This window comes from Pedobacter sp. (assembly GCF_040513095.1).
Taxonomy (GTDB): domain Bacteria; phylum Bacteroidota; class Bacteroidia; order Sphingobacteriales; family Sphingobacteriaceae; genus Pedobacter.
This window is the reverse complement of sequence record NZ_JBEVDX010000133.1, coordinates 1-45,581: the sequence shown is the minus strand read 5'-3', so window position 1 is coordinate 45,581 and position 45,581 is coordinate 1. Positions and strand designations below refer to the sequence as shown.

36 protein-coding genes are annotated in these 45,581 nt (G+C 44.1%); 14 read left to right on the top strand and 22 right to left on the bottom strand.

Annotated features, from left to right (window positions below; genetic code table 11):
• From ABWY16_RS15260 to rodA, 5 genes are all read left to right on the top strand, one after another.
• Positions 1-875: rod shape-determining protein (locus ABWY16_RS15260; RefSeq protein ID WP_353905510.1), on the top strand; the 875-nt coding region annotated here is incomplete at its 5' end.
• 87 nt (positions 876-962) lie between these two features.
• On the top strand, positions 963-1,802 hold the full coding sequence (mreC, locus tag ABWY16_RS15255; protein ID WP_353905509.1) for a rod shape-determining protein MreC: 840 nt from the start codon (positions 963-965) through the stop codon (positions 1,800-1,802).
• Positions 1,792-2,307, top strand: coding sequence for a rod shape-determining protein MreD (locus tag ABWY16_RS15250; protein ID WP_353905508.1), 516 nt, complete (start codon positions 1,792-1,794; stop codon positions 2,305-2,307). Before mreC ends, ABWY16_RS15250 begins: the two co-directional genes overlap by 11 nt.
• Complete coding sequence (gene mrdA, locus ABWY16_RS15245) at positions 2,307-4,310, top strand: penicillin-binding protein 2 (RefSeq protein WP_353905507.1); 2,004 nt, start codon at positions 2,307-2,309, stop codon at positions 4,308-4,310. Before ABWY16_RS15250 ends, mrdA begins: the two co-directional genes overlap by 1 nt.
• The gene (gene rodA, locus ABWY16_RS15240) at positions 4,307-5,572 is read left to right on the top strand and encodes a rod shape-determining protein RodA (RefSeq protein ID WP_353905506.1); all 1,266 of its coding nucleotides are present in this window, start codon (positions 4,307-4,309) and stop codon (positions 5,570-5,572) included. The genes mrdA and rodA overlap by 4 nt, the downstream gene beginning before the upstream one ends.
• Here the strand turns inward: rodA and ABWY16_RS15235 are convergent.
• Positions 5,565-6,773 (bottom strand): DUF8457 domain-containing protein, encoded by a 1,209-nt coding sequence (locus ABWY16_RS15235; protein WP_353905505.1) that lies wholly within the window; start codon positions 6,771-6,773, stop codon positions 5,565-5,567. The two genes, rodA and ABWY16_RS15235, sit on opposite strands and share 8 nt — an antisense overlap.
• 136 nt (positions 6,774-6,909) lie before the next feature.
• Between ABWY16_RS15235 and ABWY16_RS15230 the strand changes: the two genes are divergently transcribed.
• Both ABWY16_RS15230 and ABWY16_RS15225 read left to right on the top strand, forming a co-directional pair.
• Positions 6,910-7,485, top strand: coding sequence for a thymidine kinase (locus ABWY16_RS15230; protein WP_353905504.1), 576 nt, complete (start codon positions 6,910-6,912; stop codon positions 7,483-7,485).
• Positions 7,486-7,502: 17 nt separating this feature from the next.
• Positions 7,503-8,018: a DinB family protein gene (locus ABWY16_RS15225; protein WP_353905503.1), complete on the top strand. Its 516-nt coding sequence runs from the start codon at positions 7,503-7,505 to the stop codon at positions 8,016-8,018.
• On the opposite strand, the gene ABWY16_RS15220 is transcribed toward ABWY16_RS15225, so the two are convergent.
• Positions 7,984-9,528, bottom strand: a complete 1,545-nt coding sequence (locus ABWY16_RS15220) for a hypothetical protein (RefSeq protein WP_353905502.1) — start codon at positions 9,526-9,528, stop codon at positions 7,984-7,986. The genes ABWY16_RS15225 and ABWY16_RS15220 overlap by 35 nt on opposite strands.
• Before the next feature lie 296 nt (positions 9,529-9,824).
• Here ABWY16_RS15220 and ABWY16_RS15215 point away from each other — a divergent pair, with 296 nt between their 5' ends.
• Positions 9,825-10,145: a helix-turn-helix domain-containing protein gene (locus ABWY16_RS15215; protein ID WP_353905501.1), complete on the top strand. Its 321-nt coding sequence runs from the start codon at positions 9,825-9,827 to the stop codon at positions 10,143-10,145.
• A gap of 10 nt (positions 10,146-10,155) precedes the next feature.
• Here the strand turns inward: ABWY16_RS15215 and ABWY16_RS15210 are convergent, their stop codons facing one another.
• The 10 genes from ABWY16_RS15210 to ABWY16_RS15165 all read right to left on the bottom strand — a co-directional run bounded on the left by ABWY16_RS15210 (position 10,156) and on the right by ABWY16_RS15165 (position 22,053).
• Positions 10,156-10,908, bottom strand: a complete 753-nt coding sequence (locus ABWY16_RS15210; RefSeq protein WP_353905500.1) for a hypothetical protein — start codon at positions 10,906-10,908, stop codon at positions 10,156-10,158.
• 17 nt (positions 10,909-10,925) lie between these two features.
• Positions 10,926-11,678, bottom strand: coding sequence for a hypothetical protein (locus tag ABWY16_RS15205; protein WP_353905499.1), 753 nt, complete (start codon positions 11,676-11,678; stop codon positions 10,926-10,928).
• A 147-nt stretch (positions 11,679-11,825) separates the two neighbouring features.
• On the bottom strand, positions 11,826-12,899 hold the full coding sequence (locus ABWY16_RS15200) for a dipeptidase (RefSeq protein WP_353905498.1): 1,074 nt from the start codon (positions 12,897-12,899) through the stop codon (positions 11,826-11,828).
• A 4-nt stretch (positions 12,900-12,903) separates the two neighbouring features.
• Positions 12,904-14,028: a D-TA family PLP-dependent enzyme gene (locus ABWY16_RS15195; protein WP_353905497.1), complete on the bottom strand. Its 1,125-nt coding sequence runs from the start codon at positions 14,026-14,028 to the stop codon at positions 12,904-12,906.
• Positions 14,021-14,500: a RidA family protein gene (locus ABWY16_RS15190; protein WP_353905496.1), complete on the bottom strand. Its 480-nt coding sequence runs from the start codon at positions 14,498-14,500 to the stop codon at positions 14,021-14,023. The genes ABWY16_RS15195 and ABWY16_RS15190 overlap by 8 nt, the downstream gene beginning before the upstream one ends.
• Positions 14,501-14,510: 10 nt before the next feature.
• Positions 14,511-15,836: a gluconate:H+ symporter gene (locus ABWY16_RS15185; protein WP_353905511.1), complete on the bottom strand. Its 1,326-nt coding sequence runs from the start codon at positions 15,834-15,836 to the stop codon at positions 14,511-14,513.
• A gap of 7 nt (positions 15,837-15,843) precedes the next feature.
• Positions 15,844-17,481: an alpha-L-fucosidase gene (locus tag ABWY16_RS15180; RefSeq protein WP_353905495.1), complete on the bottom strand. Its 1,638-nt coding sequence runs from the start codon at positions 17,479-17,481 to the stop codon at positions 15,844-15,846.
• Between the two features lie 78 nt (positions 17,482-17,559).
• Positions 17,560-18,351 carry a GDSL-type esterase/lipase family protein gene (locus ABWY16_RS15175; protein ID WP_353905494.1) on the bottom strand — a complete coding sequence of 264 codons (792 nt, stop codon included), beginning with the start codon at positions 18,349-18,351 and terminating at the stop codon, positions 17,560-17,562.
• A gap of 8 nt (positions 18,352-18,359) precedes the next feature.
• The gene (locus ABWY16_RS15170) at positions 18,360-20,852 is read right to left on the bottom strand and encodes a glutaminase family protein (RefSeq protein ID WP_353905493.1); all 2,493 of its coding nucleotides are present in this window, start codon (positions 20,850-20,852) and stop codon (positions 18,360-18,362) included.
• A gap of 112 nt (positions 20,853-20,964) precedes the next feature.
• On the bottom strand, positions 20,965-22,053 hold the full coding sequence (locus tag ABWY16_RS15165) for a DUF922 domain-containing protein (RefSeq protein ID WP_353905492.1): 1,089 nt from the start codon (positions 22,051-22,053) through the stop codon (positions 20,965-20,967).
• Between the two features lie 131 nt (positions 22,054-22,184).
• Here ABWY16_RS15165 and ABWY16_RS15160 point away from each other — a divergent pair, with 131 nt between their 5' ends.
• Entirely contained in the window at positions 22,185-22,679 is a 495-nt protein-coding gene (locus ABWY16_RS15160) for a RidA family protein (protein ID WP_353905491.1), read from the top strand.
• A gap of 95 nt (positions 22,680-22,774) precedes the next feature.
• On the opposite strand, the gene ABWY16_RS15155 is transcribed toward ABWY16_RS15160, so the two are convergent.
• From ABWY16_RS15155 to ABWY16_RS15145, 3 genes are all read right to left on the bottom strand, one after another.
• Positions 22,775-23,989, bottom strand: coding sequence for a selenocysteine synthase (locus ABWY16_RS15155; protein ID WP_353905490.1), 1,215 nt, complete (start codon positions 23,987-23,989; stop codon positions 22,775-22,777).
• A gap of 75 nt (positions 23,990-24,064) precedes the next feature.
• Complete coding sequence (locus ABWY16_RS15150) at positions 24,065-25,645, bottom strand: SusD/RagB family nutrient-binding outer membrane lipoprotein (RefSeq protein WP_353905489.1); 1,581 nt, start codon at positions 25,643-25,645, stop codon at positions 24,065-24,067.
• 18 nt (positions 25,646-25,663) lie between these two features.
• Positions 25,664-28,972, bottom strand: coding sequence for a SusC/RagA family TonB-linked outer membrane protein (locus ABWY16_RS15145; RefSeq protein ID WP_353905488.1), 3,309 nt, complete (start codon positions 28,970-28,972; stop codon positions 25,664-25,666).
• A 753-nt stretch (positions 28,973-29,725) separates the two neighbouring features.
• Here ABWY16_RS15145 and ABWY16_RS15140 point away from each other — a divergent pair.
• Positions 29,726-31,036 carry an amidohydrolase/deacetylase family metallohydrolase gene (locus ABWY16_RS15140; protein ID WP_353905487.1) on the top strand — a complete coding sequence of 437 codons (1,311 nt, stop codon included), beginning with the start codon at positions 29,726-29,728 and terminating at the stop codon, positions 31,034-31,036.
• Between the two features lie 118 nt (positions 31,037-31,154).
• Here the strand turns inward: ABWY16_RS15140 and map are convergent, their stop codons facing one another.
• Entirely contained in the window at positions 31,155-31,958 is an 804-nt protein-coding gene (gene map, locus ABWY16_RS15135) for a type I methionyl aminopeptidase (protein WP_353905486.1), read from the bottom strand.
• Between the two features lie 190 nt (positions 31,959-32,148).
• Between map and ABWY16_RS15130 the strand changes: the two genes are divergently transcribed.
• Positions 32,149-32,739, top strand: a complete 591-nt coding sequence (locus ABWY16_RS15130; protein WP_353905485.1) for a hypothetical protein — start codon at positions 32,149-32,151, stop codon at positions 32,737-32,739.
• Between the two features lie 140 nt (positions 32,740-32,879).
• On the opposite strand, the gene ABWY16_RS15125 is transcribed toward ABWY16_RS15130, so the two are convergent.
• On the bottom strand, positions 32,880-33,380 hold the full coding sequence (locus ABWY16_RS15125; RefSeq protein WP_353905484.1) for a MarR family winged helix-turn-helix transcriptional regulator: 501 nt from the start codon (positions 33,378-33,380) through the stop codon (positions 32,880-32,882).
• Positions 33,381-33,671: 291 nt separating this feature from the next.
• Between ABWY16_RS15125 and ABWY16_RS15120 the strand changes: the two genes are divergently transcribed.
• Genes ABWY16_RS15120 through ABWY16_RS15110 form a run of 3 tightly spaced genes read left to right on the top strand, consistent with a single transcriptional unit; the run spans position 33,672 to position 39,756 of the window.
• Positions 33,672-36,956 (top strand): SusC/RagA family TonB-linked outer membrane protein, encoded by a 3,285-nt coding sequence (locus tag ABWY16_RS15120; protein ID WP_353905483.1) that lies wholly within the window; start codon positions 33,672-33,674, stop codon positions 36,954-36,956.
• Positions 36,957-36,983: 27 nt separating this feature from the next.
• Complete coding sequence (locus ABWY16_RS15115; RefSeq protein WP_353905482.1) at positions 36,984-38,414, top strand: SusD/RagB family nutrient-binding outer membrane lipoprotein; 1,431 nt, start codon at positions 36,984-36,986, stop codon at positions 38,412-38,414.
• Between the two features lie 25 nt (positions 38,415-38,439).
• On the top strand, positions 38,440-39,756 hold the full coding sequence (locus tag ABWY16_RS15110; protein ID WP_353905481.1) for an MFS transporter: 1,317 nt from the start codon (positions 38,440-38,442) through the stop codon (positions 39,754-39,756).
• Between the two features lie 51 nt (positions 39,757-39,807).
• On the opposite strand, the gene ABWY16_RS15105 is transcribed toward ABWY16_RS15110, so the two are convergent.
• The 5 genes from ABWY16_RS15105 to ABWY16_RS15085 are packed head-to-tail and all read right to left on the bottom strand — an operon-like array spanning position 39,808 to position 44,851.
• Positions 39,808-40,641, bottom strand: a complete 834-nt coding sequence (locus ABWY16_RS15105; protein ID WP_353905480.1) for a glycosyltransferase family 2 protein — start codon at positions 40,639-40,641, stop codon at positions 39,808-39,810.
• A complete protein-coding gene (locus tag ABWY16_RS15100) occupies positions 40,634-41,659 on the bottom strand; it encodes a glycosyltransferase (protein WP_353905479.1) in 1,026 nt (341 codons plus the stop codon). Before ABWY16_RS15100 ends, ABWY16_RS15105 begins: the two co-directional genes overlap by 8 nt.
• On the bottom strand, positions 41,656-42,720 hold the full coding sequence (locus tag ABWY16_RS15095) for a glycosyltransferase (RefSeq protein ID WP_353905478.1): 1,065 nt from the start codon (positions 42,718-42,720) through the stop codon (positions 41,656-41,658). The genes ABWY16_RS15100 and ABWY16_RS15095 overlap by 4 nt, the downstream gene beginning before the upstream one ends.
• On the bottom strand, positions 42,717-43,739 hold the full coding sequence (locus tag ABWY16_RS15090; protein WP_353905477.1) for a glycosyltransferase: 1,023 nt from the start codon (positions 43,737-43,739) through the stop codon (positions 42,717-42,719). Before ABWY16_RS15090 ends, ABWY16_RS15095 begins: the two co-directional genes overlap by 4 nt.
• Positions 43,740-43,747: 8 nt before the next feature.
• Positions 43,748-44,851, bottom strand: a complete 1,104-nt coding sequence (locus tag ABWY16_RS15085) for a glycosyltransferase (protein ID WP_353905476.1) — start codon at positions 44,849-44,851, stop codon at positions 43,748-43,750.
• Positions 44,852-45,581 lie beyond the last annotated feature (730 nt).

The window sequence follows — 45,581 nt, the reverse complement described above, 5'->3', positions numbered from 1 at the left end:
GTCAGGCTATGCAAATGGAGGGTAAAACGCACGATAATATCCGTACGGTAAGACCTCTGAAAGACGGTGTTATTGCAGATTTTAATGCTGCTGAAGCAATGATCAAAGGTATGATACGCATGCTCAACGGTGGCAAAGGATGGATGTTCCCTTCCCTGAGAATGGTTATCTGTATCCCTTCGGGAATTACGGAAGTTGAAAAACGCGCCGTGAGGGATTCAGCGGAAATCGCCGGAGCCAAAGAAGTTTACCTGATCCATGAGCCAATGGCAGCTGCTGTAGGTATCGGAATTGATGTTGAAGAACCTATGGGTAACATGATCATTGACATTGGTGGTGGTACAACTGAAATTGCTGTAATTGCGCTGTCAGGTATTGTGTGCGACCAGTCGATCCGCGTTGCAGGGGATAACTTTGACTCTGATATCGTAAATTATATCCGCCGCCAGCATAACATTATGATTGGTGACCGTACTGCCGAGAAAATCAAAATTGAAGTGGGTGCTGCCCTGCCGGAATTGTCGGATCCACCGGCAGATTTCGCCGTACAGGGGAGAGACCTGATGACGGGCGTACCGAAACAAATCACCGTTTCATACACTGAAATTGCACACTGTTTAGATAAATCCATCTCTAAAATTGAAGAAGCCATCCTGAAAGCTTTAGAGATTACCCCACCAGAACTTTCTGCTGATATTTACCAGACAGGTATTTACCTGACCGGTGGCGGTGCATTGTTACGCGGACTTGATAAGCGTGTGGCAGCAAAAACAAAACTCCCGGTGCATGTAGCTGAAGATCCGCTGCGTGCTGTTGTTCGTGGTACGGGTATCGCCCTGAAGAACATCGGAGGCTACAAGTTTTTAATGCAATAGAATTTAACAACGGAATAAAAAAAATAAAAAATGTGGGTCAGTCTGAAAGCTGTACTCACATTTTTGCATCAAAAAGAATGATGAATTATGCGTAACCTTTGGATTTTCATAAACAGATACAACGCATTCTTCCTGTTTGTCATTTTTTTTACCATTGGCGTTATCCTCACTGTAAAGAATAATGCATACCAGCGCAGTGTGACTTTCAATTCTACAAATGAAGTAGTGGGGCAGGCATACATCAGGCTGAATGTATTCAAACGGTATATGAATCTCGGAGATGTAAACGACAGCCTTGCTCTTGAAAATGCCAGGTTGAAAACACAGCTCTTAGCCATGAAGAATATCGACAGTGCGAAGAATGTGCTTGTAAAGGATACACTGAACCATGTGCAGTACACCTACCTGGCTGCTAGGGTCATTAAAAACTCCATCACTTTACGAAATAATGTAATTACCATCAATAAAGGTTCAGTTGACGGGATTGAAAGCGGCATGGCCGTGATCTCCGCCGGCAAAGGTGTAGTTGGGATTATACGGGATGTATCACCGCATCTGGCGACAATAGAATCACTGTTAAACAAAGATGCCAAAATCAGTGTAAGTATAAGGTCTACCAAAGCACTGGGTTCACTTGTATGGGGCGACCGAAATTCGGATTACAGAAAGGCCTTCATCAAGGATGTACCTAACCACTTCCAGGTGAAGTTGAGGGATACCGTGATTACTTCTGGCTTTGGTTCTTTCCCTCCAGGTGTACCGGTAGGGCTGATCAGCAACAGGGGAATATCAACAGGTGACAATTTCCTCACCATCGAGATCAGACTTTTCAATGATTTCAGTACATTACAGTATGTATATGTGATCAAAGATAAACTAGCACAGGAACAGAAAGCTTTAGAATTAAAATTGCCGAATGAACAGTAGAATTATAGTAATCAATATCATAAGGTGGTTTCTCCTTCTTTCTATACAGGTTCTCCTGCTCAGGAACCTGAGTTTTTATGACCTGGCTACCCCTTTTACCTATATCCTGTTTTTACTGCTGCTCCCCTTTGGAACGCCCAACCTGCTGCTGTACCTGATTGCATTTGGTACAGGCTTAACGCTTGATGCTTTTTACGATACCCTTGGCGTGCATACCGCAGCCTGTGTGACCCTGGTGTTTGTCAGGATCCTCTTTATCTCCGTCACCGTCAGCCGTGATAACTTTGACGAACCTGAACCCTCCCTGGGCAATATGGGCTTCAAATGGTTCTCCCTCTATGCCCTGTTATGCACTTTTGGACATCATCTCGTACTTTTCTTATTAGAAGCTTTTAAATTAACAGAACTCTCTTATACCTTGTTAAGATGCCTGCTTAGCGGTATCTTTACCCTGTTCACTGTTATATTAATAGAATTCATCTTCTATAATAGAAAAATGCGTTAATGGATAATCTTTTCAATCGAAAATACATCATACAAGGCCTGTTTATTGTGGTTGCACTGATCCTTTTAGGGCAGCTTTTCTATATACAGGTGGCGAGTGACCGCTACTTTCTTTCTGCCAACAGCAATGTGCTGCGGAAGAAGTATACTTTTCCTGCACGCGGGGTAATTGTAGACCGGAATAACAATGTGCTGGTACAAAATGAACCGGTGTATGACCTGATGGTTACGCCCAACCTCGTTAAACCATTTGATACTGCTGCGCTATGCAGGATTATCGGTATTGATATGAAGGGTTTCTACAAACGCTTTAATAAAGCCAGAAACCAGTCGAGATACCAGCGTTCGGTATTTGAAAAACAACTCTCAGTACAAACTTATGCGGCCCTGCAGGAAAGGCTTTCACGTTTCGTGGGCTTTGAAACACAAAACAGGACCGTAAGGCATTATCCGGACAGTGTGGCCGGCCAGTTCTTTGGCTACGTAAAAGAGGTGTCTGAAAAAGATATTGAAAAAAGTAACGGGTATTTCCGTCCCGGGGATTATATCGGCAAAGCCGGAGTAGAGCGTCAGTACAACGACGTGCTCCAGGGTGAACGTGGTGTTGAAAATACGATCTACAATGCCCGGAATGTCCCGCAGGGAAGTTACCTTAATGGTAAGTTTGACACCCTTGCCATTTCGGGGGAAACACTGGTTTCTTCGCTGGATATCAGGTTACAGAAGCTGGGCGAACAGCTGATGCACAACAAAGTGGGTAGTATTGTAGCAATTGAACCCAGTACAGGGGAGGTACTTGCATTTGTGAGCAGCCCTACTTATGACCCTAACCTCTTGGTAGGTAGGCAGCAGGGCAATAATTATATGGATATTTTCGGTTCTCCTAACCGCCCGCTGACCGTTCGTCCGCTATCCGGATATTACTCGCCGGGTTCATCATTTAAACCACTTGACGACCTTATTGCGCTGCAGGAAGGGGTAATTGATCCGAATACCACTTTTAACTGCCCCGGCGGATACTGGGCGGGAAATCACCTCGTGAGATGTGAACACGTTGATGGTAACATTTCCCTGAGAAAGGGGCTGGCAAGGTCCTGTAATACTTATGCCTGCTATGTTTATCAGAAGCTGATGACGCAAGGCAAGTACAAGAGCAAGATTGCCGCCTATGACGACTGGCAGGCGAAAGTAAGAAAGTTCGGAATTGGTTCCAGGCTCGATCTGGACATGCCTTTCGAGCGTCCGGGAAGACTTTTCACTTCCGAGGAATACACAAAAAGATTTGGTAAATACTGGGGTTATACCACTACAATCTCTCTGGCAATTGGCCAGGGCGAGATGAGTGCTACTCCTCTGCAGATGGCAAATATCATGGCCATCATTGCCAACAGGGGATATTATATCAAGCCACACCTGATCAAGGGAATTGGTGACAAAAAGGATGTAAAAAAGGAATATTTGGTTAAGAATTCCGTGGGGATCGACTACAATCATTTTGATCCGGTGATCGATGGGATGCAGGATGCAGTAAATGCCCCTTATGGTACGGCCAGGGACTCAGCCCTGCCTGATATTATCATGTGTGGAAAAACCGGTACAGTACAGAACCCGCATGGAAAAAACCACTCTGTATTTATTGGTTTTGCACCGCGTGATAATCCGAAGATCGCCATAGCAGTGATTGTAGAAAATGCAGGATTTGGTAGTGCATATGCGGCACCAATAGCCAGTTACCTGACCGAAACTTATTTAAAAGGCAAGATTTCGGGCAACCGGGTGGACCGTGCGGAATGGATGAAAAAACAGGTGGTATTGCCCGAAGTTCCCAAACCAAAAGTGCCATTTTTACTCAAAGATACCGCCACTAAAACTGCAGCTCCGGGGCAAACGCCAGCGGGTTCCACAACCTTGCCTGTAGTGCCACGTCCCGGACTTACACCTGTTAAGCCTGAAACACCGGTTAAAAAGACAATAGAAAACAAAAAATTACAGATCACCAGATGAGTACACAACAAGGCGGCCGTTTCTTCTTTAATGTAGACTGGATTACGATTTTAATCTACGTGGCCTTATGTACAATCGGGTTTGTAAATATCTATGCATCGATCTATAATCCCGAGACTTCTACCCTCTTTAATTTTGGCAGCAACTATGGCAAGCAGCTGATCTTTATTCTGACAGCACTGGTGCTGGGCTTCTCGATTTTACTGCTGGATGCAAAGTTCTTTAGTGTGTTCTCGCCCATTGTATATGGGATCACAATGCTGCTGCTGATGGCAGTACTTGTTGTAGGGCGCAAGGTAGCTGGAAACCAGGCCTGGATCCCTCTGGGGAGTTTCAGGCTGCAGCCTTCGGAGCTGGCTAAGTTCGGTACTGCCCTGCTTATAGCAAGGTATGTCGGTAATTTTAATCCCAAGTTCCGTGATATCAAATCTATTTTCTTTGCAGGCCTGATCATTTGTTTTCCCCTGCTCCTGATTATGCTTCAGCCTGATACCGGTTCGGCACTGGTTTTCCTCGCCTTCATGTTCCCGCTGTACAGGGAAGGATTATCCGGATACTTCCTGCTGGTCTTTCTTGGAATGATCGTTTTGTTTATTGCCGACTTCCTGGTTCCGATTTCTATCTTGATTCCTATAATTGTACTGGTGGGAGGCTTTTTTGCCTATCAGAACAAACGGAAACAGAAAATGATGTTTTCCATGATCATCGCCACTATCATTGCCGTAGCTTATTTGTTTGTGGTGAAACTGGCATATGAGAAAGTACTCGAACCGCATCAGAGGACGCGTATCGAGATCATGCTGGGTTTAAAAACAGACCCTAAAGGTGCCGGATATAATGTGATACAATCTAAAATTGCCATCGGCTCGGGACAAATTACCGGCAGGGGATTTCTGGAAGGTACCCAAACGAAATATGGTTATGTCCCCGAGCAGAGCACAGATTTCATCTTCTCAACTATTGGTGAGGAATGGGGTTTTGTAGGTTGCAGTGTAGTTATAGCCTTGTATATATTCCTTCTGCTGAGGGTGATTAATCTTGCGGAAAGACAGCGCTCCACATTCTCCAGGGTATATGGATATTGTGTTGCCAGTATTATCTTCTTCCACGTATTTATCAATATAGGAATGACTATTGGTATCATTCCCGTGATTGGAATTCCCTTACCTTTTATCAGTTATGGCGGATCATCCCTCTGGAGTTTCACCGTTCTGTTGTTCATTTTCCTTAAACTGGACTCCAACAGGATGGGCTTTATTTAGCCGGAAAGCGCTGGTTGAGCAGTTCATAAAACTGTTCTGCGGTTTCCTGTTTTGCCGCCCAGTTGTTTTTCACCGCATAGTTATTCTGCAGGAACGCGTCAGCTGTTTTAAAGTCGGGCATCTTATTGAGTAAGTCTATAGCTTCTGCGTAAGCAAGGTTATACCCGTTGAAGAGATCTTTGATATAACGCATTTTATCATTCAGGCTGATGGCTTGTTTGAGGTCGGTCACAGGCATCCTGGTGCTTCCCGCAGTAAAGCTTTTTGTACCCGTATTGCCAGACAGGATATCATTTAAGGTGGGCCTGGCTTTCGGCTCTTCTGGTATGTGTGCCGCAGGTTCTTCTTCTTTTAATTCCTCTTTTGTTTCCTCTATAAGGTCCTGTTCAGCATTGGCTTCTCCGACAAAATCTTCTTCATCTTCAAAATCATCTTCTTCGCCTAACGTTTCTACTTCCTGATCTTCTTGTTTTACATCTGACTGTACAGCAACTGCTGCTGTATCTTGTGGGGCAGTATATTCTGCTGTAACTTCTTCTCCGGTATATTTTTCGTTATCGCCAGGAATTGCAGTTTGCTCTCCGGGAGTAATATATTCTTCTTCTTCTGCAAGTTCTTCTGTCTCTGCTTCTTCTTTAAATGGTTCTGAAACGAGAAAGGGCTCGGGACCGATCTCATCTTCTTCCGGCAATTCGCTTTCCAGGCTGTCCAGTTCTCTAAGTTTCTGTTTCTGGGCTATGATCTGCGCTTCTTCCTTGCTCAGCGGCCTGTCAAATATTTCATCTATAGATTTTTCCTCAAATTCGAACTTGTCTGTGGAGGGTTTATCGTTCAGTATGAATTCAAAGGTCGATGGTTCTTTATCGATTTTAAAGATCTCCTCTTCTATATCCGATTTGTGGGGATGTGCTTCTGCAGGTGCTGCAGGTGTTTCTTCAACCATTTTCACCGGGATAACCGGCAGTTGTTCAATAATTTCCTGCGGGGAGCCGCTGTGCTCAGGCAGTGCTTTCTGGCTGGCTTTGTTATTTAACTTCCTAACGATCTGGACATGATCAGATAAAAAACTGGAATTTGCCAAAAAGAGTTCGAGCTCCAATTCATTCAGCTCTCCGGGATTTTGAGCTAAATATTGATACTGTTCATTCAACTCATTGAGTATCTGTCCTATTTTTTTAAATATATCCTCCTGGTTCATCATATGGGTATAACGCGAAATTTGCTGATTTATGTTGATAAATGTACTCAAAAGTACTATAAATTTAGGGCGAATAAAAACCCTAAATATTAAGGCGGAATCCCGATATTCGCAGGTCAAATACCCCCTACCATAAAGCATGTTATTTAGCGAACAAAATTATAGCAAAGGAGAGTTTGGCGGCAGCATTGAGGTCATTTGCGGCTCGATGTTTTCGGGCAAAACGGAAGAACTGATCAGGAGACTAAAACGTGCAGAAATCGCCAAACTGAAGGTTGAGATCTTTAAGCCTGCCACAGATACCAGGTATGACGAAACTGATGTGGTATCACATAATTACAATTCTATCGCCGCTACCGCTGTAGAACATTCTGCTGCAATTTTATTGCTGAAACCTGATACACAGGTAGTGGGCATTGATGAAGCGCAGTTTTTTGACGAGGGTTTGCCCGAAGTTTGTGATACACTGGCCAACAAAGGTATCAGGGTTATTGTGGCGGGGCTGGATATGGACTTTGCAGGAAAACCTTTTGGGCCTGTACCTGCGATGATGGCCATTGCAGAACTTGTTACCAAGGTGAATGCCGTGTGTGTACGCTGCGGAAATCCTGCGATGTATTCCTTCCGCCGGGTAGCCGGTGAGGCAAAGATATTGCTGGGTGAAAAGGAAAGTTACGAACCCAGGTGCAGGATCTGCTTTCATGCAAAAGATTAGAAAAAAACCAACAAAATATGGCACAGCAAAAAGAAGTATGGCAAAGAGGGCCGCTGCCTGATATTACTCCACTGTTACAACCTGTAGCCCATGCGCTGCTGCAGGCCCGCGAAGAGGTGAACGCGTACATGGAGGATTTCTCTCCGGTATTACTCTGGGAGCGTCCTGCAGGTATGGCTTCACCGGGTTTCCATTTACAGCATTTGAGCGGTGTGCTCGACAGGGTGTTTACCTACGCAAAAGGCGAAGGATTGAGCCCATTTCAGTTTGCACAGCTTGAGGAAGAGGGCAAAGATGCTGAGCATGGATACACCACTAAAGAACTGGTAGAGCGTTTCGACAGGCAGGTGGATCTTGCGCTGGAACAGCTAAGGGCAACTGATCCGGCCATACTCCCGGATTACCGTGGTATTGGCCGCGCGGGCCTGCCTTCAACAGTGATCGGCCTGCTGGTACATGCAGCTGAGCATACCATGCGTCATGTAGGGCAGCTAATGGTTACTGCCGCAGTGCTGAAGAATGGTGTGGCCTGATAAAAAAGATATCCCCATCCTTAAAATCATATTTTTTGACTACATCTGCATTTTGCAGGATCGTTTTAAATTTGATCAGTTCGTTGTCAGAAAAATTATCAAACCAGATCAGGTAGAAACCATCCTCAGTAAAGAAATCGCGCGTGTCGTTCCTGTCCCTTTTGTGGGGCAGTGATTCTGCCCTTATACCTCCGTTAAAATATGCCGCTTCGTGTGCATTGGAATAGATAGTATAGTCCGTATTAAAATAGCTGCTGTGTCCGCGTAAAAAACGGGCTGTTTCAGAATTCTTCCAGGAATCTTCTGTGTAACCGGGGATACCGGAGTCTTTTACATCCTCATACATTTTAGCCAGCTGCAGGTATTGGTAGTACCCGAAACCTATGGTCAGCAGGAATATGAAAGCCGCAGCTGGTTTCAAATAAGCCGGCTTCAGCCTTTTGATGGCGCCGGGGATCCATGATGTAAGACTGATCACCATTGGGATATACAAAGGTGACAATAACCGGTTATTGAGCTGTTCAAAATGTGAAAGTGTAGATATTCCAATGATGAAAACGGTATAAACGATAAAAAACGCCGCAAAGCAGTTGTCTGCACTTACTTTGAGGGTACCGAACCAGTTGCGCCTGAGAAACAGCAGGCAGATGACAATGAATATAAAGATAACAATGCCTGAGACCAGCTCAGGCTGCTGACCCGGTACCGGCAGCCACTGGGACATGATCCATCCGGTGTAAATAATATTATCACCAAGGTGGAGGATGCCGGGCACCCTCGGGCCTGTCGGTGAACCCATAATCAAAGCATTGCGCAACAGATTGATCACCAGGAGGGAAACTGATGAAAGGCCAAACCAGCAGCAGTGCAGCAGCTTTATCCGCCACTGTAGTGAACGATCAGACAGCAGCAGCAGTAGTCCTGTTCCGATGATTGTAACTCCGGCATAGCGGGTAATACAGGCTATGGACGCGATTAGACCACAAAGGAGCAGACTTGCAATGGTCCTTTTTTCAAGATAATGGTTGTAGCCGCTGATGAATGCAATGATAAGCAGGAGAAACAGTGTTTCTGACCACAACATGGAATAGATTTCCAGTAATGATGGACTGAAAGCTATCAGCAGCAATACAATCCATTTGTACAGCCTGCTTACACCGTCAAAAGAATCTATCAGTCGCCCCAGCCGGATAATTATGCCAGCCAGCAACAGTCCGTTGAGCCAGGGAGCTATCGTTAAAGGATCTGTACGGGTTGCCCATCCTGCTGCGGTCAGAAAGAATGGATAAAAGACCGGGAAATCTACCAGCGGCCTCAGCATATAGTCGACCGGGGCTCCATGGCCAATTATGTTCCTGGCGACACTCAGGTAGGCAATGGAATCAGGCGATATTCCGATGCCACTATGCCTTGTATAGAACAGTACCAGACTGAAGGCAACAAGTGAAATGAAAAAACTATCAAGATTTTTCAGCACCGGCGAACCAGATTTAAACTTAAATCCATTCATCAGTAGCAGAATAAGATTTGAAATAACACATATAACAAACAATTGATTAACGAATTATAAATAACGGGGTTAATATCAGGATAATGGATTTATATGGATAATTTTTATTAAATTTATGTTTATGCACAAAATATTAAACAAACGTTCTTTGCAATTAAATTGGTAAAATAAGTTATACTATTATTTTCTGATTTTTGGTAGAATATATGTTCAAACACGACTGCTCAGGGTATTATAAATATTGTCATTTTTTAATAAGTTAATTATAAAATCGGATAAAAAACTTATTTACATCTATGACTGTAAATTATGATCAGGAATATAAATTACTTAGTCCCAAAATGGAAGCAAAGGTAAAACTAGATCTTATTGAGCAACACGTAATTGATTTTGTCAGAAAATTAAGGGCTGATAAAAAATTGCGACAGGAGGATATTGCATACATTATTGGGGTAAAAGCATCATTTATCGGTAACGTGGAGAACCTGAGCAACCCTGCAAAATACAATTTAAAGCATATTAATGTTTTTGCAGATCACTTTGGCCTGTCACCGAGAGACTTCCTTCCGCCGGTGGCTCTGATGGATAACCACAAGGATAAAGAGGCCGAAAAATAAGGTTAATCCCTTAATTCAGATTCCTCCGGAGTGTATTGTACCATTCTGAATAGAGTTTTCTGTACGCGCTGATTCTCAACGCCATATCTGGTTCTTCCCTTAAGGTTTCATCAAGGGCAAGCAGTTTCTCGTTGTACCATTCATGTATATCCTGCTGTACCGGAAGTTTGTGCTGTTTCATTGACCGGCTCAGTTTCATCATTGCGAAAAGAGACATGCTGGCATCAGTGCCAACAAAGCTGATAACGTTTAATGCCCTGTCCCTGGCCAGGGAGATGCTGTCAATAAAATACTGCAGCACCTGTTGAGGGTTCAGGCCATTAATCCTGCAGAGCAGGTTAAAATCAAAAGTCAGCACCAGGGAAAGCTCTTCACTGAGATATAAGGTTTTGGGGAAGTCTGCGAAGGGCATCATTTCTGCCTCCCAATCCTGCATGATATAAAGACTTTCTTTCATCTTATCTACTGTTGAAAAATGGGTATTCTCCATGAGGTCGCTCAGCAGACTGATGTATTTGAAGAAGATCCGCTGTATCCTGCGGTCATTAGCGGGGGTTACCTCAGCCTGGTAATTCTCTTTACAATCTACTATGATGCGTGTGGCCCATAAGGCTACGGCTTCCATTTCTCCGCCGTTAAAAGCATAAAAAGAAACCCTGTTGATAAAATACTGTAGGACATCTTCCTGTTTCAGGTAGCTGATTGCACAGGCCACGCTGAAGTCTTCAGTATATAACAGTCCAAATTGTCCTTTTGAGTCCATGGTGTTTAAGCAGCTTATTAATTTATATTTTGATTAAGTGCATTGTACCATTCCCTGTAGAAGGCGCTGTAGGCCTCTACCCTTTTTTCCAGATTATATTCAGTTCTTTGTTTTTTATCCAGTTTAAGCAGCAGGAGGCCATACTTTCTATAAACTTCCTGCTGAGGGAGCACCCTGTTTTTCACTTCATCATGATGTCCTACGAGGATCAGCAAAACGGCTATGCCCGGGGTGATCTTCATTTCTTCGATGACATTAACGGCTCGTTCCCTGGCCAGGGAGATGCTGTTCATGAAATACTGCAGCAACAGTTCTGCGTCGAGTCCATTCAGCCTGCAAACCAGGTTAAAGTCGAACGTTAAACTGAATATATGGTCATCTTCAGTCCGTAACTTTGTGCAATAGTCTGTCAGGGGGAGCATCTCGAGGGACCATGCTTTCATTAACGCAGTGCTTTTGCTGGTCTCTATACTTGCGCTGAAATCTGTTTCGAGATGGAGTGCAGTAAGCTGTCTGATATACCTGAGGGAGATCTCCTGTATCCGCGGATCAGTAATGGTTTTTACTGGTTTGCTCAGGGACTCTTTACATTCGATACCTACTGCGGTAGCCCACAGAAATGGTGCCTCCATATCACCCCCGATAAAGGCGTAAAATGAAACATGGTCTATAAAGTATTGGATTAACTCATCATACCTCAGATTATTAATCTTACAGGCGATCCTGAATTCTTCAGGGTAGTCCAGTTTAATTTGTCCTGTAGCGTTCATCTTCCTTCGTATAACACTTCAAAAATATAGTTAATATTTTACCAAGCTGTAATATAACAGAATAATTTTATCCGCTTTTCAACTTAAAATTGCGTTTGGGTCAAACAAATTAAATATTTATCAGATAAGACAAAGGTCCTGTCCTGATCATCCGCCCCATGCGTTACGCAGGAACCTCAGCCAGTTGCCATGCATCAGGTTCTGTACATCCTGTTGCGTATATCCCCTTTTTTCTAAAAGCGCAGGGATCTTCTGCAGGTCGGCAATGGTTTCTATATCATAAGGACATTGTTCCCTTCCAAAAGCTCCATCCAGGTCTGAGCCAATGCCAATATGCAGTGTATTGCCGGCAATCTGACAGATGTGGTCCAGGTGATCAACCATTACTTCCAGATTACAGTGCGTGCTTTCCGGCGTAGAAGTTCCGCGTATCCAGTTGGGCACCATCATCCAGGCATCCAGTGCCAGGCCGATTACTGCGCCCCTGTTTACCAGTTCTTTAATCTGTGCATCGGAGTATTGCCTGTTATGGTTTACCAGTGCCCTGCAGTTATTGTGTGATGCCCAGATGTGGCCGTTGAAATGACCGAGCGCTTCCCAGAAACTGTCATCACATAAGTGAGTGGCATCAAGGATGATGTTTAAACGTTCCATTTCCCTGAGCAGTTCATGGCCTTTTGGTCCCATCAGGCCTGTAGCATCTGTGCCCTGGGCATAACGTCCCGGGCCATAGTGTGCAGGCCCCACCGCCCGAAGACCGTAGTCATACGCCCGTTGCAGGTGATCTACAGTAACAATTGAATCTGCTCCCTCAAGGCTGAGGATATAACCTATAGGTTTTACTTCGTCCGGCACATTGCTTTCCCATAAACGGATATGGTTATTCAGGCTTTCCAGGTCGTGGATCTGTACCATCTCGCCGGCTTCCTCCATTGCTTTATACCATGCTACCTGCCCCTGTGTTTGTGCCCAGGCCTGTTCTGGCGAATGCCAGCCCGGCAGGTTGTTCCCCGGGGCTACGTATCTTGCGATCTGTGTTGCCACTACCAATCCTACCTGGCCTTTTCTCAGTTCCGGTAAGGACACTACAGCCCTGGCCCTGTCTGGTTTATCATTTAATCCTTTCTCTCTGTCATTTATAGCTGAAACGGGCAACCGCAGGTCGCGGTTCCATTCCAGTGCATTCATACTTAAATCCAGGTGTGCGTCTATTGTAAACATGATCTTAAATATTAATTTTTCTTTCCCGTGCAGTAATCTTCCATTCTCCGGAAATCTCCTGGTCTTGTACAAGCGCAGCGGTGCCGTAAAGCGCTACTGTGGGACAAATATGTATGGGCAGCCCATATAATACATCGCCAATCTCAAAGCCATTGTCAGCACCTGCATCCAGTACCAGGTGCTCTTCGCTCTGACCGATAAACTTAGCCTGGGGGGCGTTTAAAAAATACACCCTGCGTGGCAGTTCATTTTCTGCGGCAACCGATTTATGTCCCAGATCAACGGTAATCGTGCCACTGCCGCTGATGGAGATCACCCTGCTGATCACCAGTGCTGCAGTAAGGTATTCCTGTTCTGCAAAAGCATCCTGGTATCCTTTATCCCAGAGGATAAACGTTCCCGGGCTGCATTCAACATCATCAAAAGCTGCATACAAGGGAAAGGTTGGTGTACCTCCGGCAACGACCACCGGTTTTGGCAATCCTGCGGCAATGATTTCCTGGTTGACATACAAAATGCCATCCAGTGCCAGCTGCCACTTTTCTTTTCTCACATCCATCGAGTCATCATGGATATGCCCGTCGTAGGCATGTAAGCCCAGGGCATTTACTCCTGGCTCAGCACTGATCTGCTGATAAAGCAGGACAGCGTTTTCATCGGGGGCAATCCCGGTACGGTTCATGCCTACATTGAGATCCAGGAAAACATCTACTGTCAGTCCAGCTTCAGCCGCAGCTGCTGCAATGGCCTTCAGTGATACTGCATTATCCAGCAGACAGGAGAACTTTGTATCCGGATAGTCCCTGATGAGTTGGATGAAGCGGTGAATCTTTGGGCCCACCGGCTGATAGGCAAGCAGCACATCCGGTGCTTTACAGATCCCCAGCATTTCTGACTCAGCGATTGTAGCACACTTAAATTTATGAATCCCGGCTTCGATCATCATGTTTGTGATCTCCGGATTCTTATGCGTTTTTACATGGGGCCTCAGTCTCGTGATATCATTGATCCTGTTTTTTAGCCGCACAATATTTTCAGCAATCCTGTCAGGGTAAAATACCAGTGCAGGCGAGTCCAGCTGATCAGCATTGCTGATCAGATACCAGTCTTCCTGCGTTTCCCTAGTCATTGTCGTTTAATTCGAATAAGGCTTCGATCTCCACAGGGATATTATCCGGCAGAGATCCGAAACCAACTGCACTGCGGGTACCTATCCCATTTTCTTCTCCCCAGATCTCAGCAAAAAGCTCACTGCATCCGTTGATAATGAAAGGATGTTTTTCAAAATCGGGCGTGCAGTTTACCATACCTAAAACCTTGATTACCCTTTTGATACGGTTTAGCGTTCCGAAGTTGGTTTTGATGGTAGACAACATTGTTAATCCAACCTGTCTCGCTGCCAGTTTACCTGCTTCCTGATCCATTTCGGCACCGATACGGCCGATGATCAGGCTTTTATCATCCTGCACAGGACCATGTCCCGACAGGTAAAGGTATTTTCCGTCTACCAGATAAGGTTTATAAACCCCCAGCGGAGAAGGTGCCGGTGGAAGGCTTAATCCTAATTTTTCAAATTGCTCGTCTGCGTTATAAGTTTCCATATGTTATTTTTTATATGATTTGATTTAATAAAAGTACGCCTATCAGGCCGATGATGCCCACAATTGATTCCATCAATGCCCATGATTTGAAGGTATCTTTCAGCGTAAGGGTAAAGTACTCCTTAAACATCCAGAATCCTGCATCGTTTACATGAGAGAACATCAAACTCCCTGCACCTACGGCAAGTACCATTAAATTGGGATTGGTATGGGTGGCAATCATTAAAGGCAATATAATTCCTGCTGTGGTGAGGCCTGCTACTGTAGCCGAGCCCACCGCAAACCGGATCACTGCAGTAATCAGCCAGCCCAGGAACAGGGGCTGCATGTGTAAATCCTTGAGTAATCCGGCAATCTGCCCGCTTACCCCACTGTCTACCAGCACTTGTTTGAGTGCGCCGGAGCCGCCAATGATCAGCAGGATCAGGGCAACATCCTTAATTGATTCCGCATAGATGTTCATGATACGGGAGATCTTTCTGCCCTGGAAAATACCTAATGTCAAAGTTGCCGTGAAAAGAGAGATGATCATGACTACGTCTGCATGACCAGTGAGGGAGATCACATCTTTCATTTGTGGATAATCAGCGGCGTAAAATGAGAATACAGTTGCCAGGATCAGCAGCAGTACCGGCAGCAAAGCTGTAAAAAAACTGTTAAAAGCACCGGGAAGCTGATCTTCAGGCATCTCCACAGGTACAAAAGACTGCAGAGGTGTTGACTGAATATTCTTCAGCGTTCTCGAAAACAGTGGGCCGCCGATCACAATAGCAGGTATAGCGATCAGTAATCCATACATCAGGGTTAATCCCATATTTGCATTGAACTGTATTACCAGTGCTGAAGGCGATGGATGCGGGGGCAGGAAACCATGTGTTACCGATAGCGCGGCCAGCATAGGTAAGCCGATGTACAGCGGTGGCAGTTTATACTTATAGACTACAGAAAAGATCAGCGGGATCATCAATACGAAACCGATGCCGTAAAACAGGGGGATGCCGATCAGGAACCCTGTGGCCACTACCCCCCATTGAATATATTTCTCTCCACAGATATTCATGATTACCGCAGCAATTTTCTGGGCAGCGCCGCTCTCGGCAACAAGTTTGCCCAGCATGGCACCTATCGTAATAATAATTGCCAGCGAGCCCAGCACATCACCTATACCTTTTTCTACCGAACCTGCGATCTTCGTCAATGGGATGCCCAGAACAATTCCGGCCAGTATAGATACTGCCAGGAAAGCAAGAAAGGCGTTGATCCGCAAAACTGACACCATAATGATCAGCAGTATGATGCAGAGTAAAACAAGAATAAGCGTCATCTTTGATTTGATTAGAAGATTACAGGTTTACTACGCTTGTTTCGCCTTCTACGGCAACTTTTTGCTGTTCTGCAACTGCTTTATATTCAAAACGTGAACCTTTCTTTAAGCCTTTCAGCGGAGCAGAGAAAGTACCGTCAGCATTGATATTTACCCAGACGGTTTTTACCCAGGGCGCAGCGTACAGTGTTTCTACCTGTCCTGCATATGGACGGTAATAGAACCTTGCCCTTTTTGACAGCGCAGGTTTATAATCTACTATCTGTCCTTTCAGTATAGCTCCGTCAGCAGCCACAGTTGATCCTACTGTTTTTACAAATACAGCCTCAGCAAATACGGGTTCTACATTTTCGAGTTTAATGACAACTGCATTTGGCCAGCGGTGATCGTCATAGATCCTTTGTGCTTTTACGACAGATATTTCCAGACCATCTGCTGTTTGTGTGTACTTGCAGCTTACGTCAAGATCAGCTTTGTATTCAATGATCTGGCTGTTTTGGCCAAGAACGCTGATTTTGGTATTTGGTGTGCTTTTTACAGAGTGCAGCAGAAAGGTCTTCCGCGCCGCCTCTTTCCAGTCGGCCGCATCCGTTACAAACGCATATACAGTATTTTTGCCTTTTTTGGTAAACCAGATATCATCTTCCTTGGCCACTACCCAGCTGCGGACGCTGTCCATACTTTCGTGGTTAATAAAGTTCCAGAGTGCCATTTCACGTAAACGGTCTTCCTGCTGGATGGCCATTTCTCCATTTGGCTTAGGGCCCACGTTCAGCAACAGGGAACCGCCTTTGGCCCTTGCTTCGATCAGCAGGTTGATCAGCTGTGTACCTGTTTTATAGCGATCGTTGGTAGGCTGGTACTGCCATGCTGTACCCATTGTAATAGGAGATAACCATGGCTGGGTAATTTTTGCACCTGGTAATGCCTGTTCAGGTGTTTTGATGGCACCGCGGGTGATCAGCAGGTTTGGCTGTAATCTCCAGCAGGTCTCCTTAACTACTTCTTTAGGTTCGCCATCGATAAAAAATACGTCGATTTTACCATAATTGGTCATCAGTTCTTCGCACTGCTTTTTGTTGTAATCGTTATATTCCTTTGTAGTTTTTGCATCCATTTTCACATTTGTCCGGCTGATCGGGATGTTGTGGTTGCGGAGAAAATTGAAATCTTCAGGAGAGAAGTAGAAACCCACATCCAGTCCTGCTTCTCTTGTAGCCTCTACAAACTCTTTCAGCATATCCTTTTTGTAAGGCGTTTTGGTGATGTTGAAATCAGTTGTTTTAGTGTCCCAAAAGCAAAAACCTGCATGGTGTTTTGTTGTGAAACAAATGTATTTCATCCCCGCCATTTTAGCCAGTTCTGCAATCTCTTTGGGGTTGAATTTTGAAGGGTTGAACGTTTTAGGCAGTTCATTAAAGTAACGGTCAACGTAATCGTTTGAAGCGCCAACGAGAGAGTGACTGATCACTACGCCCAGTTGTGCGTCTACATTGAAGTGAATAAATAAACCGGCGCCGGTATCTCGGAGCCATTCTTCACGTTCGGGTTTGTTTAAATTGTAGCTGCTTCCCTCGTCGTCATTTACAACATCGTTTTGGGAGAACGAAAAGTTGTAAAAGAAGCACAAGGCTAATGTAATGTAAACTATTTTCATTTTGTTTTTTGGGTTTTCTGCGCGGTTCTGGTGAGTAGATCAGCTTTGCAGGTTGTTAATATTTTTTAATAATAACAATTATTTTGCAGAATCCATGGCCTTATAGATAGCTTTTGCCCAAAAAGCTCCAAGTTGGGCGGCACCTTCCGGATTTGGATGAAGGTTAAATATACCCTGCTGCCCCTTTTCATTCTGGAATAAGTCGGGATGCTTTTTGAAATAAGCAAATACCTTTTTATTACCCGAAAAAACTGTGTGAGGACGTGAAATTTCATAACTTTTTACGACCGCGTCTATTTCCGGGAAATAAGACTGCAGCCGATCCAGACCTTCTTTTAAATATTTGGAAGTATTGTAGGTATTTTCGCTATACCAGGTTGGATATTGAAAGATGATCTTACATTTTGGATATTCTTCCAGTAACCTGTTTGCTATCTTCAGCAAATTCCCGCGGTAATCCTCCGGGGAGACAGGAGCGCCATGCGGACCTTTGATTGCACTGTCGTTGGTACCCAAAACGATGGAAAATAGCAGGGTTGCTCCTTCATCGCTGGCATAGAGGCCTGCAGCCTTTTCAGCAGTTAAAAACAGTTTGTGATTTTCGGGCAGCCAGTCTAAAGTTGTGGAACCGCTTTTACCTACGTTACTGAACTGTACAGTGCCAATGTGTTTCAACTCCCTTAGTTTTTGCGCTGCTATTACCGGCGGGGCTTGTGTATGCGGATCCGGCAAGCCAGAACCGTGGGTAATGCTGTTGCCGATAAATACGACGTTTAGATTTTCTTTTGCCTTTTGGGCATTTGCAGGATCAAACTGGAGTAAAAAGATAGTGATAAGGCCTATGGCCAGCGGGGTTTTCAGGTGATACATATTTATGATTATTTCTTCATCTTATCAGCCAGGACCTTCATAAAGTAACCTCCTACTACACTGCGTGCCTGGAAACCAACCATCTTGCCATCTTTTGTCTCGTGCCAGTCGCTCAGCGGCACCCGTGATGAAGTTTCCATTGCATAATTGAATACAGGTTCTGCCAGGGCTTTAAAGTCGACCCTCTTGTCGGCCATAGTAGCCGTCCAGATGATCCAGTCAGATTTGGTATAGGTTTTACGGCTGTCAAGCGGCAGTCCATAGGCGTTCTGGCGGTTAAGGTAATACCTGATTTCCCTGTCATATACCTGTTGCGGGAATAAGTTTAATCCAAGTACTTTATCCCAGACCATGTTATACTTCTGGCTCCAGGTGTTCAGGTTATCAAATACAAGGGCGTAATGATCTCCGGCATCAGCTTTCAGCATCCAGTTCGCCGCCATTTCCGCAGCCAGTTTCTGATATCTGGCGGCTGTTTCCTTTTCCCCCAGCATATCGGCCATGCGGGCATAAGCCCCTATCGCCACGATGGCTTTTACCGACAGGTTTGCGTTATGTGCAAGATGCCCTGCAAAGTCATCCGTGCACAGCTGGTTCTCCGGATCAAATCCGGCCTTTGCCAGGTAGTCGTTCCATACGGTTAAGGTCTTCCAGTGTTTTCTCGCATATTCGGGGTTCTTTTCTGCTGTTACGATTGCTGCCGTAAGAATGATCATGTTTCCGGATTCTTCTACGGGCATGTCTTCACCATACGTTTGCCCGTTGGCTATAGGGTATGTTCCAAGATCGTGCGCAGCAAAAGGTTTTGTCCACTTACCGCTTTCGCTGTAATAAAAAATGCCGTTCATCATGCCTTTGAGCAAGTCGGGATTATACAGTAAATACAGTGGTGCAGAAGGATAGGTTATGTCTACGGTGTTGATTGATCCGTTGCTAAAATTCTCCTTTGACAGGAAGAGCATCTCTCCATCGGGGCTCTTTACGAGCTGATGCCCAGCAATACTCTGGCGGTAAGCCAGTATGCATAACCTGGCATAATGTTCACCGCCGGCATTAAGGGCATCATTGTAAATCAGCGTATCAGTACTGTGGCATTTATCCATTACACTTGTGTAACTGGCAGCAGCATCTCTTAATACACCCTCCATTGTAGCTCCGGGAACATTACGCCACATCGGTTTCAGATTGGTATTGAAATATTGAACCGAATACAGATCATCATAACCGATCACTATAAATTTGCTTTCTGCTTCAGCGCCAACATTTCCGAAGGGTATAACAGTATTCAGCATGAGCGACTTCCCTTTGAGAATGCCAGCCTGTTTCCCTACAGTATTTGTCCCTCTTTTGAAGGAAGAAAGGGCATTGTCAGCACTGGTAATATATTGTTTAGCGTTTGCTCCGGATGGTACTGATACATAGAGGTAGCCCCAGTCGATGCGTAAATCATCACCTTTCTTTTTGAGCACAGGCTGAGCTGTAGTACCCACTTTCAGGACAGACTGCCCATTGCTGATATAGGCCGATGCCTGCACTTCCTGCGAGGACTGATTGACAGCAAGGTCAGATGATATACCTGTAAAAACTGAAACCTGATGCATGGCTTCATCATTGGAACTGACTTCGAAGCTGAGGTAAGATGCCGGATTGGACAGCAATGTCAGGTCCTGCATGATCAGCGGGGAGCTAAATGTAAGTTTAAGGTCTATCCCGCCGCATTTAAATGTATAGATTGTCTGCGTAGCAGTGAGTTCTGTATGTATCTGTTCTGCTGCAGGAAATACGTCAGCGGGATTGTCGGCCATTTTCTCGGAAATGCCTGCATCCAGCCATGCCCCTCCTCCGGTATTTAAGCAATGAACTGCAAGAATATTTTCGCCAACCTTTAAAGCTGATTTCATATTTTCATCAAAGGGTATTATTACATAATTTCCCGTGGCACCCTTCCGGTTTGCGATCTCCTTACCATTTAACAGTACCTGTGCGTCATCATCCTGATAAAGCTTGAGTACAAGCGGCCCTTTAGGTATTGCTGTCAGCTGGAATTTTCTGCGGATCCACAGGTCTTTACCTGTCCAGCTGGTGCCCGCGTCAGCGCGGCTATCCCCGAAAGGCGAAAGACCGGTTTTCCAATTATTTTCCGGGTAGAACTGCCCTTCCCAGCCATCTCCGGGATACTGGTCCTGGTACTGCCATTTGGAAGGCAGCTCATCGCCTGTTGGTACGATGCTTTTGTAGCGTGGAGCAAGGGCTCCCATAAAACGGTAATATTGATTATCTACCCGGATCAATCCGATCATGGGCTGGTCTTTGCCTGTCCAGTGTCTGGTTGCGGAGGCATTCAGCTGATCGGTACCAGACCAGATACTGAAGTAAGGATTGTGTGTGATCAGGGGATAAGCCGGTGCATGGGCTTCCTGGGAAAAGGTTTTTAGTGCTGCCGCAACAAAAATCAACAAAAAAAAGAATCGGACTGCGCGCTGCCTGCTGAAATACTTCATATTTGGTTGTGATGAATATCTCGTTTAATTTATTATTTTTTTTGTTATTCAGGAAACATTTCAGGGGCATTCATAAAAATGTTACCTTATTATAAATCACAGCGCTCAGCTGTTACAGTTTGAGTTCTTTATCGATTTTCTTATTCCATGCGGCCTGTGCTGCACGGTCAGTCCCATGTCTTGTTTCCGTATCGTATGCATTTTGCATGGCATCCATATCACGGTAAGAATCGAGATATTGCATGTTGATCACAGCTTCAAAGGTATCAGGAGTTACCGGCCTGGCCAGGATCTTTTGCTTGAACTGCTCGGCTATGATCTTTGCAATATCAAAATGCCGCTGTTCATGGTTGAGGGTATATTCATCCCTTCCGCCGTAGTTGGCCCTGCTGGCACTTTTTGGTAAGTAAGCTTTCATCGCAATTTTCACTTCGATTGTTCCTTTATCTATTTCTGCCTCCTGCGTATAGCCGATACCTGGTATAACCTGTGCTTCAAATTTACCTGCCGGTTGTGCCCTTGCCTGAAAGTCTGCCCAGGTAAGCGGCCTGTTTGCCGAGTAGTAAATCGTATCGCCCTCCAGGGCTTCGGCATAATCTGTAAAACTGATTTTTACGTTTTTTGCAAGTTTGCGGTTAACCGGGGTATTGTCTTTTATCCAGTTGCTGAGATAATCGAGACTGCTTTTTATGACGTTGCCCAGGTACTCTTCCAATGCTGCCTTGCCAGCCACAGAGCGCGTATACTGTAAGCTCCCCTGGTAATTGACGAGATGCTCTAATCCATAATCCTTTTGAAGGTCAAATGACAGGGATAACCGGATACGGCCATCAACACTGCCACCTGTATTGGCAGTTTCCTGTACATTTAGTTCTCTGATGGTTATCATCACTGGCTTTAGGGAATAGTCCCGCGGCAGGTTACGGCGCAAAAACTGGCCGATGGCCACTGCTGCACCACCTTTCAGGTCTGTTGCCCGGGGCACCACTTTATCTCCCGCCTCTTTTACAAGCAATTTGCCGATTGTGCTTTTATCAGTTCTTTCATCTTTTACACCGGCAATATAAAATGCTCCGGCTTTAAGCGGCACTGGCTGATCATGTAAAATAACCTGGCCGGATGCCTTAAAGAATAATAAAAATAACAGAGGGAATATACAGAGGAGCCGACCAATTTTCTGGTATAAAATCGTCTTTTGCATACAAATTGATTAACGTTTTGTAGCAGTCTGTAGTATAAAAATACGCTGTACTTACGGCTTTAAATGTGTCAAATGGCATTATTTATACAAAAACTTAGTATTTTTATATAAAAACACTTAATCCCAGATCAATGGAAAACTCAACGCCTGAAGAAAATTTTGCTAAAACCGGTTTACTGCTTCCGCCTGCCCCGACACCTATTGGTGTTTATACTCCCTATCTGATTGATGGAAAATATTTATATCTCTCCGGCCATGGTCCCGTACAGAATGATAAGCAACTGATAAAAGGCCGTATTGGTAAGGATATCGATATGGAGCAGGGTAAGCTTGCCGCCCAGCAGGTAGGCCTTACGATGCTCTCTACTATCAAGACGCATTTGGGAAGCCTCAATAAAGTAAAACGTGTGATCAAAGTGCTCGGTATGGTGAATTGTGTGCCCGAATTTGAAAAACACCCATATATTATCAATGGATGCAGCGAGCTTTTTGTGAAAGTATGGGGTAAGCAAAACGGTATCGGAGTGAGAAGTGCAGTCGGTTTTGGTTCACTGCCAGACAATATTCCTGTGGAGATTGAAGCTCTTTTTGAGCTGGGCCACTGGGAGAAAAACCTGCTGGATTAATAGCTGCGCTTATGCTATAACTAGAAAGCTATAAAATAAGATATACAGATATCTTTACATCTTATTTTATAGCTTCATCTGCTTTTAACAGGTGATTAGCTTACTTTGCCCAGCTCTTCCTGAACGCGTTTTGCTACGATTTTATCTTCACCGGGTTTGAGCATGAAAACCGTGATATTGATACTGTTTGGCGTAAACTTCATGATTTCTATGGAAGGGTTGCCATTACGCAATGCCAGCTGCAGGTCGTCACTGCTGATTTTCACTTTGGCCGTATCCCAGGCAATATTGAGCAGTGGATTGTGATTAGCAATAGGCGGAACAGTAACCGTGGTGGTTACACCACTGACACCTTTAACGGCAGTTTCAATCACTGCTACACGTGCTTCCCAGTCTTTCCATTCTTTATCGTGATCCAGTTTTACATAATGATCCAGTGCAGCATACATACCCAGGATCTCTTCCTTGTTGACCTTCATACCGCGCCCGATGTTGTTACCATTTGGCGGCGCATTCAAACGGGCCGCTTTAATCAGGTCTGCTTTTCCCATCAGGATACCTGCGCTTTGCGGGCCGCGTATTGCTTTGCCACCTGATACACATACCAGATCAAAACCCATTTCGTTGAACTTCCAGAGATTCGTTACGGGAGGAATATCCGCGGCGATATCAATCATTGTCGGGATCTTATGTTTTTTTGCAATGGCAAGCCATTCATCATGTTTGATTTTCCCGTCATTTGTTGCCAGGTTCAAAAACCACATCATTGCAGTTTTCGGGTTGATGGCTTTCTCCAGGTCTTCAGCGGTTTCAACTTCCACCACCTCGATTCCGGTATTTGTAGGGGCATGAACATAAGCAACATTGTGTCCCTTTTGTACAATCATCTGGGTTTTCTCAAGGCCCTGCAGGTTGGGAAGCTGAGCGATTTTTTTGACATCGGTTCCGGTAAGTATCCCTGCGGTTCCAAGTACCAGGGCCGACCAGCAGCCCGAAGTAACCATTGCAGCTTCTGCATGACAGATCGAAGCTATCTTCTCTCCTACTTTATCCTGTATATCATTGATCATGATAAAATGTGTAGAGGAGTCGTTAATTGCAGCCACGACATCTTCGTGCATGAGTGATGCAGTATGCGTTGTGTAAGTACCCGCAGCATTGATAAAGGTACGTAAACCCAATTCTTTGATCAGATCGCGTTTGGCAACAGTTGCAACAGCCGCATTTGCTGACAGAAATGGGATACCCGCACCTACCGCACCCACAACCGGGGCAACGGAAAGGTATTTAATGAGATCTCGGCGTTTCATATTTTCAGATTAAAAAGATGATTAAAAAACAAATGGGGACAGAAAATGATTTCTGTCCCCATTCATAGCTATGAATTAATTGAAGTTAAAAGGTAAGCCTGCTTTTTTATCCCACCATACTCTGCCGAGCAGGTTATCATTGAAATCTTCAGTGAATCCCTGTCTGCTTAATGCAGCCAGATAATTTGCTGAGTTTACCAGTTTTTCTGAATTTGGAATCGCGAAGCGTCTGAACATGAAACCACCGGTTACGTTACCAGCATAGTTCACTTTTTTCAGTCTTGGATATCCCGTACGTCTCCAGTTGGCGTATACTTCGTAGTCATCACCATACATAGACAACCATTTTTGCGTGTTGATCTGCTCAATTTGTGCTTCTGTACTTGCTGTTGAAAGGTAAGGGTTAGCTGCAAGGTAAGCGGCGATCTGCGCAGAAGTAATCGTTCCTGAGCTCACACCTACTGTTGGCCATAATGCCCATTGCGTCATTCCTGAAGTTACACCAGCGTTGTATGCAGCAGCAGCCGTAGCACCTGTATACCATCCTCTTACTGCAGCTTCTGCCAGCAATAGATTGGCTTCAGCAGGGCCCATGATGATCAATGGGGCAGCAAGATTCAATACCAGTTGAGATGGTTCAGAATAAGTATCAAAATCTGCAGGTCTTGTGTTTAAGCTTCCGCTTACCATACCTCTTTGAACGGCAGGACTATTATTTGCTGTATAAGTTGCGCCCGTAAGCTGCCACACAACAGATATTACACTTAAACGCGGGTCATTGGTCGACTTTAATCTGTCAATAAACGTAGCGGCATATTTACCACCCTCCACGTTATCGCCACCCGGACTCACGTAGTCACCATTCTGAAGACCCTGTGTTTTTGTATTTACGTTACCAGTTGTGTTGGTATATTGTATTTTTGCGATATCCGCATCAGAAGTCATTACACCACCAGCTACCGCAGTTTGAACCCATGTTTGCGCAACAGCAGGGCTAACCTCAGATAAACGCATGGCTAATCGCAGCATCAGTGTGTAAGCGAATTTTTTCCATTTTGTTACATCGCCTTTGTAGAATAAATCACCTGTGGTGAATGTAGGATTTGCCGGATTGAGTGACTCAGCAGATTCCTTTAATTCTTTCAGCATGTCAAGATAGATAGCTTGTTGCGAATCATAAGCAGGTGTCAATATGCCTGATTCGCCTTTCATTGCATCAAAGTAAGGAACATCGCCAGCGATGTCAGTCAGCTGATGAAATGTGTAAGCCCTGATGATACGAACGATAGCTTTTTTGTTTACATCAGTTGCAGCGAGTGCCTGATCAAGTACGTACAGACGGTTTAAGTTGTTGGTGTAGAAACCTGTAGTTGCACCACCAAAATCAACTGTCGCACCGTTAAAGCTGTAATATTTATCACCGACAGCAGGAACCTCTTTATAAGTAGAGTAATACTGCATACCACTTGCCATTACAGAGTAACTGCTTTTAGGCATATTTAATATTACGTTTGTAAAGATATTTTCGGGTACTGCGAAGCCGACTGCATTCTGCGGTAAGTTTAAATCGGCCAGTTTGTCTTTGCTACATGAGGGCATCAATACGATTACCGCAGCAGCTAAAACACAAATGCTTTTTAATAATTTCGTTTTCATATTCTATTTATATAATAGTTAGAATTTAACATTCAGGTTCAAACCAATTGTGCGTGTTCTAGGCTCACCAGCACCTGCAGTACCTGTGGCATTACCAACAGACTGCTGCATCTCAGGATCAAGTCCTGCTTCTTTGGTTTTTTTATCCCTGTAAAGAATGGCAAGGTTACGTCCTACAATACCAATTGTAGCAGATTGGATACCTATTTTCTTTAGCTTCAGGTTAGGAATAGAGTAGTTTAAGATGATCTGACGAAGTTTTACGAAGTCAGTACTGAAAGTAGAGATCTCAGAGATCGTGTTACCCAGGTTATTGTAATAACCATCAACATCAGCCTTTGCAAAAGTTTTAGTGAATGGCTTACCTGTCTGGTCAACACCTGTAACAGTTAATCCGTCCCTGCCTGGTAATGTTGCCTTGGTTAAACCAAACCTCGAAGCATACAGCCACATGTTGTTATAGGCAACTGCACCAAACTTAGCATCGAACAATACGTTAAGTGAGAATCTTTTGTATTTGAAATCGTTACCAAGACCCATTGTCCATGGCGGATTAGCTACTCCAAGATCTTTCTCAACGCGAACTTCATAACCGTTTGCACTGTTGTAAACCTGATTTCCGCTGGCATCTTTCAATAAGCCCCATCCGCGGACAGTACCATATGGAAGGCCAACTGCGTTAATTACCCTAACCTGGCTTGAGATACCTGTACCTACTTCGATAGTTGTTAAACCCGGAGCAAGTTCTACAATTGTACTTTTGTTATATGCGAAAGGCAGACTTACATTCCAGCTGAAATCTTTAGCCTGAACTACAGTACCGCTTAACATTAACTCTATACCTTTATTGGTTACTTTACCTACGTTAGTGAATCCGGCAAGGAAACCTGTAGTTGGAGAAATTGTTGGTGCCAGCTGATCATCTTTAGTAACACGGCTGTAGTAAGTCGCGTCGAAGCTCAAGCGGTTTTTAAGGAAACGGATTTCGAAACCACCCTCAGATGTATAGATGCTCAGAGGTTTGATATCAGTATCAATCAGTGTATTTGTATTGTTTTGTACCGGCACACCAGCGAAAGATGTGGTGAAGCTATAAATCCTGTTTATTTGTCCAGGGGCTACAGTGTTACTACCTACTTTCGCATATGAAGCGCGAAGCTTTAAGAAGCTGATTGCTTCAGGTAATTGAACCATGTCTGAAAGAATCGCACTCGCACCTGCTGAATAGTAGAAGATAGAACTATTGTCGCGGCTTAATGTAGAGAAGCTATCTTCCCTTCCTGTTAATGACAGGTAAATTTTACCTTTCCAATCGAAATCAGTTGACCCGAATAAAGAGTTTGTACCAGAGGTACCTCTGTTTCTGTAAGGAGCAAGATCTGTACTTGGGTTAAGGGTTGCAATATTGGTAATATGGATAAAGTTGGGAACCAGGAAGTTTACACCACCAAGGTTGGTATTCAGATCTGAAAGACGCTCACGGTTGGCGCCCACCATTGCATTCACTTTAAAGTCTTTGAGGAATGTAGTGTTGTAATTCATCATTGCATTAAAGTTGGTACGGTCGTTTTGACGCTGACCGGTGTTCAGGTAACCCTGAGGAGTGTATGCAGTACCGATTGGAACATAATCCATAAGGTCTGTGTATGCAAAGTCTCTGGCTACAGTACCTTTAATGAATAAGTTCTCCAACAGATTGACACGGATACTACCATTTGCGATTAAACGCTGTGTTTTATCACTGTTACCTGTGCTGTATGCTACAAAGTATGGGTTTGAAGCTGCAGGAACCGGATTCCATTGAATCTCGTTTCCATTTGCATCAGTACCAGTACCATTTGCACCAGCAAAGTTTCTCACATCTACAGTGCTACCAGCCAGGTAAGTTCCCCAGCTTGAGTTACGTTCTGCATAACCAACACCTGGTCTGTTTTTAGCATCTTCAATGTTGTATTGAATAGTAGACTCCAGATTGATCAGGTTATTTTTACCCATGTTTGCTCTTGTGCTCAGGTTGACAGTCTTTCTGTCATATGTTGAGTTTGGAGTCTGTGCGTTTGATTTCAGGTCTGAAACAGACAACCTGAAGTTTAATGCTTCGCTACCACCAGAAAAGGCAAGGGTATTTGTCCAGTCGCGGCTTACATTATAAAAGTTGTTGATATTGTTTTTTACACCAACTGCTGTGTAAGGACGTGATACGCCATCAAACTGAATAACGTTTGTTCCATCCACTTTAGCACCGAATGACAAACGGCCTGTACTCAAAGCATCTGCCTGAGTTAAAGGTTTCACACCATCCGTACCAGAACCGTATTCTGTCTGGAAGTTTGGATAAGCTGAAGGAGAACCGAAAACAACGTTAGAGCTGTATTCTATTCCGATACCTTGTTGTGCTTTACCAGATTTTGTTGTGATCAAAATTACACCATTTGCGGCCTGGCTACCATAAAGGGCAGCAGCAGCACCACTTTTCAGTACAGTGATTGTTTCAATATCATCAGGGTTGATGGAAGAGATACCATCACCACGGTCAACGTTCAGACCTGTAGTGTTTGTACCTGCACCGCTATTGCCAGAGTTGATTGGCAATCCGTTTACTACATATAAAGGCTGATTGTTTGCATTTGGGTTGATCGCACCAGCACCCCTGATTACCACGCGGCTTGAACCACCCGGACCTGAAGCAATCTGACTTGCGTCAACACCGGCAATTTTACCTGTCAGTGAGCTTGCAACGTTGTTTTCACGTGCTTCAGTTAAGGAAGCACCGGTAACCTCAGAACTTGAATAAACAAGTCCCCTTCTGGCTCTTTTTACACCGAAAGCAGTAACTACTACTTCGCTAAGACCTTTTGAGTCTTCGGCCATAGTAACATTAATAGATGTTCTTCTGTTTACATCCACCTCTTGTGTCGCAAATCCTATTGAGGAAAAGATCAGGGTTGAAACGTCAGGCGCATTAATGGAGAAATTACCATTTGCATCTGTCGTTGTTCCAATATTAGTGCCTTTTAGTTTTACACTTACGCCAGGAAGGGCTTCGCGTTTTGCATCGGTTACCTTACCTGTGATTACTATTGGCGGAACTGAGAAGATATTTGTTGTGATTTTACTTTCATTTGTATAAAACGGTTTAGTCGCTTTAGCAAAAGTAAGGTTTGTAGAGGGTGCTGCGGCAACTTGCAACACTGCTGCCATAACCATCATACCGGTAAGTTTCATTACTTTTAGTGAAGAAACCTGGGTTTTGTTCTTCTTAGCAGTGAAACCCTCGTGTAGGGGCAAGCAGGCATAATTACATTTTTCATGTAAAGAATTTTTCATACTTCGGATGTTTGGTGAGTGGGTTGATAAAGTTTTGAATTTAGTAACCGGATATTTGTAAAGTACTTACTTGGGTAGATGGCATATTACATTCCGGCCGGGCGAAAGTTTAAGTGCTGTTTTTTTTCATGCTTATTATATTTAGTTGTAGTTGATAATTCAATCTTATGATTTCCGGTAAATTTGGGACAGAAATCCTGCTGATCTTTATTTTTTCATCTGCTTCGCAGCATTTTTCCATTAATTACATGGATTTTTTTAATTAAAACTGGTAATATTAATCTTTTGCCTCTTTTCAGCGCAGTAAATTTCACTTTCTGCCATAAACCACGATTATACATCAGCATACAAAGTGTATTCTAAACACTAAGCCCGAATTGTTAAGCATGCTTTCCAAAAAAGACCGGTATTCCTCCGGGTTAGCAATCCAATATTATAAAAGTATTACTTTTTTTCAATAAAAAATATTAAAAATCAATTATTTATTATTCATACCGTCAAAATAACCAATCAACCTCTTGTTTTATTATAAAGTCAATAATTTAAAACAGTTAAATAAACGAATATCATAATTATTGAATATTAATAAGTTCTATTTTACAAAACAGGCAATTATCCCACACCCTATCAGAGTAAGGCTTTATAAAGTATCCCTTTTACCAGCAAAAATTTAATATCATTCCTGTTATAAATGCTCAGGAATGAAGATTTTCTATTAGTTTCATGCTTATTATTAAACTTAAAACTCACATTATGCATAAGATCCCACTCTTATTTCTTGCCCTGGTTATGTTATTTACCAGTAGTACTCATGCCCAGACCAGCTATACATATAGTATGGTAATCAAGGGAGGCCATGTAATTGACCCGAAAAATAAAATCGATGAATTAATGGATGTTGCGGTCAATGACGGCAAGATCGTTCTGGTAGCTAAAAATATTGATGCCAAAAAAGGCCGCCAGGTAGTTGATGCAAAAGGGCTTTACGTTACTCCCGGACTTATAGATATCCACGTCCACTTTTTCTGGGGTACGGATTTACAGGGTACTTACAGAAATGGTCCGCTTGCTTTACCTGCTGATGGCTTCACTTTTCCTGCAGGCGTAACTACGGTTGTGGATGCAGGTTCATCCGGCTGGAAAACATTTGAGACTTTCAAAAAGCAAACTATCGACAGGTCCCAAACCCGGGTATTTTCAGAGCTGAACATTGTTGGTGAAGGTATGGCCGGAGGCCGCTTCGAAAATAACATCGATGAAATGGATGCTCAGAAAACCGCTGAAATGGCGAAGAAGTATCCGGAAAATATCGTAGGTGTAAAACTGGCACATTTCAATGGCCACAGATGGGAACCAACCGAAAGAGCTGTTGAAGCCGGAAAACTGGCCAACATCCCGGTGATGATTGATTTCGGTGGAGCAGATCCTTACCTGCCGCTGGATTCTCTGTTTAGCGTAAAACTGCGTCCTGGTGATATTTACACACACTGCTTTGGCGGAGATGATGGTGTTGGTATAAATAAGCTGAATGGAAGAGAGCAAATTGTTGACATCAAAACCAATAAGGTAAAACCATTTGTACTGAAGGCACGTGAACGTGGAATTATCTTTGACGTAGGTTTTGGCGGTGCAAGTTTTCTTTTCTCTCAGGGTACACCTGCGATTAAAAGCGGCTTTTTCCCTAACTCCATCAGTACTGACCTGCATACAGGAAGCATGAACGGCCCGATGAAAAGCATGCCGAATATTATGTCGCTTTTTATGGCGATTGGTATGCCTTTCAAAGATGTGATTGCAGCAAGTACATGGAACCCTGCCAAAGAGATTAAACATGAAGAACTGGGTAGTCTTTCAGTAGGATCAGGTGCCGATATTGCGATTTTTAACCTGCGTGAAGGCGCATTTGGATTTTATGCCAGGGATGGCCAGGTTAAAGGTAAAAACAGACTGGAAACGGAAATGACTATCAGGAACGGTAATATCGTTTATAACCTGAATGCCATTGCTACTCCAAATATTTTACCTGCTGCCCCTCAAAGCAACAAGCCAATCAAGGAGCACTAAGACCAGATATCTTTATATAAGTATATACAAAAAGAGCTGAATAAGCAGCGCTGACAAAAGCTTAAAACCTTTCCGCACTGCTTGTTCAGCTCTTTTGTTTAATGAATCTCAGTTAGTATTAGTAATAACTACTGTTCAGATTAGTGTTTGCTTTTTCTGCAGCTTCAATTACAGAAAAATCTGAAAGGATAAGCGCTGCGCCCTTTTTCACACATACGTTGTGCTCAAAGTGAACTGCCGGTGATTTATCCGCAGAGACTACTGTCCAGCCATCATCCAGTATATTTATTCTGCTGCTGCCCATTGTAATCATCGGCTCAATAGCCAGGACCATATTTTCAATGAGCTTTTTCCCCTTGCCTTGTTTTCCATAATTCGGGATCTGGGGATCTTCATGCATCTCGCGGCCTACACCATGTCCAACAAAATCACGGATTACCCCATAACCATGTTTTCCATTGGTGTAACCTTCTATAGCCTGGCCGATATCGCCGGTACGGTTTCCCGTCACCGCCTGTTTAATGCCTACATAAAGTGACTCCTTGGTAATTCTTACCAGATCCAGGATCTCTTTTGTAGTTTCCCCTATCACAAATGTATAAGCGTGATCTCCATGGAACCCATTCTTATATACTACTGTATCAATTGAAACAATATCACCTTCTTTTAATATGTATTTACCCGGAAAACCGTGAACAACCTGTTCGTTAACAGAGATACACAGCGAGTAAGGATAACCATGGTATCCTTTGCAGGACGGGCTGGCGCCATTATCCCTGATGAATGTTTCTGCCATTTCATCCAGAGAAAGTGTGGTAATACCCGGTTTTATTATCTTTGCTACTTCAGTAATGGTAGCACTAACGAGCAGGCAGCTTTCACGCTGAATTTCTACTTCCTCATCAGATTTATATACATTCATGCTTATTATTTTTTTACAAAAATAAGAATTTTGGATGGGAATGCTTCAGAATGAGTGTCCCATAATAAAACTTGAGGTTAGGGAGACAATTTTTAGTTCTTTTTCCGAGTGTGTGCTGCAGGAGACGAAGATTTCATTTATCATTGGTCACTACCTGTTGAAGCCGTATCTTTACACAAATTTTTATATAATGTCTGAAACTAAACAATACGCAGTACTGGAGTATATTGTAGACGTACTGCAAAAGTCCATCATTGGTTCAAAGGTCAAACAAATAACACCAGACGAATCGGCTATCATCGATGGCAATGCATCAATATTCATCAAGCAGCGCTTTGAAGGCAACGGAAATATTGCAGAAATCCTTATCAGGGATGCAAAGGAAGTGCTGTACAGCGAAGAATTGCTGGAAAAGGTTTACAAAATCCATGAGGGAGCAGCGAAACATGCAGGCCTTAAAGATGCTATGTCTGGTGCCAATATCATTATTAATGGATTAAACATCGAGGCTGAGCTGATCTATCATGCGATTATAGATCACTTTTACACCCTTAGCGACAGTTATGAATTTCTGAAATTTACTGAAAAGAACATACAGCAGATGAAGTTCAGTATGAACTTTGGCGATGACCTTACATTCGAAGTATCGGTTTCAAACGAAGCGGATTCGGTGAGCATTGAGCCCCTGATCGGGAAATCAGTTGCAGCTAAAGTACAGGCAGCAATTCAGGCAGATGTAGAGAAGATCCGCAATGAGATCAATAATGAATTTAAAAAATAAGTTTTGGAAATGGCGATGAACTTTTAGTCAAAAGGCCGCTAAAAATATTTAATCCCTGATCTTTCGCGGATCAGGGATCACAAACAAAAAGATCCGGATGCCTGCTAAATCACTGAAATCATTACCTGATAATATAGGATTTAAATTTCATCATCTGTCTTGTCATTCGATTCATTAAGACTTTCATGATAAGCTATTAATTTTAAAAGGACATTTGTAGCTACTTCCAAATCCTTCTCACCCACTAAACTTTTGTAGTCGCGTTGTAACTGTTCCACTTTCAGATGCGCATCAAGGACAAATTTCTTCGCCTCAGGTGTTAAATCCAGGCGTTCACTCCTTTTATCTTTCTTGTTTGCTCTGGAAGTAATCAGGCCGATATTTTCCAGCTCTTTAATTGTCCTGCTGATATTTTGTTTGATCACCACAGATCGTTTTGCAATTTGCGTGGCAGTACTACCGTTGATGCGTACGCCAAATAAAACGGGTAGGTAGGAATGCTTTATTTTCCCGGATGGATTATTTACATTTTTAGTAGTCCAAATATCCATATGTTTTCTCAGGCTGAAAATCAGGTGCTGCCAGTTGTTTTCGTGTTTCTTTTCAAATTCAAAAAGCCGCTCATCTAAAGTCTTTTCCATGTACAAAGTTATTATAAATATAGCAATAACGAATAAACTGATAATCAATCGTTACTAATCATGTAATAAATGATTACTACATTTGTATCTAGTCGATCTCACCTAATCCACAAGCAATTATCAATTTATATCATTTGTCCGCCCAACATAATTCAGGACAACCAGCAAATGTCGCGCAAGGCGCCGCCCCTTCCACTGTTTGGGCGGTATCAGGAAATGTATTCCCTTGCTTTAGTATCAATATACATCTATTAACATCCATCTAATTTTATCCATTCCTCATCACTATTTATGATTAAAACTTTACTAACAGGTATTATCGTATTTTTTTCATTCTCACAGATCAGTGCACAAGACAAAATAATAACCGGAAAGGTTACAGAAAATGAAACCAGTGCCGTATTACCCGGTGTTTCAGTTGGTGTAAAAGGTACCGGCATCGGTGCTGTAACCAATAACGAGGGTAAGTATTCAATAAGTATTCCATCCAGCGCAAATGTGCTGGTTTTTTCACAGGTTGGTATGCAGACCACCGAGATCAGCATTGGTACACAACTCAACATTAATGTCCGGCTAACGCAGGATAACAAACAGTTAAATGAAGTGATTGTCAATGCCATTGGTATCGAAACACAGCGTGATAAGTTCGCTTCTTCTGTTTCCACAGTGAAGGGGAAAAGCATAGCGCAAAGCGGGGAGGCTAATCTGCTCACCGGAATGAGCAGTAAAGTTTCCGGAGTTTTGATCACACGCAATGGCGGCGACCCAGGTTCAGGCGGCTATATACAGCTGCGCGGGCAAAATACGATCAATGGGAATGCCCAGCCACTTTTCATTATAGATGGCATGCCGGTAAGCAATTCCAATGACAATGTTGGCGCGGCAGCAGCAAATGGTATCGTGCAGCAATCCCGCATTAACGATATCAATCCGGCAGATATTGAGAGTGTTGAGGTACTGAAAGGTGCTTCCGCCGCAGCCCTTTGGGGTACGCGGGCCGCTAACGGTGTGATCATTATCAAGACCAAACGCGGCAGTAACACTAACGGCAAATTAAATATCACTTACAAATCTGCCCTTTCTTTTGACCGGGTAAACAAATTGCCTCCACTACAGTCAACATATGGCCAGGGCTCAGGAGGTTTCTACAACCAGGGCAATAAGGTAAGTTTCGGCGATCTCATTTCATCACGCTCAGGCGGAAGCGATACTTACATTACCCGGCCCGGCGATGCAGGCTATCAGGGCTATGTTACTTTTCCAAACGGATCGCAGCGGTATGCCATACCATCAGGCACGGCGGCCAGTCCGCACGGAGGTAAAAACTCTACTGATACCTACGACCACTATAACGATATCTTCCAGACGGGCCATTTTTGGGAAAACAACCTCAGCTTAAGTGGCGGCGACAGCAAATCAACCTTTTTGATGAGCTATGGAAACCTTAAGCAGGATGGCATTGCCAAAGCACTTAGCAGTTACGGGCGTAATACTGCACGGATCAATGCTTCCACACAGTTTAACAGCTGGCTGCGGGGATCGGCCAATGTCGGCTATGCCAAAATCAGTTCCCAGCGCAATCAGGAAGGCGACAATGTGGATGGACTGATGCTGGGGGCTACGCGGACACCGGCCGATTTTGATAACCGTGATTATGCCGGAACCTATACAAGTATTACGGGCGAACAATTCCAGAATGCACATGTATCTTACCGTAATCCCCTGGGAAAAGATCTTGGAACAATCTATGCAAATCCGATCTGGAACTTGTACAATAACCGCAACAGCAGTGATGTAGACCGGATTACAGGAACAATGGAACTGAACGTTACACCCGCAGCCTGGTTAAATGTAACCGGCCGTACGGGTATTGATAACTTTAGTGACGACCGTACGGAGCGCTTCGCACGCAATTCGGCTACTTTCCTGAATGGCTATCTGTCTAAAAACCTTCTGGTGGAAAAGCAGTTTAACACTGATGTATTTGCAAGTGCCAATAAAACATGGAACAACCAATTCAAAGGTACATTACTGGCAGGTTTCAATTACAACAGCAGACGCCGCAGCACGCGCTCGGATGCTATATCAAATTTAATTATTCCAACCGCCCCCGACATTCTGACCAATGCCCTGAACTCAAATCTGGTTGCCGGGAACAGTACTTCCCTGATCAGAACTTACGCTTATTACCTGCAGACAGATCTGGAAGCGCTGGACATGTTCTACCTTACCCTTACCGGTCGTGATGAAAGCGCTTCTACCTTCGGCAACAAAACCAGCAGCAGTTTTTTCTTCCCCTCGGCAGCGCTGGCCTGGCAACTCACAAAACTTAAAGCATTTAATCAGCTTGGCTTTCTTGATTTCGCGAAGTTGCGCGTTAACTGGGGCCAGGTGGGTATACAGCCGCAGCCCTATCAAAACCTGACCGTATTCAGCCCTGCTGTATATGGCGATACTTTTACCCGCGGCTTATCATCTACCAGTTCACTTTATGGCGGTGGCTATAGCCGCAGCTTTATTGAAGGCAATAATTACCTGAAGCCCGAGCGTAAAACTGAAACCGAACTGGGCCTTGATCTGCGCATGTTTAAAAGCCGTGTAACCTTTTCAGCTACTGTATATCATAATAAAACAAAAGATGTGATCTTGTCTCTTGGCGTACCTAACGAAACAGGGTTCACTGTCAGGAATACCAACGCTGCCGTATTATCCAATAAGGGTATTGAACTGGATGGCGGGGCCGATATCATCAATCAAAATGGTTTCAGATGGAATGTTTCGGCTAACTTCTCCGCCAACCGCAATAAAGTAGTCTCCCTGGCGGGTGCCAGCGTATACACACTGCCTGATGCATTTCTGCAACTGGCTTCGCTCATACCCGGTCAGCCTTTTGGTGTTTTCTATTCTACCGATTTCCTGAAAGATGGTTCCGGCAAGTATATTTTAGATAAGAATGGTTTCCCTCAGCCGGGTATCAGCAATGAAATTGTGGGTAATCCGAATCCAAAATGGCAGGGCGGCCTGGGAACTACCTTTGCTTATAAGAACCTGTCGTTATATATACTGTTTAGCCGGGTAGCCGGTAATGCGGTATTCAATGGAACGCGCGGTTCACTATACAGTATAGGTACACATGGAGATCAAGGGCAGACGGCCACAGCACCTGCCGGAGGCCTGCGGGACGTTAATGGAACGCTGATTCCGGGAGGATCTTCTTTCCAGGGCTATATAACTGATTTTGGCGCTGGTCCGGTGGCTATTAACCAGGCCTGGTGGCAGGGCCGGGGCTCAGCCAGCAATACCGCTTCGTACAAACAGTTCGTAGAAGATGGCAGCGCTACCCGCTTGCGCGAGGCTACACTTACCTATACCTTGAACTCGCATAGTTTCCAGCAGTTTACGCACCTAGCTGCGGTAGATTTCAGCCTTACCGGAAGAAACCTGGTACTGTGGACCAAATACACTGGCGTGGATCCGGAAACCAACGTAACAGGTGCCGGGCTGTCACGCGGGCAGGACTGGTTCAATAACCCAAATACCCGCTCATTTATATTTTCCCTACAAATCCGATATTAATCACGTTTATCTGCATTTCAATATTATATGAAGAATTTAACTACTGTTGTACTGATGTGTGCCGTTTTAGCCCTCGGCACGTTAAACAGCTGCAAAAAACTGTTTGACAATCCTGATATCAACGCCAATCCAAATGCAGTCACTAATGTGGATCTGCAGACACTGATGGGTGGAACCTTATTAGGTGTAGGTCTGCTGCACGAGGATACTGATGTACGTATTGCCGCCATGTGGGCCGGGCAACTGACAGGCTTGTCGCGTGCACATCTGGGGTATGCCCAATACATCGTATCAGCGCAGAATTTTACATGGGTCCCGTTGTATCCCGTGGCCGGTCAGGCCCGTCTGATGCAATTGAAGGCAGATTCAGCAGGCAATGCCTGGGGAAAAGGTATTGGCCAGGTGCTCGAAGCTTTGGTGATTGCCAAAGCCACCGATTTATATGGTGATGTTCCCTACAGCCAGGCTTTTGATGCAGTCCGGTATCCTACACCTGTTTTTGATAAACAGCTGGATGTCTATGCTGCACTGCAAAGCACGCTGGATAATGCAGTTATCAATCTTTCTGCATCCACCGGCTCTGCCTACCCAGCCAAAGATTTTATTTACAAGGGAGATGTAAAAAAATGGAAAGCTGCGGCTAACACCTTAAAGGCAAGATTATATCTGCATATCGGCGATTATGCACAAGCCCTGAAATATGCACAGCAAGGCATTGCAGCTGCGGATGCTGACGCACTGATACCTCATGGGTCAGCTATAGGTGTTGATATTAACCAGAACTATGATTTCTTTGCCGTATCACGTATTGGCGATGTTGGCTTTGATGGGTCGTACCTGGCTAAACTCATGCAGTCGCGAATACGTTCCGCCAACACCAAGACAGACGAAACTGCTTTGTACAATTACTTCTTTAAAACAGGCATCACAGCTACTAACAGCCTCGATGGCAATACAGTTGATGGCGCATTTGTGGCAAGCGCAGCACATCCGCTACTCACCTTTTATGAGAACCAGCTGATTCTGGCTGAAGCTCAGGCAAGGCTAGGGCAATATAATGAAGCACTGGCAGCCTTGAATAGTGTGAGAGCAAGCCTTAACAATGGCGTAATCAATGGACGCACCTTCAGCAGTACGGGCCGCAGATATGATGCATACACTCTGGCTGATTTTGGCCCTGCAGGTTTGGCCAATAGTACCGGTTCGGCCAATTTGCAGATTGCATTATTGTATGAAATCATTTCGCAGCGTTATATCTGTTTCCTCATGCAGTACGAGGCATTCAACGACTACCGCCGCCTCGCCGGTGCTGTTCCTCTGGTACAGTTGCCTATACCTTTAAATACTGGTAGCCAAAGGCCTCAGCGGTTTATTTATCCGCAGGTGGAAATTAACACCAATCCGAATGTGCCCAAACCCCTTGCTGATCAGTTTACCAAACTCCCTGTGTTTCCTTAATATAAAAGGTTATTAGCTCCTGCTTATGAAATTAAAAATCCGGTTATCTTCCCTGGCGGAGCGTGTTTCGTTAAGATATTTCACCTTCATTGCTTTGTATTTTGCTGAAGGATTGCCAATGGGCATTTTATTTATCGGTATCCCGGCATGGATGGCCATGAACAATAAAAGCGTTACCGAAATTGGTGCCTTTGATGTGGCCTGTGCGATGCCCTGGACTTTTAAGTTTTTTATCGCCCCGATGATGGACCGGTATACTTTTTTACCTATGGGGCGCAAGCGGCCCTGGGTAATTATTTGTCAGACCGGCTTGTTTTTAAGCTTGCTGATCATGGCTTCTATTAAAGATCCGTTGAATCATCTCTCTTTACTGGTAGCAGGGGGATTTCTGGTATCTATTTTCGGGGCGGCGCAGGATGCCGCTACAGATGGCCTGGCGGTTGATAACATACCAGCAGAAGAGCAGGCACGTGCAAATGCTTTTATGGGCGGTGCCCGTATGATCGGCAGTTCCTTTGCCCTGGCCCTGAGCACCTGGCTGCTTGAACGGTATAATTTTTTTATATCAACAGCTACCATTGGCCTTGCAGTAGGGCTGATTACCCTGGTACCGATACTTATCAGAGAGCATCAGGAGGAAAGGTTGTTCCCCTGGTCGGACGGGCAGGCGAACAAGAGCAATGAGCAAATACAGATTAGCAGCTGGATGGAGATGTATCGTTCCCTGTATGCTGCCTTCAGCCTCAGAAATGCTTTTTTACTGGCCCTGCTTTTATTCTTGTCGCAGGGATCATATAACTACTTCGAAAAGCTGCTGCCAATCTTTGCGGTGAAAGTTACCGGCTGGACGCACGTATATTATTCCAACGCATTTGCTGTGGCGGACCTGACCGGCGGCGTTGCAGGTATTTTGCTGGGCGGCTGGCTCATTGAACGCTTCGGTATCAAGCGTATGATTTATCTTTATTTCTTCTTTATATGCGCGCAGACACTGTTGTTAGGTTTCCTGGATCAGTACTGGAAAGACACAGGCTTTCTATACAGTTATATTGTGGTTTACCGCTGGGTAAATGCCTTTGCAAAAATCGGAGTGTTTGCCATCGCCATGCAATGCTGCTCCAAGCGGGTCTCCGCCAGTCAGTTTACTTTTTACATGACTATTGGAGCTGTAGGTTCTATGGTTGGCGCAGCGCTGATCAGCCCTGTGAAGAACAGCTTTAACTGGGAAATATCCTTTATGTTTTTCGCTGTCATGATGGTACTATGTGCCGTCATCCTTTGGGTATTGAATATCAAAAAACTGGAACAGCAGATAGAAGGGTTAGAAAAACATCACCAATAGTTTAAGGGAATTAATTTTTATCAGAGGTAGCTGCTGCAGAGATTGATTTTATCAATACGGATACAAGGAAACACTGTTTTTGACCTGGCTATCCGTAGGCTGTTGCTTCACGATGATGTCATCTGCCTGGTCTATTTTAATCAGGCCCATTGCTTCAAAAGCTTTCAACCACTTTTGCATGGGCAACACACCCCATTTCTGCTTATACCGCGCAGCATTTTCAATAATCGAATCGAAATGGTTCAAAGGAGGGTCATGCTTATCATGATACTGGTGTAATACATGATCAGGTACGAAGATCTGCTTCACACCCGCCTGATGAAACATCATTGCAAAATCTGTATCTTCTGCCCCATACCCTGTAAAGGACTCGTCAAAGCCACCAATTTCCTCAAACGTTTGCTTCTGTACAGCGAATATTAATGACCAGAATTGCAGATGCGGAACCGCTGTCCCAGCCGATATGCGCGCTCTGTCAGGATGTGTTAAAGCTCTTTCTTTTAATTCATTGTAATTTCCTGTATCCGGCACCATGGGCAAATACAAAGGATAGGCTGCAATGATGTTATCTGCCTGCAATTCCCTCAGCATATTTCCGAACAAGGTTGGCGATACAATGCAGTCCACGTCTATAAAAATCACTTTACCTGTTTTTGCAGCAGAAATTCCCGTATTGCGCGCTGCAGCTAATGGCAACTCATGAGCATCATTAATGACATGGATATTTACGTTCAGACCATCAGCATTCGCTATTCCATCCGGGGCATCCATACAAACGATTTGTATATCGTAAGGAAGCATCTCAGATCCTTTTATAGAATGAAGCAGATTAGCTAACTGCTTTCTCCTCCCTTTAACAATTGTTACAATACTGAATTCAGTCATACCATTTCCTCATTTGATTTGTTAATTCCTGTGGTGATGATGCACTCACCAAATTTTTCCTGAAAGGATTAAATACCTTTGCGTTCTGTATCACTATTTGCCATTGTTCAGCACTGAAAGTTTCCTGGGCCAGCAGCGCAACTTCCTGCTGAGACAGAACCTCCGCATGTACTGTTTGTTCGTCGTATGGTCTTTGCTCCGGGAGCAGAATCAGGCGTTTTCCGAGCGATAAAAGTTCCGCGATGGTATTCTGCCCGGCGGCAGAAATCACTATCTCTCCCGCAATGGCCTGGCTAATGTCCTTCACAGCTCCCAACAGTTTACAATTTTCACCTAAATCATAATCATGTTTGTTCCCTACAATGGTAAATTCCGTGTTCTGATCTTGTGTCATATTGCGCAGCACCGATATATCGTAGTTATCATAACCCAGCAAGACTGTAACCTGATTGGCACAGTCACCATTGCTTGGCTGTAAAACCTGGCCAGCATACTGTGAAAGATATCCGCTGTAGTAAGTTTTGGCTGCAAACCGGTAGTCGGGCTGTTCTAAAAAGGAGGGAAAATGAGCAACGATATGATCGGCCAGTTCGTGCGCAAATACCTGTGTTGGATCCTGCACAATATTTCCCGGCAGGTGCACCAGAACGACTGGCACGCCCATGCCCCGCACCATGACGGCTAACTCAGGGATGCCGTCACAGTAGAATGCTTTTGGCCTATAGTGTTCAATCGCTTCGGCCAAAGCTTTTGCCCGGCCTGCAGGTTCAATCGCATAAGGTGTAACCTCAAATGCTTTGGAAAATGTGTGCTCCGGTACCACGTATCCAGGCGGGTACTTTGGAGGCAGCTCCAGCACTTGAACATCATGCTTTCCCTGTAAATAAGTGGTGATTTCGTGATTTGTAGTTATTGCAATAATTTTAAAAAAGACGGATAATGCCGGATACAGCATATTGAACGTTGCCCTGTGGCCATTACCATGCGCATGTACAAAGTAAAATAGAGTCGGCTTCATAACAGGCTTACTTTTTCTGCAATGCGATCATAGATCCTGATATATGCTGCAGTCGTTTTTTTCATGTCAAACGATGCCGAAAAATTTCTGCAAGCTTCCGGACTCGATTGCTTGGCGGTATCCAATGGCTTTATCAGATCCTGCCAACGGTGGGAGTCAACTGCTATAGCGACATGCTCATCGCGCAGTTCCGGCGGTATAGCGGTATTAAACCCTACGACGGGCAGACCGCAGGCAAGCATCTCCACGATGACCAGTCCAAAAGGCTCCTCCCAGGTAGAAGTTGCCAGATAAGCCGAAGCGCCTGCTGCAAGTTCATTTAGCTGTTGCTGGTTAACATGGGAGATATATACGATCTGATCATTCAGGTATGGCTGGACATTATTACGGAAATATTCTTCGTCAAATATAGAGCCGACGATCTTAAGTGGCTGTTTCAAGTGATTGGCTAGTTCTATGGCGGCTTCAACATTCTTTTCTTTTGTGATACGCCCGCACCATAACAGATATCCATCAGGAGTTTGTGCCTGCAGTTTCCAATTTTGCACTGATATTCCATTTAAGACTGTTTCCACATCCCTGCCAAGTAATGGCTGCCATTGTCTGCTCATTCTGCCTGATACACCGACAGGGTATACAGTCGCATGCTTAATAAAAAACTTATACATTAATACAAACTTTTCTATTGGCGGCAGATGTAATGTAAGTACTCCCGGCGTTTTTAAGAGCGCGCCTACGGCATAAATTTCGGGGATAAATGAGTTGTAGTGAATGACATCGTAGCTACTTACATCAAACATGCCGTACTGCAAGGTTTGGTAATGTTGCTGTCCGAGCCATTCCGGGCAGGCCCGGTATGATTCATCCTTCATGCTGAAGGGACTCTCATGAAATTCGATCACCTGGAACAGGTTTTTTTCATCAGCGTCTTTGGCTATCACATCAACGGTATGGCCCATGCGCACCAATTCATTGGCGTGCTCAGTAATGAATACCTCTGTGCCACCGTTGTAAGGCTCACGGAGAGAGATAAATGGTCCGGCAACTATAAGTATTTTCATAGCAATTCCTTAAAATAATTTATATAGTTCCTGGCCATCGTTGTCAAAGAGAACATTTCAGCATGGCGCCTGACTTTATTGCTATCCATCTGTACCGCATCAGTGATTGCTTTTGCAAGGGAACTCACATTTCTTTGCTCTGCCACAACTCCACTGTCAATAGCTATCAACTCAGTAAAAGCGCCTCTGTCGAACCCGGCCAGGGGCACTCCCGACGACATCGCTTCTATGTTAGTGAGGCCAAATGGCTCTTCCCAGCGTGATGCATTTACGATGGCAGCAGCTCCTTTCATATGCAATTGTATCTCAGACTGCTTTAAATGACCAAGGTAAACGTCATTTTCTGCTATGCGGGGCCTGATCTGTTCGTTAAAATAACTTTGATCATCTATCGGTCCGGCAAATTTCAGGGGCATATTGGTTTCATGGGCCGCGTCCATCACGATATCCAGACCTTTGGCGTACACAATCCTTCCGAACCAAAACAAATAATCCCTAGTTGTGCGCACGAGAGGCCACTTTTCCAGGTCGACACCATTATAGATTACGATTGAACCCTTATCCATATAAGGTTGCCAGGTCAGTTGAAATGATTTTGAAGGCATAACGAAATGAAGATTTTCAGAACCTGAGCAAATCTTGATCGCTGCTTTTAATTTGCTGATCGGCGGTGTATGTATGGTTGTAACTACCGGTACCGGGGCCTTCACTCCCCAGAGTATAGGCAGTTCATGGGTTGAATTGTTATGAACGATATCGAAGTCTTTTTGTTCAATATCTTTCAGAATGGAGAGATACTCATCGTTCTCATAAATTTCGAAGTGTTCGCTTTCCCGGTGCTCATCACCATAAAATCCCTTTATATGCAGATCCGGATCGCTATCTGCATGCGCATACAATACAATTTTATGCCCAAGACGTATGTACTCTTTACACAAGGCGTGAGTAAACGCTTCCAGGCCACCTCTAAATGGTTCAGCTATTGGTAGTCTGGTTTTAGCTATAACGGCAATTTTCATAGGCTAGGTTATTGCTCTGTCTGTGTTTGCCGGGAAATTATCTGAAACTGACGGTCATCCGGATTTGCGAGTTCTTTTGCCGTACTATTCTGCATCAACATCTGTCTATAAAGTAATATATATTGTGAGGCCATATTCTGGATATTCATGTTAGATGCAAATTCTTTACAGCTCCCCGGGCTGATGTCCTTACTCCTGGTCAACAGCACGGTCAGGTCTTGCCAACGGAGAGAAGCGGTAGTTAAAACGCTCTCATGCAGCCAGTCTGGCGGGACTGCGGTATTAAAGCCTATAACCGGTACGCCGCTAGCCAACATCTCCAGAGCTGACAGTCCAAAAGGTTCCTGCCATGTTGCCGTTGCAAGATAAGCGGAGGCTTTACTGGCCAAAGTGCTCAGTTCACGCTGCGTCACATGCCCAACATATTTAATCCGGTCATTCAGATAAGGTTTAACCGCCTCATCGAAATACTGTTGATCTGTAATTCTCCCTGCAATTTTAAGCGGAAGCTGCATTTCTATTGCCAGGCTAATAGCAGCAGCGACATTCTTTTTAGCATTTATTCTTGCCGACCAAAGCAGATAGTCACGATCCTCTGGTTTTTTCGTGGGCCAGATATCTATGTTTATTCCGTTATTGATGAGCGGCAAATCCATACCCAGCGCCTGGTCCCAGTGCTGTTTTACTCTTTCTGATATGGCTACGAATGTTATATTGCCTTGCCGGAAAAGTTTTTTATATACTGATGTTCGTTTTTTGTCGACCGGTGAATGTAAGGTCAGAAGCGATTTTTTTTTGAAATGCAGTCCTGCTTTTAACAAGTGCGGGTAAAACATATTATAGTGGATGATATCATAGGAACTGACATCCAGCTTCCTGAACTGAAACGTTTCTTTAATACGTTTAAAAAAATTGGACCTATCTGAAGCTGAGCTCTTAAACGGATTGACAACTTTGAATTTAGCGTCAGGTTCCGCATTATCAGCAACAACATTTACAACGTGCCCCTCATCCATGAGTTGATTGGCAAGTGAAACGATAAAGGCCTCTATGCCGCTGTTATAAGGCTCTTTGAGCGATATACCCGGACCTGCCACAAGTAAAATATCCATAATAAAAAGTACCGTTCTGTATTTAAATCATCCGTCCCACAAAACTGTTTACAGGCGCTCACCGAGCATCAGGTACCTGGCTATTATCAGCTTAAAACCTATAGAAAGAAAAGTTTCCAAGTAAACAGGTAATTTGCAGATAAAGTTTTGTAATGACGTTATTTTTGACAGAGCTCAGTGTGGGTATCATCACTACCCGGCTGATGAGCCCTCACACTGAAGGATTATCTGCAAGGAGCTTTTTGCAGAAATTGGATGCTGTTATTTAGAAGTCAAAATGTTTTTTTCTCTCTTTTTTCTGTGGCTTTATAAGACACTTTAAAACGCAAAAAAGCCTGTTTTCGATATGAAAACAGGCTTTCAGTAGAAGTGGTGTGGGCCGGGATCGAACCGGCGACACAAGGATTTTCAATCCTTTTTATTTCACTTTTAAAAGCTTGTTTTTCAAATAGTTGTAAGGTTCATTTTTTCATCTGTCAAACATTATTCAAACATTTTATCAGATGTAAAGGTTAAATCAATATTAAGATAAGCAATTGATTTATTTATTAGAAGAGTAGCTTGCAAATCCTAGTGTTCGTTTTATTTTAAGATTTATTAGATATGTCAGGTAGACTTTTCTTATTTTTTAATGTATCAACATTAAATTGTTTTTTCAAAGAGTCAATCTTGTAGTTAAACTGCTCCAAGCTTATCTGCTTAGGAGTTTCTATCTTTTTATTACTTTCTA

What these genes read in the sequence shown, in the direction of transcription:
- ABWY16_RS15230 (WP_353905504.1), top strand. Translation starts at nt 6,910, where the DNA reads ATGTTATTTAGCGAACAAAATTATAGCAAAGGAGAGTTTGGCGGCAGC.
- ABWY16_RS15195 (WP_353905497.1), bottom strand. Translation starts at nt 14,028, where the DNA reads ATGACTAGGGAAACGCAGGAAGACTGGTATCTGATCAGCAATGCTGAT.
- ABWY16_RS15165 (WP_353905492.1), bottom strand. Translation starts at nt 22,053, where the DNA reads ATGCAAAAGACGATTTTATACCAGAAAATTGGTCGGCTCCTCTGTATA.
- ABWY16_RS15105 (WP_353905480.1), bottom strand. Translation starts at nt 40,641, where the DNA reads ATGACTGAATTCAGTATTGTAACAATTGTTAAAGGGAGGAGAAAGCAG.
- ABWY16_RS15100 (WP_353905479.1), bottom strand. Translation starts at nt 41,659, where the DNA reads ATGAAGCCGACTCTATTTTACTTTGTACATGCGCATGGTAATGGCCAC.
- mrdA (WP_353905507.1), top strand. Translation starts at nt 2,307, where the DNA reads ATGGATAATCTTTTCAATCGAAAATACATCATACAAGGCCTGTTTATT.
- ABWY16_RS15180 (WP_353905495.1), bottom strand. Translation starts at nt 17,481, where the DNA reads ATGAAAATAGTTTACATTACATTAGCCTTGTGCTTCTTTTACAACTTT.
- ABWY16_RS15220 (WP_353905502.1), bottom strand. Translation starts at nt 9,528, where the DNA reads ATGAATGGATTTAAGTTTAAATCTGGTTCGCCGGTGCTGAAAAATCTT.
- ABWY16_RS15170 (WP_353905493.1), bottom strand. Translation starts at nt 20,852, where the DNA reads ATGAAGTATTTCAGCAGGCAGCGCGCAGTCCGATTCTTTTTTTTGTTG.
- ABWY16_RS15160 (WP_353905491.1), top strand. Translation starts at nt 22,185, where the DNA reads ATGGAAAACTCAACGCCTGAAGAAAATTTTGCTAAAACCGGTTTACTG.
- ABWY16_RS15140 (WP_353905487.1), top strand. Translation starts at nt 29,726, where the DNA reads ATGCATAAGATCCCACTCTTATTTCTTGCCCTGGTTATGTTATTTACC.
- ABWY16_RS15155 (WP_353905490.1), bottom strand. Translation starts at nt 23,989, where the DNA reads ATGAAACGCCGAGATCTCATTAAATACCTTTCCGTTGCCCCGGTTGTG.
- ABWY16_RS15115 (WP_353905482.1), top strand. Translation starts at nt 36,984, where the DNA reads ATGAAGAATTTAACTACTGTTGTACTGATGTGTGCCGTTTTAGCCCTC.
- ABWY16_RS15215 (WP_353905501.1), top strand. Translation starts at nt 9,825, where the DNA reads ATGACTGTAAATTATGATCAGGAATATAAATTACTTAGTCCCAAAATG.
- ABWY16_RS15145 (WP_353905488.1), bottom strand. Translation starts at nt 28,972, where the DNA reads ATGAAAAATTCTTTACATGAAAAATGTAATTATGCCTGCTTGCCCCTA.
- rodA (WP_353905506.1), top strand. Translation starts at nt 4,307, where the DNA reads ATGAGTACACAACAAGGCGGCCGTTTCTTCTTTAATGTAGACTGGATT.
- ABWY16_RS15095 (WP_353905478.1), bottom strand. Translation starts at nt 42,720, where the DNA reads ATGAAAATACTTATAGTTGCCGGACCATTTATCTCTCTCCGTGAGCCT.
- ABWY16_RS15110 (WP_353905481.1), top strand. Translation starts at nt 38,440, where the DNA reads ATGAAATTAAAAATCCGGTTATCTTCCCTGGCGGAGCGTGTTTCGTTA.
- ABWY16_RS15125 (WP_353905484.1), bottom strand. Translation starts at nt 33,380, where the DNA reads ATGGAAAAGACTTTAGATGAGCGGCTTTTTGAATTTGAAAAGAAACAC.
- ABWY16_RS15175 (WP_353905494.1), bottom strand. Translation starts at nt 18,351, where the DNA reads ATGTATCACCTGAAAACCCCGCTGGCCATAGGCCTTATCACTATCTTT.
- ABWY16_RS15190 (WP_353905496.1), bottom strand. Translation starts at nt 14,500, where the DNA reads ATGGAAACTTATAACGCAGACGAGCAATTTGAAAAATTAGGATTAAGC.
- ABWY16_RS15235 (WP_353905505.1), bottom strand. Translation starts at nt 6,773, where the DNA reads ATGATGAACCAGGAGGATATATTTAAAAAAATAGGACAGATACTCAAT.
- ABWY16_RS15150 (WP_353905489.1), bottom strand. Translation starts at nt 25,645, where the DNA reads ATGAAAACGAAATTATTAAAAAGCATTTGTGTTTTAGCTGCTGCGGTA.
- ABWY16_RS15250 (WP_353905508.1), top strand. Translation starts at nt 1,792, where the DNA reads ATGAACAGTAGAATTATAGTAATCAATATCATAAGGTGGTTTCTCCTT.
- ABWY16_RS15200 (WP_353905498.1), bottom strand. Translation starts at nt 12,899, where the DNA reads ATGTTTACAATAGACGCACACCTGGATTTAAGTATGAATGCACTGGAA.
- mreC (WP_353905509.1), top strand. Translation starts at nt 963, where the DNA reads ATGCGTAACCTTTGGATTTTCATAAACAGATACAACGCATTCTTCCTG.
- ABWY16_RS15210 (WP_353905500.1), bottom strand. Translation starts at nt 10,908, where the DNA reads ATGGACTCAAAAGGACAATTTGGACTGTTATATACTGAAGACTTCAGC.
- ABWY16_RS15130 (WP_353905485.1), top strand. Translation starts at nt 32,149, where the DNA reads ATGTCTGAAACTAAACAATACGCAGTACTGGAGTATATTGTAGACGTA.
- map (WP_353905486.1), bottom strand. Translation starts at nt 31,958, where the DNA reads ATGAATGTATATAAATCTGATGAGGAAGTAGAAATTCAGCGTGAAAGC.
- ABWY16_RS15090 (WP_353905477.1), bottom strand. Translation starts at nt 43,739, where the DNA reads ATGAAAATTGCCGTTATAGCTAAAACCAGACTACCAATAGCTGAACCA.
- ABWY16_RS15120 (WP_353905483.1), top strand. Translation starts at nt 33,672, where the DNA reads ATGATTAAAACTTTACTAACAGGTATTATCGTATTTTTTTCATTCTCA.
- ABWY16_RS15225 (WP_353905503.1), top strand. Translation starts at nt 7,503, where the DNA reads ATGGCACAGCAAAAAGAAGTATGGCAAAGAGGGCCGCTGCCTGATATT.
- ABWY16_RS15205 (WP_353905499.1), bottom strand. Translation starts at nt 11,678, where the DNA reads ATGAACGCTACAGGACAAATTAAACTGGACTACCCTGAAGAATTCAGG.
- ABWY16_RS15085 (WP_353905476.1), bottom strand. Translation starts at nt 44,851, where the DNA reads ATGGATATTTTACTTGTGGCAGGTCCGGGTATATCGCTCAAAGAGCCT.